General features: G+C 67.9%; 38 protein-coding genes and 1 tRNA gene (1 of these 39 cut by a window edge). 30 read left to right on the top strand and 9 right to left on the bottom strand.

All coding sequences use genetic code 11. The features are described 5' to 3' along the window. The 3 genes from ACFWZU_RS13840 to ACFWZU_RS13830 form a co-directional block, all read left to right on the top strand. The coding region (locus ACFWZU_RS13840) for a UDP binding domain-containing protein (protein WP_439702128.1) at positions 1-434 on the top strand (434 nt) is incomplete at its 5' end. Further along, the gene (locus ACFWZU_RS13835) at positions 427-639 is read left to right on the top strand and encodes a SlyX family protein (protein ID WP_439702127.1); all 213 of its coding nucleotides are present in this window, start codon (positions 427-429) and stop codon (positions 637-639) included. The genes ACFWZU_RS13840 and ACFWZU_RS13835, both read left to right, overlap by 8 nt. A gap of 57 nt (positions 640-696) precedes the next feature. Beyond that, complete coding sequence (locus ACFWZU_RS13830; RefSeq protein WP_439702126.1) at positions 697-1,257, top strand: DUF2058 domain-containing protein; 561 nt, start codon at positions 697-699, stop codon at positions 1,255-1,257. 62 nt (positions 1,258-1,319) lie between these two features. On the opposite strand, the gene ACFWZU_RS13825 is transcribed toward ACFWZU_RS13830, so the two are convergent. Then, a complete protein-coding gene (locus ACFWZU_RS13825) occupies positions 1,320-3,380 on the bottom strand; it encodes a 3-hydroxyacyl-CoA dehydrogenase NAD-binding domain-containing protein (protein WP_439702125.1) in 2,061 nt (686 codons plus the stop codon). A 151-nt stretch (positions 3,381-3,531) separates the two neighbouring features. Between ACFWZU_RS13825 and ACFWZU_RS13820 the strand changes: the two genes are divergently transcribed. From ACFWZU_RS13820 to recO, 11 genes are all read left to right on the top strand, one after another. Continuing rightward, positions 3,532-4,029: a hypothetical protein gene (locus ACFWZU_RS13820; RefSeq protein ID WP_439702124.1), complete on the top strand. Its 498-nt coding sequence runs from the start codon at positions 3,532-3,534 to the stop codon at positions 4,027-4,029. Between the two features lie 13 nt (positions 4,030-4,042). Continuing rightward, positions 4,043-6,583: a putative bifunctional diguanylate cyclase/phosphodiesterase gene (locus tag ACFWZU_RS13815; RefSeq protein WP_439702123.1), complete on the top strand. Its 2,541-nt coding sequence runs from the start codon at positions 4,043-4,045 to the stop codon at positions 6,581-6,583. A 203-nt stretch (positions 6,584-6,786) separates the two neighbouring features. Continuing rightward, entirely contained in the window at positions 6,787-7,383 is a 597-nt protein-coding gene (gene rpoE, locus ACFWZU_RS13810; RefSeq protein WP_439702122.1) for an RNA polymerase sigma factor RpoE, read from the top strand. After that, positions 7,380-8,024, top strand: a complete 645-nt coding sequence (locus tag ACFWZU_RS13805; protein WP_439702121.1) for a sigma-E factor negative regulatory protein — start codon at positions 7,380-7,382, stop codon at positions 8,022-8,024. The genes rpoE and ACFWZU_RS13805 overlap by 4 nt, the downstream gene beginning before the upstream one ends. 111 nt (positions 8,025-8,135) lie before the next feature. Next, positions 8,136-9,620: a DegQ family serine endoprotease gene (locus ACFWZU_RS13800; RefSeq protein WP_439702120.1), complete on the top strand. Its 1,485-nt coding sequence runs from the start codon at positions 8,136-8,138 to the stop codon at positions 9,618-9,620. Between the two features lie 188 nt (positions 9,621-9,808). Further along, positions 9,809-11,599: a translation elongation factor 4 gene (gene lepA, locus ACFWZU_RS13795; protein ID WP_439702119.1), complete on the top strand. Its 1,791-nt coding sequence runs from the start codon at positions 9,809-9,811 to the stop codon at positions 11,597-11,599. Between the two features lie 102 nt (positions 11,600-11,701). Further along, entirely contained in the window at positions 11,702-12,619 is a 918-nt protein-coding gene (gene lepB / locus ACFWZU_RS13790) for a signal peptidase I (protein WP_439702118.1), read from the top strand. A 103-nt stretch (positions 12,620-12,722) separates the two neighbouring features. Next, complete coding sequence (locus ACFWZU_RS13785; RefSeq protein WP_439702117.1) at positions 12,723-13,103, top strand: DUF4845 domain-containing protein; 381 nt, start codon at positions 12,723-12,725, stop codon at positions 13,101-13,103. A 5-nt stretch (positions 13,104-13,108) separates the two neighbouring features. Beyond that, positions 13,109-13,768 (top strand): ribonuclease III, encoded by a 660-nt coding sequence (gene rnc, locus ACFWZU_RS13780; protein WP_439702116.1) that lies wholly within the window; start codon positions 13,109-13,111, stop codon positions 13,766-13,768. A gap of 78 nt (positions 13,769-13,846) precedes the next feature. Beyond that, a complete protein-coding gene (gene era, locus ACFWZU_RS13775; RefSeq protein ID WP_439702115.1) occupies positions 13,847-14,776 on the top strand; it encodes a GTPase Era in 930 nt (309 codons plus the stop codon). Positions 14,777-14,865: 89 nt separating this feature from the next. After that, the gene (gene recO / locus ACFWZU_RS13770) at positions 14,866-15,585 is read left to right on the top strand and encodes a DNA repair protein RecO (protein ID WP_439702114.1); all 720 of its coding nucleotides are present in this window, start codon (positions 14,866-14,868) and stop codon (positions 15,583-15,585) included. Between the two features lie 79 nt (positions 15,586-15,664). On the opposite strand, the gene ACFWZU_RS13765 is transcribed toward recO, so the two are convergent. Then, entirely contained in the window at positions 15,665-16,405 is a 741-nt protein-coding gene (locus ACFWZU_RS13765; RefSeq protein WP_439702113.1) for a response regulator, read from the bottom strand. Positions 16,406-16,451: 46 nt separating this feature from the next. On the opposite strand from ACFWZU_RS13765, the gene ACFWZU_RS13760 reads away from it, so the two are divergent. The 8 genes from ACFWZU_RS13760 (at position 16,452) to ACFWZU_RS13725 (ending at position 24,179) form a co-directional block, all read left to right on the top strand. Beyond that, complete coding sequence (locus tag ACFWZU_RS13760; protein WP_439702112.1) at positions 16,452-18,473, top strand: hypothetical protein; 2,022 nt, start codon at positions 16,452-16,454, stop codon at positions 18,471-18,473. A gap of 23 nt (positions 18,474-18,496) precedes the next feature. Then, positions 18,497-19,093: a YdbL family protein gene (locus tag ACFWZU_RS13755; RefSeq protein ID WP_439702111.1), complete on the top strand. Its 597-nt coding sequence runs from the start codon at positions 18,497-18,499 to the stop codon at positions 19,091-19,093. Between the two features lie 74 nt (positions 19,094-19,167). Further along, complete coding sequence (rlmD, locus tag ACFWZU_RS13750; protein WP_439702110.1) at positions 19,168-20,481, top strand: 23S rRNA (uracil(1939)-C(5))-methyltransferase RlmD; 1,314 nt, start codon at positions 19,168-19,170, stop codon at positions 20,479-20,481. Between the two features lie 364 nt (positions 20,482-20,845). Then, the gene (locus ACFWZU_RS13745) at positions 20,846-21,391 is read left to right on the top strand and encodes a CYTH domain-containing protein (protein WP_439702109.1); all 546 of its coding nucleotides are present in this window, start codon (positions 20,846-20,848) and stop codon (positions 21,389-21,391) included. Then, positions 21,382-22,398 (top strand): beta-N-acetylhexosaminidase, encoded by a 1,017-nt coding sequence (gene nagZ / locus ACFWZU_RS13740; RefSeq protein ID WP_439702108.1) that lies wholly within the window; start codon positions 21,382-21,384, stop codon positions 22,396-22,398. The genes ACFWZU_RS13745 and nagZ overlap by 10 nt, the downstream gene beginning before the upstream one ends. Beyond that, positions 22,395-22,946 (top strand): hypoxanthine-guanine phosphoribosyltransferase, encoded by a 552-nt coding sequence (locus ACFWZU_RS13735; RefSeq protein ID WP_439702107.1) that lies wholly within the window; start codon positions 22,395-22,397, stop codon positions 22,944-22,946. Before nagZ ends, ACFWZU_RS13735 begins: the two co-directional genes overlap by 4 nt. Before the next feature lie 113 nt (positions 22,947-23,059). Then, complete coding sequence (locus ACFWZU_RS13730; protein WP_439702106.1) at positions 23,060-23,812, top strand: S-methyl-5'-thioinosine phosphorylase; 753 nt, start codon at positions 23,060-23,062, stop codon at positions 23,810-23,812. Positions 23,813-23,972: 160 nt separating this feature from the next. Further along, positions 23,973-24,179, top strand: coding sequence for a cold-shock protein (locus ACFWZU_RS13725; protein ID WP_090053863.1), 207 nt, complete (start codon positions 23,973-23,975; stop codon positions 24,177-24,179). 185 nt (positions 24,180-24,364) lie between these two features. Here ACFWZU_RS13725 and trxB read toward each other — a convergent pair whose 3' ends face one another. Next, complete coding sequence (gene trxB, locus ACFWZU_RS13720) at positions 24,365-25,327, bottom strand: thioredoxin-disulfide reductase (protein WP_439702105.1); 963 nt, start codon at positions 25,325-25,327, stop codon at positions 24,365-24,367. Positions 25,328-25,529: 202 nt separating this feature from the next. Between trxB and ald the strand changes: the two genes are divergently transcribed. The 8 genes from ald (at position 25,530) to ACFWZU_RS13680 (ending at position 34,258) form a co-directional block, all read left to right on the top strand. Next, positions 25,530-26,594 carry an alanine dehydrogenase gene (gene ald / locus ACFWZU_RS13715; RefSeq protein ID WP_439702104.1) on the top strand — a complete coding sequence of 355 codons (1,065 nt, stop codon included), beginning with the start codon at positions 25,530-25,532 and terminating at the stop codon, positions 26,592-26,594. A gap of 197 nt (positions 26,595-26,791) precedes the next feature. Beyond that, positions 26,792-29,143 (top strand): DNA translocase FtsK, encoded by a 2,352-nt coding sequence (locus tag ACFWZU_RS13710; protein WP_439702103.1) that lies wholly within the window; start codon positions 26,792-26,794, stop codon positions 29,141-29,143. A gap of 207 nt (positions 29,144-29,350) precedes the next feature. After that, on the top strand, positions 29,351-30,013 hold the full coding sequence (gene lolA / locus ACFWZU_RS13705) for an outer membrane lipoprotein chaperone LolA (protein WP_439702102.1): 663 nt from the start codon (positions 29,351-29,353) through the stop codon (positions 30,011-30,013). Between the two features lie 7 nt (positions 30,014-30,020). Next, positions 30,021-30,692: a YoaK family protein gene (locus tag ACFWZU_RS13700; RefSeq protein WP_439702101.1), complete on the top strand. Its 672-nt coding sequence runs from the start codon at positions 30,021-30,023 to the stop codon at positions 30,690-30,692. A 71-nt stretch (positions 30,693-30,763) separates the two neighbouring features. After that, a complete protein-coding gene (locus ACFWZU_RS13695) occupies positions 30,764-32,086 on the top strand; it encodes a replication-associated recombination protein A (protein ID WP_439702100.1) in 1,323 nt (440 codons plus the stop codon). 78 nt (positions 32,087-32,164) lie between these two features. Further along, on the top strand, positions 32,165-32,740 hold the full coding sequence (locus ACFWZU_RS13690; RefSeq protein WP_439702099.1) for a hypothetical protein: 576 nt from the start codon (positions 32,165-32,167) through the stop codon (positions 32,738-32,740). A 120-nt stretch (positions 32,741-32,860) separates the two neighbouring features. Beyond that, positions 32,861-34,141 (top strand): serine--tRNA ligase, encoded by a 1,281-nt coding sequence (gene serS / locus ACFWZU_RS13685; RefSeq protein WP_439702098.1) that lies wholly within the window; start codon positions 32,861-32,863, stop codon positions 34,139-34,141. A 27-nt stretch (positions 34,142-34,168) separates the two neighbouring features. Beyond that, positions 34,169-34,258, top strand: a tRNA-Ser gene (locus tag ACFWZU_RS13680). A gap of 94 nt (positions 34,259-34,352) precedes the next feature. Here the strand turns inward: ACFWZU_RS13680 and ACFWZU_RS13675 are convergent. The 6 genes from ACFWZU_RS13675 to ACFWZU_RS13650 form a co-directional block, all read right to left on the bottom strand. Continuing rightward, complete coding sequence (locus ACFWZU_RS13675) at positions 34,353-35,123, bottom strand: Crp/Fnr family transcriptional regulator (RefSeq protein ID WP_439702097.1); 771 nt, start codon at positions 35,121-35,123, stop codon at positions 34,353-34,355. 345 nt (positions 35,124-35,468) lie between these two features. Then, the gene (locus ACFWZU_RS13670) at positions 35,469-37,889 is read right to left on the bottom strand and encodes a PAS domain-containing protein (RefSeq protein ID WP_439702096.1); all 2,421 of its coding nucleotides are present in this window, start codon (positions 37,887-37,889) and stop codon (positions 35,469-35,471) included. Continuing rightward, complete coding sequence (locus ACFWZU_RS13665) at positions 37,886-38,347, bottom strand: response regulator (RefSeq protein ID WP_439702095.1); 462 nt, start codon at positions 38,345-38,347, stop codon at positions 37,886-37,888. The genes ACFWZU_RS13670 and ACFWZU_RS13665 overlap by 4 nt, the downstream gene beginning before the upstream one ends. Then, positions 38,344-40,572, bottom strand: coding sequence for an ATP-binding protein (locus tag ACFWZU_RS13660; protein ID WP_439702094.1), 2,229 nt, complete (start codon positions 40,570-40,572; stop codon positions 38,344-38,346). Before ACFWZU_RS13660 ends, ACFWZU_RS13665 begins: the two co-directional genes overlap by 4 nt. Next, positions 40,569-41,198 carry a biliverdin-producing heme oxygenase gene (locus ACFWZU_RS13655; protein WP_439702093.1) on the bottom strand — a complete coding sequence of 210 codons (630 nt, stop codon included), beginning with the start codon at positions 41,196-41,198 and terminating at the stop codon, positions 40,569-40,571. Before ACFWZU_RS13655 ends, ACFWZU_RS13660 begins: the two co-directional genes overlap by 4 nt. Positions 41,199-41,335: 137 nt before the next feature. After that, positions 41,336-41,371, bottom strand: the end of a protein-coding gene (locus tag ACFWZU_RS13650; RefSeq protein WP_439702092.1) for a histidine kinase dimerization/phosphoacceptor domain -containing protein. 2,184 nt of this gene lie beyond the right edge of the window; the window shows 36 of its 2,220 coding nt (coding positions 2,185-2,220); its start codon lies off the right edge, out of view; it ends in the stop codon at positions 41,336-41,338.

The following is a 41,371-nucleotide window of genomic DNA, read 5'->3' as shown; positions in this document are numbered from 1 at the left end:
TGATCGAGCGGCACTACGGCGGCGCGCTCAAGGGCAAGACCGTGGCGTTGTGGGGGCTGGCGTTCAAGCCCAACACCGACGACATGCGCGAGGCCTCCAGCCGCCGGCTGATGGAGATGCTGTGGGCCGCCGGCGCGAAGGTGCGCGCGTTCGATCCGGAGGCACGCGCCGAGACCACGCGCATCTACGGCGAGCGGCCGGACCTCAAGCTGTGCGAGGACGCGTACGAGGCGCTGGAAGGTGCCGACGTGCTGGCGATCGTGACCGAGTGGAAGGCGTTCCGCGCGCCGGACTTCGCACGCATCCGTGGCGCGCTGAAGGACCCGGCGATCTTCGACGGGCGCAACCTGTACGACCCGGCGCAGGTGGAGGAAGCGGGATTGGCCTATTACGGCATCGGCCGCGGACGTTCGCTGAGAGTGGACCATGTCTGACATCGAGCGCCGCCTGGAGGAACTCGAGGTACGCCTCACTTTCCTCGACGACACGGTGGCCGCGCTTGCGGCCGCCGATGCCGAACAGGCGATGCGGCTGGTGGCGCTGGAGCGCGTGCTGCACGACCTGCGTGCCGAGCTGGCTTCGATGCGCACGGCGCAGGGCAGCGATCCGCACAGCGAACCACCGCCGCCTCATTACTGACAAGCACCGGGTGCGCACGGCGCGCCTGGAAAAACCAACGCAACTGGAGCTTCGATCATGGCCGACTCTCTCCGTGATCAGCTGCTGAAGAGCGGCATCGTCAAGCAGGTGCGCGAGGAGCAGCGCGCGAAGTCGCCATCCCAGCCGCCCCGCGGCGGGCGTCAGCCGCAGGGCAAGGGCAAGCCGCATGCAGCGCAGCCGCGCCGCGACAACGGCGAGATGGATCTGGCCAAGGCCTATGCCATCCGCGCGCAGACCGAAGCCACCGAGCGCAAGCGTGCCGAGCAAGAGGCCGCCGAGCAGGCGCGCCTCAGGCGCGAGCGCAAGGCGAAGATCCAGAAGCTGCTGGAAGGCCAGGTGCTGAACAAGGCCGAGGTCGACCAGGTGCGCCATTTCGAGTACGGCGGCAAGATCCGGCGCGTGCACGTGGACGCAGACCAGTTGGCCGCACTCAATCTGGGGCACCTGGGTGTCGTGCAGCAGAACGGCCGCTATCTGCTGGTGACCCAGGCCATCGCCGAGCAGGTGCGGGAGATCGACCCCCATCAGCTTGCGCTGCTGGTCGATCCGCAGGCGGCGGGCGACGACGACGGCGTTCCTGACGATCTGATGTGGTGAGCAGGGGTGGGCCTGGGCCCACCTTGCCGTTGAGTGCAACGGACTGAAGCGTGCCCTGCGGGTTACAGGGTCGTGGGCTGGCCGAGCGCCGGTGAGTCCCATCCCTGCTTGGGCAGGAACCGCTCGCCATGGCGCTGCGCCAACTGCTCCAGGCGCGCGCGCACGGCCGATGCGCCCTCGCTGCGGATGTACTGGATCGGGCCACCGCGGAACGGAGCGAATCCGGTACCGAAGATCACGCCTGCGTCGAGCAGGTCGGCATCGTCCACCACGCCGTCGGCCAGGCAGGCGACCGCCTCGTTGACCATCGGCAGGATCATCCGGTCCTGGATGTCCGGCGGCGGCGTGTAGCCGGGGTCGACCTCCGGTTTGACCGGCTTGCCGTCCTGCCACACGTACAGGCCCTGGCCATCCTTCTTGCCGCGTTTGCCGGCCTCCAGCTTGTCCTCGATGCCAGGGGGCAGTTCCAGCCCGAGGAACGGGGCCAGCTCCTTGCCGACCGAGGCGCACACGTCCAGGCCGACGGTATCGGCCAGTTCGATCGGCCCCATCGGCATACCGAACTTTTTCGCCTCGCGGTCGAGCACCGGGCCCGGCACGCCTTCGCTGTAGAGGCGCAAGGCTTCGAGCAGGTAGGGCATCAGGATCCGGTTGACCAGGAAGCCGGGCGTGCCCTTGACTGCCACCGGCACCTTGCCCAGTGCCTTGCAGAAGGCCAGCGCCCGCTTTTCGATCGCGGGGTCCAGCTGGTCGTGGCGCACTACCTCGACCAGCGGCATCTGCGCCACCGGGTTGAAGAAATGCAGACCGAGGAAGCGTTGCGGGGCGGACAGGCCCTGGCGCAGTTCGTCCAGCGGGATGCTGGAGGTGTTGCTGGCAAGGATTTCCTGCGCCTTGAACTGCGGCTCGATCTTCGCGTAGAGCTCGCGCTTGGCCTCGGCGTTTTCGTAGATCGCCTCGATCGCGAGGTCGGCCGTAGCCACGCCGGCGCCTTCGACGTCGGGGCGCAGGCGGCCCATGGCGGCCTGCACTTTTTCGGGCGTCCTGAGCTTCTTTTCGTAGAAGCCGCGGGCCCGGTCCAGCGCGGGCTGGACGAACTTCATCTCACGGTCCTGCAGGGTCACGTCGTAGCCCTTGTAGGCCGCCCAGGCGGCGATGTCGCCGCCCATCACCCCGGCGCCGACCACGTGCACGCGGCGGATGCCGGGGTCGACCCCGCCGCCGGCCCCCTTGAGGCGCTCCTGCAACAGGAACACGCGGATCAGGTTGTGCGCCGTGGGCGTCTGCGCAAGCTTCGCGACCGAGCGCGCTTCGAGCTTCAGCCGCTGCTGGATGCTGGCGCCGCCGCTCTGCCAGACATCGATCAGCGCGAACGGGGCCGGATAATGCTCCTTGCGCACCTTGGCCGCGGTCTGCCTGGTCACCATCGGCGCCAGGATCTGCCGCACGGGCCACCAGTTGGTCGCCCAGGCCTTGGCACGTTGCGCGAACGGCCGCGCATGCGGGCGACGCAGCAGGGCGCGGGCCTCGGCCAGCAGCTCGGCCGGCGGGGCGACGCGGTCGACCACGCCCAGCGCCTGCGCGCGCCTGGCCGAGAGAGGCCGGCCGGTGAGCATGATCGGCAGCGCCTCGGTCGCGCCGATCAGCCGCGGCAGGCGGGCCGTGCCGCCCCAGCCGGGATGGATGCCGAGCATGACCTCGGGCAGCCCGATCTTCGTCTTCTCGTCATCGGCGGCGATGCGCTGGCGGCAGGCCAGGATCAGCTCCGTGCCACCGCCCATGCAGGCACCGTGCACCGCGGCCACGGTCGGGCAGGGCAGGCGGGCCAGCGACTCGAAGACCTGCTGGCCGTGGCGGATGTTCTCCAGCACGGTGTCCTGCTCGGCATAGCGCACGAATTCCTTGATGTCCGCACCCACGGCGAAGCCGGAAACCTTGGCGGAGTGGACGATCACGCCAGCAGGCTTCTCGATCGCCAGGCGTTCGACGATCTGCGCCAGTTCATCGAGCACGTCGCGCGAAATTGCGTTGACGCTGCTGTCGGCGCGGTCCAGGGTCAGGGTGACGATGCCGCCATCGTCCACGCTCGTCTTCCAGTGATTGAAGCGCAATCCTTCGAACATGGCGTTGGGTGGTGTAGCCGGGGGAGCCCAGAACCATACCGCTGCGTGCGGATGAATGCGAGTTGAGGGCCGGTCGTCCCGGCGGTCCCACTTTTCCGAACGGTGACCTGGCGCTATTGCGCTTCGTCCGCAAGTCCGTAACGTACGCCCGATGAACCCCTTGCTGGCCTCCGCCCCGCCGCCTCCCGGCATCGAGATCTTCGAGCGCATCCTGGCTGCGCCGGCCGGGCTGATCCTGCTCGAGGGCTGCGACAGCCAGGCACTGATCGAGCAGTTCCGCGCCGTCGTGCGGCGGAGCGGGCAGGCGGTCTACCTGTGGCAGCCGGACCTGGGACTGGGCAACCTGATCGACGCCCATGCGCGCGTGCCGGGCAGCCAGCGCCTGGGCGCCGCGCTTCGTTACATGCAGCAGAGCATGCATTTCGGCGTCTACCTGCTGATGGGCCTGGAGCCGCCGCTATCGGCGATGGACAGCACCCTGCTGCGCCAGTTGGCCAAGCCGCCCGCCGGCCACGTGCGCCGGGTGGTGCTGCTGGATGCCTCGCCGGCGCTGGTCGACCACCTGGGGGACATGGCCATGCGCATGAAGGGCCAGCCGGACGCCCCGCTGCGTCCGCGCCTGCGCGACGGCCGCTGGCTTGTCGCCTGAAGCGGAGGACCGCGTGAACGCCGGCATCCTGGTGGTCGCCGCCCAGCGCGATTTGCGCCGGAACATGTTCGACGCGCTGGACGGCGCGGGCCATCCCACCATCCATACCGCACGCGGGGTGCCGCACGCGGAGTTGCTGCTGGACGGTCGACCGCCGCTCATGCTGGCGGTGGTGGCGTTCGAGGGCGACGAGACCGATGCCCAGGCCACCTGCGAACAGTTGCGCCGCATCCCGGCCTGCGCCGAGGCGCCCATGATCGCGGTGATCGCCGATGGCGCCACGGTCAAGCCCGGGCAGCTCCCGGCGGGTATGGCCGACTGGCTGTACGGCTCGCAGGTGGAGCTGGAGCTGGTCGCCCGCTGGCGCCGCGCCCGGCCGCAGGCGGCCCCGCCGGTGCAGGCCGGGCCGGACCAGTACCGCTTCGCGTTCGAGGAGGACGCGAGCGAGTGGCTGATCGTCGATCCGCAGACCGAGCGCGTGCTGGAAACCAGTTCGGCGGTGGTGCGGCACAGCCATCTCGAGGTGGAGCAACTGGTCGGCCGTGGCCTGCGCGAACTGCTGGCGTTCGAGGGCATCGGCATCGAACACGTGCTGCAGCAGGCCGATCGGCGATGGTACGCATGCCAACGGCGTTCCAGCCGTGGCGCCGACACCGGCCAGGCCAGCGCACGGCGGATCCGCCACGGGGAACAGGAAGCCATTGCGCTGCTGTTCCGCAGCGACCGCGCCGACATCCGCGCCGAGGCGGCCCTCAGCCTGCTCTCGCGCATGTTCGCCTCGGCCAGTGGCATCGACACGCAGAAGGTCGCCGCGCGCCTGCTGGTGGACGAACTGGGCCTGGATTATCTCGCCTTGTGGTCGTCCCGGCCAGCGGAAGGCGCGTCCGGTCCGGGCCTGCTGATCCAGCTGTGGCGTGGCGAGGACCAGCCCTGGCCCGCGCCGGCCCAGCAGGGCGTGCTGCGCCAGGTGCTGGACGGCAAGGCGGTGCTGCACCCGGCCGATGCCTGCAAGCTCGCCGCGAGCGATCCATTGATCGAGATGCTTGGCGTATCCGGCTTTGCGGGCCTGCCGCTGTTCGACGAACGGCGCTCGGTGCTGGGCGCCCTGCTGGTCGGCAGCCGTACGCCGTTCGGCGACATGGGCCTGGTCGAGCCGGTGCTGCGCTGCGCCGCCGCGCGCTTCGCGCATGCGCAGGAGCTGCGGCTGACCCGCGAGCAAGGCCGGGCCGAAGGCCTGATCGATGCGCTCACGGGCCTGCCCAACCGCCTGCTGTTCAACGACCGCCTGGACACCATCATCCGCGAGGCGCACCGCACCCGGGAGACCTTCGCGGTGCTGTTCGTCGATCTGGACCGGTTCAAGGACATCAACGATACGCTCGGTCACGCCGCCGGCGACCACGTGCTCAAGACGGTCACCCACCGCCTGTGCTCCAGCGTGCGGGCCTCCGACACCGTGGCCCGCTATGCCGGCGACGAGTTCGTGGTGGTGCTGCGCCACATCATCAAGAACGACGACGTGCTGCGCGTGGCCGAGAAGATCGTGCAGGTGATGGAGGCGCCGCTCAAGATCGCCGGCGAGGACGCACCGCTCAAGGTCACTGCCTCGATCGGCGTGAGCTTCTATCCCGACGATGCGCTCGACGCCGAAACCCTGCTCAAGCACGCCGACGAGGCGATGTACGCGGCCAAGCGCCAGGGTCGCAACAACTTCCAGTTCTACGAGATCAGTCCGGAACAGGCGCAGCAGCACGACGTGCTGCTCAAGACCCGGCTGCGCCATGCCGAAGGCAACGGCGAACTGCGCGTGTTCTACCAGCCGCAGGTCGACGCCGAGAGCGAGGACATCGTCGGCATGGAGGCGCTGGTGCGCTGGGAGCACCCGGAACTGGGCCCGATCAGCCCCGGCGTGTTCATCCCGCTGGCCGAGGAGACCGGCCTGATCGTGTCGCTCGGCGCCTGGGTGCTGCGCACCGCCTGCCGCCAGGCGCACGAGTGGGAGGAGAAGTACGGCCTGCGCCTGCGCCTGGGCGTCAACCTCTCGGCCGTGCAGCTGATGGAACCGGACCTGCTGGACACCGTGACGGCGGCGCTCGCCGAGTCGGGCCTGGACCCCCGACTGCTGGAGCTGGAGGTCACCGAAAGCATCAGCATCAAGGCGGTGCCCAATCTGGTGGAGAACCTGCACGGCCTGCACCGGCTGGGGTGCCGCATCGCGATCGACGATTTCGGCACCGGCGCGGCCTCGCTCGACTACCTGCGCAAACTGCCGGCGGACCGCATCAAGATCGACCAGAGCTTCGTGCGCAACATCGGCATCGACCCGGACGACGAGGCGATCGTGCGCGCCACCATCGAGATGGCGCATCGCCTGAAGCGCGGCGTGGTGGCCGAGGGCGTGGAGATCGAGCAGCATCTGAAGTTCCTGCGCGCCAACCACTGTGACGAGCTGCAGGGCTACCTGTTCTGCCGCCCGCTGCCGCATGCCAGCTTCGACCGCCTGCTGGCCGAGCGCCAGCGCCTGCTGGCAGAGCCCCAGGCCAACGTGGCGTGAATCCGAGCCCACCCAACCGGCACCCTTGATCCGGGACATCCACGCCGCATCTTGAATGCGTGCCGTCGCCCGTCGACGGCTTTTTTTGGACTGGCCAGCCATCGTGACGCCCGTGTGAACTTGCGCTGCTGCCGCTTGTCTGAGGCCGGCGCGTTACCATCCGGCTGGCGCCACCCAAGCGGTTATCGAAGGAGACGGCCCGGATGGGCGAAAACGAACTGGATAGCGCCCTGGTCGAGCGTGTCCAAAACGGCGACCGGCGCGCCTTCGACCTGCTGGTGCGCAAGTACCAGCACAAGGTGATCGGCCTGATCTCCCGCTACGTCAACAACTACGCCGAGTGCGAGGACGTGGCGCAGGAAGCGTTCGTCCGCGCCTGGCGAGCGATCGGCTCGTTCCGCGGCGATAGCCAGTTCTACACCTGGATGTACAAGATCGCGGTCAACACGGCCAAGAACCATCTAGTCGCAATGGGGCGCCGCCCGCCAATGGACGACATCGCGGCCGAAGACGCGGTTTTCCTGACCGGCGCCGAGCGGATGCAGGAGGGCGCCACGCCCGAGCGCGAGCTGCTTAGGCAGGAAATTGAACAAACCGTCTTCGACACTGTCCAAGCGCTGCCAGAGGAGCTGCGGACCGCCATCACGCTGCGCGAGGTGGACGGCCTGAGCTACGAGGAAATCGCCGAGGCGATGGGCTGTCCCATCGGTACCGTGCGTTCGCGGATCTTCCGTGCGCGTGAGGCGATCGATCAGCAACTGCGGCCACTGCTCTCGGACCGCGAGGATCAACCGACATGACGCAAGACCAACGTGAACACCTTTCGGCCGGCATCGACGGCGAACTCGCCCGCGAGGAGTTGCGCTTCCTGCTGCGCCGTTTCGAGCATGACGCCGAGCTGAGGCAGACCTGGACGCGCTACCACCTGGCGGGCGACGGTCTGCGCCGGCAGTTGCCGGCGCTCGCGTCGGCCGGGTTCGCCGCACGCGTCGAACAGGCGATCGCGCAGGAATCCGGCGTCAGGGCGGGGCGCCGCGCGCCGCACTGGCTGCGCTGGTCCGCCGGCGGCGCCATTGCCGCCAGCGTCGCCGTGGCGGCGCTGATGATCGCCCGACCGGTGACGGACGAGGATCGCGCGTCCACGGGTCTGGCCCAGAGCTCGCCGGCCGCCGGGCTCACGGTGCCGGCAGAACCGGCCGCGCCCGCCGCGGTACCGCCCTGGCTCAGCGGCGACACCGCGTCCCGTTACAGCCAGCAGGCTGCCGCCACGCTCGGGGAGAGCTATGGTGCAGAGTTGATGCCCTATGCCCGCAGCCTGTCGCCCTATCGCGTGCAGCCGGTGCGCGCGCCCAGCGACGAACCGGGCTACTACTTGCTGATCGACCCGCAGCGCGCGGCCAGCGCCCGCTATCCGCGCCAGGCGGCTGCCAGCGCCCAGTGACCTGCGTCCGCGTGTCCCCGCCGCGGTCGTCTTCCCTCTAGCCATCGGCCGGCCCGCCTTGCGGGCCGTGCACGGTCGCGTCCCTATTTCTTGCCTGAAGGAGGAGAGCCCATGAACCGAATTCCCCTGCGTACCCTGGCCTGCTGCGTACTGATGGGCCTGGTGACGACCGGTTGCGCCCAGGCCGAACCGCCGGCTGCACAGACCAACGCGCCTGCAGCCAGGAGCGCGCCCGCGCCGGCGATGGCCAACCTGCCGGACTTCACCGGCATCGTTAAGAAGAACGCCCCCGCCGTGGTGCACGTGGAGGCCAAGTACAACGGCCAGCGCCGCGAGCCGCGCATGCAGGCGGGCATGCCGGACGATCCGCAGATGGAACTGTTCCGTCGCTTCTTCGGCATGCCGATGATGCCTTCGCCGGAAGAGCAGGAGCACACCTCGCTCGGCTCGGGTTTCATCATCTCCAGCGACGGCTACATCCTGACCAACAACCACGTGGTCGACGGCGCCGATGCGGTCACCGTGCGCCTGCAGGACCGGCGCACCCTCAACGCCAAGGTAGTGGGCACCGACCCGAGCTACGACATCGCCTTGCTCAAGGTGGACCAGAGCGGCCTGCCGGCGGTATCGATCGGCGAATCGCGTTCGCTCGAGCCGGGCCAGTGGGTGCTGGCGATCGGTTCGCCGTTCGGGCTGGACTACACCGTGACGCAGGGCATCGTCAGTGCCGTGGGCCGCAACCTGGGCAGCGGCGACCAGCCCTATACCTCGTTCATCCAGACCGACGTACCGATCAACCGCGGCAACTCCGGCGGCCCGCTGTTCAACCTGCAGGGCCAGGTGGTCGGCATCAATTCGCAGATCTATTCCAACACCGGCGGCTACCTGGGCGTGTCGTTCTCCATCCCGATCGACGTGGCGATGAACGCCGTGCAGCAGATCAAGGACCACGGCTACGTCACCCGGGGCCAGCTCGGCGTGCAGGTGCGCGGCGTGGACAGCCAGATCGCCAAGGCGCTCAACATGGACAACCCGCGCGGGGCCATCGTGGGCGTGGTGCAGGACGGTAGCGCCGCCGAAAAGGCCGGCATCCAGGTTGGTGACATCATTACCGGCTACAACGGCCAGCCCATCATGGACGCCGGCGACCTGCCGCCGGTGGTCGGCATGACCAAGCCGGGCACGAAGGTACCGGTGGAGATCCTGCGCAACGGCAAGAAGCAGACCGTCCAGGTGACGGTGGGCGAAGCGCCGCACGACAAGACCGGCGCGAGCGGCAATGACCGCTCGCCGGTGCAGTCCGGTTCGGCGGCGCTGGGGCTGAGTGTGCGCGAGCTGGACCAGGATGCCCGCCAGCAGCTCGACCTGAAGAAGGGCGAAGGCGTGCTTATCGCCGACATCACCGGCCCGGTCGCGGCGCGCGCCGGCCTGCAGCCGGGGGATGTGGTCCTTCGCGTGGGCCAGCAGAACGTCGGCAGCGTGTCGGCCTTCCGCGCGGCGACCAAGGACGTCAAACCGGGCGATACGGTGCTGCTTCTGGTGCGCCGTGGTGACGACACCCGCTTCATCGCCCTGACGGTGCCCTCGGACAAGTAGGCTCGCGCGTGACCTTGGAAGCCCGCATGCGGGCGATGCCGGCGGCAGGGCATCGCTCGCAAGCGGGCTTTGCCGCATGAGAGGGCCTGGTGGGCGGTGTCCGTTTCCATGCGACAATACCGGGTTCGTATCGCCATCCCGGCGGTCCGCGGCCCTTGCAGGCCGCGAAAGCCCTACCAGCGTATTCCATGGAACTGATCCGCAACTTCTCCATCATTGCCCACATCGACCACGGCAAGTCGACGCTCGCCGACCGCATCATCCAGCTCTGCGGTGGCCTGAGCGAACGCGAGATGGAAGCGCAGGTGCTCGACAACAACCCGATCGAGCGCGAGCGCGGCATCACGATCAAGGCCCAGTCCGTGTCGCTGCCCTACACCGCGCGCGACGGCAAGACCTACCAGCTCAACTTCATCGATACGCCCGGGCACGTCGACTTCTCCTACGAGGTGTCGCGCTCGCTGGCCGCCTGCGAGGGCGCGCTGCTGGTGGTCGACGCGGCCCAGGGCGTGGAAGCGCAGTCGGTGGCCAACTGCTACACCGCAGTGGAGCAGGGGCTCGAAGTCGTGCCGGTGCTCAACAAGATCGACCTGCCGACGGCTGATCCGGAGAAGGTCAAGGGCGAGATCGAGGCGGTGATCGGCATCGACGCCGACGACGCCGTGGCGATCAGCGCCAAGACCGGCCAGAACGTCACCGAAGTGCTCGAGGCCATCGTCGCCCGCATTCCGCCGCCGAAGCCGCGCGATACCGACCGCCTGCAGGCGCTGATCATCGACTCCTGGTTCGACAACTACCTGGGCGTGATCTCGCTGGTGCGCGTGATGCAGGGCGAGATCAAGCCCGGCGACAAGCTGCTGGTGATGTCCACCGGCCGCGTGCACGAGGTCGACGACGTCGGCGTGTTCACGCCCAAGCGCAAGAAGCTCGAGAAGCTCGGCGCCGGCGAGGTGGGCTGGATCAACGCCTCGATCAAGGACGTGCACGGCGCGCCGGTCGGCGACACGCTGACCCTGGCCGCCAAGCCGGCGGAGAAGCCGCTGCCGGGTTTCCAGACCATGCAGCCGCGTGTGTTCGCCGGCCTGTTTCCGGTGTCGGCCGACGACTATCCGGCGATGCGCGAGGCGCTGGACAAGCTGCGCCTGAACGATGCGGCGCTGTTCTTCGAGCCCGAATCGTCCGAGGCGATGGGCTTCGGTTTCCGCTGCGGCTTCCTCGGCATGCTGCACATGGAAATCGTGCAGGAGCGCCTGGAGCGCGAGTACGACCTCGACCTCATCACCACCGCACCGACGGTGGTCTACGAGGTGCTCAAGATCGACGGCACGGTGATGGATCTGGACAACCCGGCGAAACTGCCGCCGGTGCCGCAGATCGACGAGATCCGCGAGCCCATCATTGTCGCGAACATTCTTACGCCGCCCGATTACATCGGGAACATCATCACCCTGTGCGAGGAAAAGCGCGGCGTGCAGCGCTCCATCCAGTACATGGCCACGCAGGTCCAGATCAGCTACGAGATGCCGCTGGCCGAGGTGGTGCTGGACTTTTTCGATCGCCTCAAGTCGGTGTCCCGCGGCTACGCCTCGATGGACTACCACCACGAGCGTTTCGAGGCCGGCCCGTTCGTGCGCGTGGACGTGCTGATCAATGGCGACCGCGTCGATGCGCTCAGCCTGATCGTGCACCGCAGCCACGCCGACCGCCGCGGCCGCGACCTGGTCGAGCGCATGAAGGACCTGATTCCCCGCCAGCAGTTCGACGTGGCGATCCAGGCTGCCATCGGCGCGCAGATCATTGCCCGCTCCACGGTCAAGGCGCTGCGCAAGAACGTCCTGGCCAAGTGCTACGGCGGCGATGTCAGCCGCAAGAAGAAGCTTCTGGAGAAGCAGAAGGAAGGCAAGAAGCGCATGAAACAGGTCGGCCGCGTGGAAATTCCGCAGGAAGCCTTCCTTGCCGTCCTGAAAGTGGATAAATAGCTTTTAGCCGGGAACCGGGGATCGGAAGTCGTCATTCGGAGCGCTGGTGCCACCGATTGACCATTGGCGATCGACCATTCCCGGCTTTTCAAGGAGTCCCGCATGGAATTCGATTTTTCCGCCATCCTGCTTGCCCTCACCGTGCTCTTCGGCGTGGTGTGGGGGCTGGACCGGCTGTTCCTGTACAACAAGCGCAAGGCGCGCCTCGACGCGGCCGGCGAGGAGTACCGCGATCCGGTGCCGGTGGACTGGGCGCGATCGCTGTTTCCGGTGGTACTGGTGGTGCTGGTGCTGCGCTCGTTCGTGGCCGAGCCGTTCCGGATTCCGTCCGGCTCGATGATGCCGACGCTCGACGTGGGTGACTTCATCCTGGTCAACAAGTTCGCCTACGGCCTGCGCATGCCGGCCTTCAACAACAAGTTCCTGGACCTGGGTGAGCCCAAGCGCGGCGACGTGGTCGTGTTCCGCTTCCCCGGCTATCTGTGCCAGGACGAGAACGGCCAATGGGTGCGCAGCGGCGACATCAGCTGTTCCGACCCGCATGCCCCGGTGCCGAACCAGAACTGGATCAAGCGCGTGATCGGCCTGCCGGGCGACACCATCGAGTCACACGGCGACCAGCTGCTCATCAACGGCAAGCCGGTGCCTGCCGACCTGACCGGGCCGTTCGAGGGCCGTCCCAATGGCGACGAGTCGCGGCTGATGCGCGACTACGGCGCCACGGTCTGGACCGAGCATCTGCCGCGTTCGGAGGGCACGGGCAGCATCGACCACATGATTGCCCGCATGCCGGCGTACTCGGTGCCGCTGTCGATCCCCAACGAGAAGGTACCCGCCAAGGTACCGGCCGGCTGCTATATCGTGATGGGCGACAACCGCTACAACAGCACCGACAGCCGCTGGTGGGGCTGCCTGCCGGAGCAGAACCTGGCCGGCAAGGCGTTCCTGATCTGGCTGAGCTGGAAGGGCACGCACGACGGCTGGATCGATTTCGGCCGTATTGGCAAGATCATCCACTGACGCAGGACGTGACGGGCGCCACTGGCGGCGCCCGTGACCCGAGGCCAGGTCGGCGCGCAGAATACAGACGAGGTAGCCGCCGCAGCGGCATAGCGAGGGGACTATGAAGAGCAAGCAAGCGGGTATCACCCTGATCGGGTTCCTGATCGTCCTGGCCGTCGTGGCCTTCTTCGGCTACATGGCCATGAAGCTGGTGCCGGCCTACACCGAGTACATGGGCGTGGCCAAGGCGATGACGCAGGTCTCGACCGAGGGCTCCGATGGCAAGTCGCTGGACGAGATCCGGCGCGACCTGATGTTCAAGCTGGGCTTCCAGTACGTGGACGACGCCACCATCCAGCCGCAGGACATCACCATCGATCGCACCAACGGTACGCAGCTGCACGTGGCCTACGACAAGCAGGTGCCGTTCGTCTACAACATCGACTTCCTGCTGCACTTCGAAAAGAGCGTGCCGCTGCAGGGCAACGTGCCCTCGCTCTGACACCAGTGAAGTTGGACTACCGCTTCCGGGACCCCGCGCTCGCCGAGCTCGCGTTGACCCACCGCAGCGCGGGCCGGCCGAACAACGAGCGCATGGAATTCCTGGGCGATGCGCTGCTCGGCGCCGTGGTCGGGGAAATGCTTTTCGAGGCGCATCCCCGCGCCAGCGAGGGTGAGCTTTCGCGGCTGCGCGCGCAGCTGGTCAATGGCCAGGCACTGGCGTTGGTCGCGCGCGAACTGGAACTGGGTGACGGACTCAAGCTCGGTTCGGGCGAACTGAAGAGCGGTGGGTTCCGCCGCGATTCGATCCTGGCCGATGCGTTCGAGGCACTGGTCGCGGCGGTGTATCTCGACGGCGGCTTCGATGCCTGCCGCGATGCGGTACGTGGACTGTTCGCCCAACGGGTTGCCGACCTGCCCAAATCCTCCAAGGACGCCAAGACGCGCCTGCAGGAATGGCTGCAGGCGCGGGGCCTGCCGTTGCCGGTCTACGAGCTCGCCGGCAGCCATGGCGAAGACCATGCCAAGGTTTTTGAAGTCACCTGCAGCATCGCCGAACCGGCGCCGCTGCGCGCCGCGGCAAGCGGCCCCAGCCGACGCGCCGCCGAGCAGGACGCGGCCGAGATCGTACTCGGCCAGCTGACCGAGCCGCTGCCGCCCGCCTGAACCCTTCTTTCCCCGTCGCTGGCGCCATTGGCGCGGCGGCGCCATGCTTTGCCTCCTGTCCCCGGAACACCTCCTGCCATGAACGACGCACCCGAAACCGCCGGCGAGCTGCCCCACGAGAACTATCGTTGTGGCGCGGTGGCGCTGGTCGGCCGCCCGAACGTGGGCAAATCGACCCTGCTCAACGCGCTGATCGGTTTTCGCCTTTCGATCGTCAGCCCGCGCCCGCAGACGACCCGGCACCGCATCCTGGGCATCGCCACCAGTGAGGCAGGGCAGGTGATGTACGTGGATACGCCCGGCCTGCACCGGGGCGCCAAGCGTGCGATGAACCGCAGCCTCAACCGCGCCGCTCGCACGGCGATGGCCGAGGTGGATCTGGCCGTGCAGCTGATCGAGGCTGGTCGCTGGACCGACGAGGACGAGGCGCTGTACGCCGCGCTGGTGGAGCAGAACGTGCCGCGCCTGCTGGCGATGAACAAGGTTGACCTGGCCAAGGACAAGGGCGCGCTGCTGCCCTTCGTCGCCGAGTTGACCGCCACACACCAGTTCGAGGACATCCATTACGTCAGCGCCCTCAAGCAGAAGGGTCTGAAGGAACTGGAGCGCGCGATCCTCGAGCGCCTGCCGGTACGCCCGCCGGTGTTCGGCGAGGACGAGATCACCGATCGCAGCGAGCGCTTCCTCGCCGCGGAAATGGTGCGCGAGCAGCTCATGCTCCGCCTCGACCAGGAGCTGCCCTACGCCACCACGGTCGAAATCGAGCAGTTTCATGACCGCGAGGACGGCGTCGCCGAAATCCATGCCGTGATCTGGGTGGAGCGCGACGGCCAGAAGGCGATCGTGATCGGGCAGGGCGGGGCCCAGCTCAAGGCCATCGGCAGCGCTGCGCGGCGCCACATGGAACGCCTGTTCGAGCGCAAGGTGTTCCTCAAGCTGTGGGTCAAGGTGCGCGAGGGCTGGGTGGACGACGAGGCGATGCTGAAGAAGCTGGGATATACCGATTGAATGCCTGGAGCCGGGGATCGGGCATCGGCAATCCTGGCCGGCCGCCTGGCGAATCCCGGTTTCCCGTCTCCGATTCCCGCCTCTAGCCCATGCTCCTCGACCAGCAGCCCGCCTACGTCCTGCATGCGCGGCCCTACCGGGAGACCTCGCTGCTGCTCGAATGCCTCACCCGCGACCACGGCCGCCTGGGCGTGGTCGCGCGCGGCGTGCGGCGCGAGCGGGCGCGGGTGCAGCGTGCGCAGCTCGAACCGTTCCAGCCGCTGGCGCTTGACCTGCTGCTGCGCGGCGAACTGGCCACCCTGCGCGCGGCCGAACCGACCGGTGCACCGCTTCGGCTGACCGGCGATGCCGGGCTGGCCGGGCTCTACCTCAACGAACTGGTGGTGCGACTGACCGGCCGCCAGGATCCGCTGCCGGAGCTGTTCGAGGCCTACGCGCGCACGCTGCCGCGCCTTGCCGGGCCCGGCATGCTGGCCTGGCAACTGCGGCGCTTCGAGCGCGACCTGCTCACGGCCATCGGTTATGCGTTGCAACTGGATAGCGAGGCCGACAGCGGCGAACCGGTGGTGCCGGAAGGCTGGTATCGCTATCAGGTCGAGCATGGCCCGGTGACCTGCCCGGCGGGCGCGCCGCGGGGAATCCGCGGGGCGGACCTGCTGGCGCTCGCCATGGACCAATGTCCCGACGCGGCCGGGCTGGCGGCGCTGCGCCGTCTGATGCGCGAGGTCATCCGTTTCCATCTCGGCGGTGGCGAACTGCACGCATGGCGTGTACTGGCCGCCGCCATGTCCCGGCGTCAGGCGGGCTGATTCAGGCCGGACAGGTGCCTCGCCTACCGGTCCGAAGGCGGGCGGATGGCATCCTCCGGCATGCGAGCTGTGGCGGGGCTCAGCGGTCCAGTGCCGCCAGCGTCGCGACGAGCGTCTGGCGGAACCTTTCCTGCGCCCCTTCGCCCACGGAACCGTCAGCCTCCGCCTGGCGCTGCAGATGCGTCGCCTGCAGCGCCAGTGCGGCCGCACCGCAGAAGCCGCAGGCCGAACGCAGCCGGTGCAGCCGGTCGATCAGTCGTGACGGCTCGCGACAGAAAAGGTCCAGTTCCTTCAGCAGCGTCGCCAGTTCCTCGCGCAGCAGCCCACGCAGCGCCTGCATCGTGCCCGCGTCGCCGCTGCTGACCAGTCCGGCGGCGTCATCGAGCAGCGGTGTGTGGCGACCGCTGTTGCGGGCGAGCGTAACCAGCGGGCGCAGCGCCTCCAGTTCGCAGGGCTTGAGCAGCACCTCGCTGAAGCCCGCGGCCAGCAGTTGCTGGCGATCCTCGCTCGACACCTCGGCGCTGGTCGCGACGGCCGGTGTGTCGGCCGACCGAGCCTGCGCATCGGCGCGCAAGGCCGCCAGCACGTCGCGCGCGCCGGCGCCGGGCATGCGGCAGTCGAGCAGCAGCAGGTCGAAGGTTTCGATGGCGGCGCGCGCCAGCGCCAACTGCCCGTCGGCGCACTCGTGCACCTGCGCACCCAGCGCGCGCAACCCGTCACCGAGGAAGCGGCGGCTGGCCGGGTCGTCGTCGGCCACCAGCACATAGGGCAGGGGGAGGCTGGCGGGCGGTGGCTGGCGCAGAAAGGCGGCTGTGCTCATTGACGAAATCCATGTCGTTCAGCTGGCTTTGGCAGAATGATGGCACATGCTCCCTCCCTCCCGCCGCCTGCTGCTGTGCCTGGGCCTGCTCCTCGTCGCCGCGTGGACGGGACCCGCCTGGGCGGATGTCGACCTGACCGCCAAGGTGGTTGCGGTGCCCGGCGTCCGGCTGCAACAGGTGAGCCTGCACGTCGGCGAGGACGGCAACGGCGGGCTGGCGCTGAAGCTCCACGCCGCGCGCGCCGACGTCGCGGCGATGGGCTGGCGTCGGGTCGGGCTGGACCTGGAAGGCGTCCTGTCGCGCGACCTGCAGATGCGCTGGTTGCTGGACGGCGCGGTCGCCCTGCGCGGGGCACCGGGCGGGGCACTGGGCCATTCCGACGTGCACCTGGTGATCGACCAACGCGCCAACACCCTGCAGGCGGATATCACCCAGTCCGCGGCGAGCGCCAGCGCCTGGATTCCACTCGACCAGACCACCCACGCGCAGATCACACTGAAGAACCTTCCCGCCCAGTGGCTGGCCGGATTGCTCGGTACGGTCTGGTCCGGCCGGCCCACGGGCGGGCAACTGGATGCCGAGCTGGCGCTGGACGTGCACGACAACGGCATCCAGTCGTCGGGTGAATTCAGCCTCGATGGCGTGGGCTTCGACAGCCCCAGCGGGACGCTGGCGGGGCAGGGCGTCGATGCCAATGGCCGGCTGGGCATCGATACCCAGGGCGGCCCGGCGCGATTTACCGTGGATGCCACCCTTCACGGTGGCGAGCTGCTGCTCGGCCCGATCTACGCGAAGCTTCCCGACCACCCGGTACAGCTCAACGTGGCCGCGGTCGGCCAGGGCGGTGCGCTGGCCATCAACCGCCTGCGCGTCAACGATGCCGATGCGCTGCAACTGGACGGCGCGCTGGCCTTCGATGCCAAGGGCAACCTCGACAAGTTGCGCCTGGAGCGCTTCCAAGCCCGGTTTCCCGCTGCCTACGACCGCTATGGGGCCGCCTGGCTCGATACGCTGGGCCTGCACGAGGTGCGCGTCACCGGCGCCCTGAGCGGCAACCTGGACCTGCGCGACGACGGCCCGCGCGGCTTCGCCTTCAGCGCCGACCATCTCGGCCTGGCGACCGCCGACGGCCGGCTGGCGGTCGATGACCTCAACGGCGGGCTGGACTGGTCCGCGGAAACGGATCGACCCACCACCAGCCTCGGTTGGCGCGGGTTGCGCCTGTACCGCCTGCCGTTCGGACCGGGCAGGGCGCAGTGGCGCAGCCAGGGCGGCACGCTCGGATTGACCCAGCCGCTGGCGGTCGCCCTGCTCGGCGGCACGGTGCGCGTGGGCCAGCTCGACTGGCGTCCCGCCGCCGCGAGGGGCGAGCGGCTTGAAACCTCGCTGGCCGTCACCGGCGTGGACATGGCCGCCTTCAGCAAGACGATGGGCTGGCCGCAGTTCCCCGGCACGCTCGGCGGCGCGATCCCGTCGCTGCGCTGGGTGGACGACACGGTAGAGTTGTCCGGCGGCCTGTCGGTCAACGTCTTCAACGGCTTCGTGGACATCACCCAGCTTGCGCTGACGCAGCCGTTCGGGCCCAGCCCGGTGCTGGCGGCGGACATCGGTTTCCGCCAACTGGATCTGGGCTCGATCACCAGTGTGTTCGACTTCGGCAGCATCACCGGCCCACTGCACGGCAGCATCGCCAACCTTCGCCTGGTCGACTGGCAACCGGTTGCGTTCGAGGCACACCTGCTTGCCGACGAAGGCGGCCGGATCAGCCAGCGCGCGGTCAACAACCTCACCTCCGTCGGTGGCGGCGGCATCGCCGCCGGCCTGCAAGGCGCGGTGCTCAAGCTCTTCAAGACCTTCGGCTACGCGCGTATCGGCCTCAACTGCACGCTGGTCGGCACGGTCTGCCACATGAGCGGGCTGGAGAATACCGGGGACGGTTACACTATCGTCGAGGGCAGCGGTTTGCCGCACCTCCAGGTCATCGGCCACCAGCACGAGGTCGACTGGCCCACCCTGGTGAGCCGGCTGAAGGCGGCCACCGAAGGCGGCGGCCCGCAGGTCCGCTGAAACACACCCTCAGGAGCCCATTCATGCGCAAGCTCGTCTATGCCCTGCTGACCACCGTGATGGTCGCCCTGGTCGGTTGCGTCACGATCAACGTGTACTTTCCCGAGGCCGCCGCGCAGAAGGCCGCCGACCGCTTCATCGGCACGGTGATCGACCAGGGCAGCGCGCCGGCGCAGGACACCAAGCCCGCGCCGCAGACCCATGAGCCGGCGCGCCCCTCGGCCATGCTGCTCGACCTGCTGGTGCCGGCCGCGTATGCCGACACGCCCGATATCCGTGTGCAGACGCCGGCCACCGAGGCGATCCGCGGTCGCATGCAGGCGCGCTTCCAGAACACCTTGCAGGCGCTGCTCGACTCCGGCGCGGTGGGCTTTACGAAGGACGGGCTGGTGGCCGTGCACGATGCCGGCAAGATCCCGCTCAGCAAGCGCGCGCAGGCCACCGCCGCCGTGGCGGACGAGAACAGCGACCGCAATGCGTTGTATCGGGAGATTGCCCGCGCCAACGGCCACCCCGAGTGGGAGCCGCAGATCCGCGCCACCTTCGCCAAGGGCTGGATCGAGCGCGCCCACGCGGGCTGGTATTATCAGGACGCTTCGGGCGCCTGGAAGCGCAAGTAAGCCGCGCCCTCCGTTCCCCTGTTTGACCGCTGCGCCCGGGTCGCCGATCCGGGCGCAGGCGTTTTACGAGTGCCATGAAAGAATTCGAAGCCACCATTACCGACCTGGCCCATGACGGCCGCGGCGTCGCCCGCATCGACGGCAAGACCGTGTTCGTCAGCGGTGCACTGCTGGGCGAGCAGGTTCGCTTGGGGATACGCAAGCGCCACCGCAACTTCGACGAAGCCGAGACGCTCGAAGTGCTCGAGCGCTCGCCGCATCGCGTCGAGCCGCAGTGCGCGCACTTCGGCCAGTGCGGCGGCTGTTCCTTGCAGCACCTGGACGCGCCGGCCCAGATTCAGGCCAAGCAGCGCGTGCTGTCGGACAACTTCGCGCGGATCGGCAAGGTCGAACCCAAACGCTGGCTTGAGCCGCTCACCGATGCCCCCTGGGGCTATCGCCGCAAGGGCCGCCTGTCGGTGCGCGCGGTGGCCAAGAAGGGGCGCGTGCTGGTGGGGTTCCGCGAGGAGTCCAACCCGCGCTTCGTGGCCGACATCAGCCGTTGCGAGGTGGTGCACCCGGCCATCGGTGGCCGGATCGGCCTGCTGGCCGAGCTGATCGGGGGCCTGGACGCGGCCAACGACATCCCGCAGATCGAGTTCGCCGCCGGCGACGACATCGTCGCCCTGGTGTTCCGGCACCTCAAACCGCTGAGCGAGCGGGACAGCCAGGCGCTGGTCGCCTTCGGCAAGGCGCACGGTCTCGCGATCTACCTGCAACCGGGCGGCGTCAGCAGCGTGCACCCGCTGTGGCCCGAGCAGCCGCGACTGACCTTCCGGCTGCCGGCCGGGGCGGGCTTGGCCGACGTGGAGCTGGAGTTCCAGCCCCTGGATTTCGTGCAGGTCAATGCCGGCATGAACCGGCGCATGCTGGCGCGGACGATGGAGCTGCTCGATCCGCAACCGACCGACCGCGTGCTCGACCTGTTCTGCGGCCTGGGCAACTTCACCCTGCCGATCGCGCGGCGCGTGGCCGAGGTCGCCGGGGTCGAGGGCGAGCACGGGCTGGTCGAGCGCGCCGCCGCCAACGCCGCCCGCAACGGCATTGCCAACGCGCCGTTCCATGTCGCCAACCTGTTCGAGGACCAACGCGGCAGCGCCTGGGCCCGCGCCGGGTGGGACAAGATCCTGCTCGACCCGCCGCGGGCTGGCGCCGAGCAGGTGCTGGAGTACCTGCCGCGCAAGGGCACCGACCGCATCGTCTACGTTTCCTGCCACCCGGCCTCGCTGGCCCGCGATGCCGGCCTGCTGGTGCATCGCCACGGCTTCGAGCTCACCGCCGCCGGCGTGATGGACATGTTTCCCCACACCGCGCACGTGGAGTCGATCGCGCTGTTCGAGCGACGCTAGGCGGTACCGGGCTTCTCTCGCGGCAGGGCGACGCGACGGCCTCGCGGCGAGGGAAGCATTCCGACCGCAAGCGCGTCTGCGGCATGTCGGCGCCGCGTTCGCGGGGGAGGGGAGGCTAGGGACCGCCGCTCCGTGCCCCTTGATCCTTCCCCCCGTTTACGGGGGAAGGTGCCCGCAGGGCGGATGGGGGAGACCTTGCGCATGACCACCAAGGCACTCGGCCTGGAATGAACTCCCGCCTGGCGCACCTCCCCGCGCTCGCGGCCAAGGGCTGGTGAACGGAACGCTCCGTACGGCCGCAGTTCTCGCCATCACGCCCCCCAGCGCCTATCCTTGACGATCCGCTTTGCGCTTGCCGCTTCCGATGGCCACCGAGATCGAACGCAAATTCCTGTTGACTGGCGACATCTGGCGCCAGTCGATCGTGCGCAGCGAGCAGATTGCCCAGGGTTACCTGGTCGGCGCGCAGGCGCTGCACGAGGGCCACGCGCACGCCTCGGTGCGGGTGCGCCTCGCAGGCGAGCGGGCGTGGCTGAACATCAAGAGCGCCACCGTCGGCATCGAACGCGCCGAGTTCGAATACCCGATACCGCTCGAGGACGCACAGTCGATGCTGGCCTCGCTTTGTGACGGTGTGCTCGAGAAGGTGCGTCACCACGTCGAGGTCGACGGGACACTCTTCGAGATCGACGAGTTCCTCGGCGACAACGCCGGCCTGGTAGTCGCCGAGGTGGAGCTTCCCGCCACCGATGCCGCGTTTCCGCGCCCGGCCTGGCTGGGCCGTGAGGTCAGCGCGCTGGCGCGCTACTACAACGTCAACCTGGTCGCGCACCCGTTCGCGCACTGGACCGAGGCCGAGCGCGCCGCGGCCGACGGCGAACGGACCGCAGGAGAGCAGGCATGCTGCTGATCGGACTGGCCGGTCTGGAACTCGAACCACGCGAGCGCGACTGGCTGGTCGCGCCGGGCGTGGCGGGGGTCATCCTGTTCACACGCAACTACACCAACCGCGAGCAGCTGATGAGCCTCGCCGAATCCATCCGCCAGGCCGGTGGCGAGCACCTGCTGATAGCGGTCGACCAGGAAGGCGGCCCGGTGCAGCGCTTCCGCGAGGGTTTCACCCGGCTGCCCGCGCTGTCGAGGATCGGAGCCGCCTATGCGCGCGATCCGGACGATGCCGTCCGTCTGGCCGAGGAGCATGCCTGGGTCATGGCGAGCGAGCTGCGCGCCTGCGGCGTGGATTTCAGCTTCGCTCCCGTCGTGGACCTCGCCCGCGGCAGCGCGGCGATCGGCCCGCGCGCGTTCCACGCGGACCCGGCGATCGCCGGCGAACTTGCCCAGGCCTACGTGCGCGGCATGCACCTGGGCGGGATGGCGGCGGTGCTCAAGCACTTCCCCGGCCACGGTTCGGTGGCTGCCGACACGCACAAGGCGCAGGCGGTCGATCCACGCCCGCTGGAAGCCATCCGCGACGCCGACCTGCGTCCGTTCGCCGAGGCGGTCGAGGCGCATGCCGAGGCGGTAATGATGGCGCACGTGATCTACCCGGCGGTCGACGACCGTCCGGCCGGCTTCTCGCGCATCTGGATCGAGGACATCCTGCGTGGCGAACTGGGCTTCGGCGGCATCGTCATCAGCGACGACATCAGCATGGCCGCAGCGGGCGCCGCCGGTGGCGTGGGCGCGCGGGTGAAAGCCCACCTGGCCGCCGGCTGCGACCTGGTGCTGGCCTGCTTCCCCGAGGTGGTGGATGAGGCGATCGCCGCATTGCCGCCCCTGGCCGACGACGCCGTGGAGCGCCTCGCACCGCTGCGTGGCGCCATCGGCGCGACCTGGGAGGGCCTCCTGGACAATCCGCAGCGCGACCGCTTCATCGCACGCGTTACCGCGCTGCACGAACCCGAAGGAAACGCATGACCACTCCGCTTCCCCCGCTGGCGCAGGCGCTGGCCAACGCCGAGGTGCTGTTCGAGCGCGACGAACTCGAAACCGTGATCGCCGACCTCGGTCGGCGCATCGACGCCGCCCTGGACGGCGAGCGCGCCGTGTTCCTGACCGTGATGAACGGCGCGCTGATGTTCGCCGGCCAGCTCGCGCTGTCGATCCGCACCGACCTTGAGTTCGACTACGTGCACGCCACCCGCTACCGCGGCGCCACCGCCGGCAGCGACCTGTGCTGGCTGCGCGAACCGCAGGCGGCGCTGGCCGGTCGCACCGTACTGCTGGTCGACGACATCCTGGACGAGGGCCACACGCTCAAGGCCGTGCGCGACGACTGCATGAAGCGCGGCGCCAGGCGCGTACTGATCGCGAGCCTCTGCCGCAAGCTGCATGACCGTTGCGTGGCTGGCATCGCCTCGGACTTCAACGGCGTGGAGCTGCCCGACCGCTACGTGTTCGGTTACGGCATGGATTACTACGAGCAGGGCCGCAATTTGCCGGCCATCTATGCGTTGCGGTCATAGGGTGGGCTTCAGCCCACCGACGTCCCGCCGCAGCGTGCGAATCGTGGGCTGAAGCCCACCCTACGGCGCCTCCCGCGCCCCCGTTTCCTCTCTTCCGTTTGCGGGTTTGATCCATGGCAGAGTCTTCCCTTATCGACCTGGCCGTCATCGGCGGTAGCGGCCTGTACCAGTTCCCGGGCCTGGAGAACGTCAGCCGGCGCGCGCTGGAAACCCCTTACGGCCCGGCCTCGGGCGAGGTGGTGCTGGGCGACTTCGCCGGCAAGCGGCTGGCCTTCCTGGCGCGCCACGGCGAAAGCCACACGCTGGCGCCGCACCGGGTCAACTACCGCGCCAACCTGTGGGCGCTGCACGCGCTGGGTGCACGGCGGGTGATCGGCGTCAACGCGGTAGGCGGCATCCGAGGCGACATGGGCCCGCGCACGCTGGTGGTGCCTGATCAGCTGATCGACTACACCCATGGCCGGGCCACCAGCTTCTGCGACGTCGAGGGCGCCGAGGTCAAGCACATCGACTTCAGCGAGCCCTATACCGCCTCGCTGCGGCAGGCGTTGCTGGATGCGGCGGGGAGGGCGGGCATCGCGGTGATCGACGGCGGCTGTTACGGCGCCACCCAGGGGCCGCGGCTGGAAACGCGCGCCGAGATCGCCCGCATGAAGCGTGACGGCTGCGACCTGGTCGGCATGACCGGCATGCCGGAGGCGGCCCTGGCGCGCGAACTGGAGCTCCAATACGCCTGCCTGTCGCTGGTGGCGAACTTCGCCGCCGGCTGCGGGGACGAGGCGGAAATCAGCATCGAGGAGATTTTTGCCCATCTGGCGGCCGCCACGGCACAGGTTCCGGTATTGCTGAAGGCAATGCTGTCCTAATCAGCTAATGGCGTTATCGCACGAAAGTTAATCCCGCATATTGCGCTTTACCGGTAAACATGCTGATACTTTTGTCCGTGCCAGGGGCGGCTGACCAAGGGGAAACGGCGGTCCAGCTCAAACACCTTGGTGCATCCAGTCCTAGTCAGAGGTTCACGCAATGCGTTTCGGTACGGTCAAGTGGTTCAACGATGCCAAGGGCTTTGGCTTCATCGCGCCTGAGGACGGTGGGGAGGACGTGTTCGTCCATTTCTCGGCCATCAACTCCAAGGGTTTCCGCAGCCTTCAGGAAGGCCAGCGCGTGAAGTTCGAAGTCACCCAGGGCCCGAAGGGCGCCCAGGCTTCGGGCGTGGAAGTGGCGGCCTGATCGCACTCCTCGCGTCTTGATGAAAGAAAAGCCCCATGCTCGCGCATGGGGCTTTTTCTTTGACTCGTCTGTCGAAGCGCACCCTGTGCGCGATCGACGGGTTGGCGCTACGGATAGTCGCGCACAGGGTGCGCTCCTTCGGGGTTCGTCGCCCGTTCCGGCATGCCCTGGCGGCCGGGCCGGACTCAGCCGATCAGGTGCTGCTGGTCGAGCCAGCGCTCGGCGTCCAGCGCAGCCATGCAGCCGAACCCAGCCGAGGTGATCGCCTGGCGATAGACGTGGTCGGCCACGTCGCCGGCGGCGAATACGCCCGGCACCGAGGTCGCGGTCGCCATGCCGCTGGTGCCGCTGCGGATCTTGATATACCCGTCGTGCATTTCCAGCTGGCCTTCGAAAATGCCGGTGTTGGGCGTATGGCCGATGGCGACGAAAAAGCCGGTCGCCTCGATATCGCGGGTGGCACCGGAATTGACGTCCTTCACCCGCACGCCTGTCACGCCGGACTGGTCGCCCAGCACCTCGTCGATGGTGCTGTTCCAGACCAGCTCGACCTTGCCGGCGGCGGCCTTCTCGAACAGTTTGTCCTGCATGATCTTCTCGGCGCGCAGCTTGTCGCGGCGATGCACGAGGGTGACCTTGCGCGCGATGTTGGCGAGATAGAGCGCTTCTTCCACCGCCGTATTGCCGCCGCCGACCACCACCACGTCCTGCTCGCGGAAGAAGAAGCCGTCGCAGGTCGCACAGGCGGACACGCCGCGCCCCTTGAACTTCTCCTCGCTGGCGATTCCCAGGTACTTGGCGGTGGCGCCGGTGGCGATGATCAGCGCGTCGGCCGTGTATTCGCCCGAATCGCCCTTGAGGCGGAACGGACGCTGGTTGAGATCCACGACGTGGATGTGGTCGAAGATCATCTCGGTGTGGAAGCGCTCGGCGTGCTCGGCCATGCGCTGCATCAGCGCGGGGCCCTGCAGGCCCTCGACGTCGCCCGGCCAGTTGTCCACTTCCGTAGTCGTCATGAGCTGGCCGCCCTGCTGCAGGCCGGTGATCAGCGTCGGCTTGAGGTTGGCGCGCGCGGCATACACCGCTGCGGTGTAGCCGGCGGGGCCCGAGCCGAGGATCAGCAGGCGGCTGTGTTTGGGGGTGCTCATCGTTATAATCCTTGGGTTTGCTGGCGGCTTTGATCGTTATTTGCCTCGACCGGGCGCGACATGGATGCTGCCGCGCCGCAGAGTCGGCGCTTGGAACCCGCAAGGATGGGGAAGGGCGACGGGCGATTCAAGCCGCCACTGATCGGTTTCCCACACTGTCGACGCGTTGCGCCGGCCCAACCCCACAGGATTGCTAACTGCCATGCGTATCGGTATTCCTTCCGAAACCAAGACCCTCGAAGGGCGCGTCGCCCTCGTTCCCGCCGCTGCCGCCGACCTGGTCCGGCGCGGCCACGAGGTGTTCATCCAGGCCGGTGCCGGCGAGAAGAGCGGCTTCTCCGACGAGGCCTACACCAAGGAAGGCATCACCGTCGTTCCGGATGCTGCCGCCCTGTACGAGAAGGGCGAGCTGATCGTCAAGGTCAAGGAGCCGATCGCCGGCGACCTGGCCCTGCTGAAGAAGCACCACCTGCTGTTCTGCTACCTGCACCTGGCCGCCGAGCCGGCGCTGACCAAGTCGCTGCTCGACATCGGCCTGACCGGCGTGGCGTTCGAGTCGGTCGAGGAGAATGGCGGCCTGCCGCTGCTGCTGCCGATGTCGGTGATCGCCGGCCGCATCGCCACCCAGATCGGCACCACGCTGCTGCACCGTCCGCAGGGCGGCAAGGGCAAGCTGCTCGGCGGCATGGCCTCCACGCCGCGCGGCAAGGTCGTCGTGCTGGGCGCCGGCGCCGCCGGTGGCAACGCCGCCGCGCTGGCCGCGGCCGCGGGCGCCAACGTGGTGGTGTTCGACAAGCGCCAGGACCGCCTGGCCGAAATGATGGCGATGGGCCCGAACGTGACTGCGCTGTACGCCTACGAGTCGTCGGTGGCGCAGGAAGTGCGCGATGCCGACCTGGTCGTGGGCGCCGTGCTGATTCCCAGTGCCAAGGCCCCGCGCGTGGTGACCGAGGACATGGTCAAGACCATGGAGAAGGGTTCGGTGCTGGTCGACATCTCGATCGACCAGGGCGGCTGCTTCGAGACCTCCCGGCCGACCACCTGGAAGGAGCCGACCTACGACGTGCACGGCGTGACGCACTTCTGCGTGACCAACATGCCGGGCGCCGTGCCGCAGACCTCTTCGGTGGCGATCTCGGCGGCGATCCTGCCGTACGTGCAGCGTCTGGCCGCCGGCAAGGAATGGCGCGACTTCGAGCCGCTGCGCGTGGGCATCAACGTGGACGGCGGCAAGCTGGTGCATCCTGCGCTGCAGGGCATGGCCTGATCCCCGGCGCCTGAATCCCCGCTTCCTCCGGGGAACGGGGATTCAGGCGGGTAAGCGGTCCGGCAGGGCGTGATGTTCCGCTCCGCCCGGACCGCATTCCGGCACCGCTCTCCGGCCGGAAGAGCCACGCCTTCCAAACCGGCGCCTTTCCAGAAAAATCAAGCTACTACCCCCTGCGTGCCCTGTGTAGACTTGGGATGAAGTCTCGAGGGGAATCCACTCCGGTGGCGCGAAGCGCAGCAAACGTAAAGAAAGCACCTGAATCCACTGGCCTGAGCGAAGAAGCCAAGCGCCGCCTGCGTGAAGCGGGCGCGCTGCTGTTGCTGCCGCTGGCCGTCTACCTGCTGGTCTGCCTGGCCAGCTACAACGACCAGGATCCCAGCTGGGGCCACGTCGGTTCGGTCGAACACGCGCGCAACCTGGGTGGCGCTGTCGGCGCCAACATCGCCAACCTGCTGCGCTACATCTTTGGCTGGGTCTCCTACTGTTTCCCGCTGCTGCTCCTGCTGCTGGGCGTGCAGGTGCTGCGCCAGCGCGGCGAAAAAGCGGAGCATCCCTGGGAATCCTCGCTGCGGCTGATCGGTTTCGTTTTCTTCTTCATCACCGCGCCGGCGCTGATGTATCTGAACTTCAGCGAGCCGGTGCTGCCGCAGGGCACCGGCGGCATCATCGGGCAGTGGGTCGGGCACGGCCTGTTGCAGGCGTTCGGCGAGAAGGGCGCGCCGCTGCTGCTGCTGGCGTTGTTCCTGATCGCGGTGACGCTTGCCACCGGGCTGTCCTGGTTCAAGGTGATGGACTGGACCGGGCAGGGCACGCTGGTCGCCTTCGGCTGGCTGCGCGGCAAGCTCAAGCAGGCGCCGGAAGTGGCCAAGGCGCAGCAGGCGCGTGCCGAGCGCGAGGTGGTCAAGAAGGCCGAGGCCGTGAAGCAGGCCAAGCGCGAGCCGGTACGCATCGAGACGCCGCCCGCACCGGTGGCCAAGAGCGAGCGCGCCAAGCTGGAAACCCAGATCCCGCTGTTCGTCGGCGCCTCGCAGCCTGGCGAGCTGCCCCCGCTGTCGTTGCTGGACGAGGCACCGGAGCAGGGCCCGGGCTATTCGGAAGAAACACTCGAAGTGCTCTCGCGCCAGGTCGAGCTCAAGCTCAAGGACTTCCGCATCGAGGCCAAGGTGGTCGGCGTTTACCCCGGCCCGGTGATCACCCGCTTCGAGCTGGAACCGGCCGCCGGCGTGCGCGGCTCGCAGGTCTCCAGCCTGGACAAGGACATCGCCCGCGGCCTCTCGGTGGTCAGCGTGCGCGTGGTCGACGTGATTCCGGGCAAGAACGTGATCGGCCTGGAAATCCCCAACGCCAGGAAGCAGATCGTCTACCTGTCCGAGATCCTTCGCTCGGACAGGTACGACCAGATGAAATCGCCGCTGGCGCTGGCGCTTGGCAAGGACATCGGCGGCAAACCGGTGGTCACCGACCTCGCCAAGATGCCGCACCTGCTGGTCGCAGGCACCACCGGCTCGGGCAAGTCCGTCGCGGTCAACGCAATGGTGCTCTCGCTGCTCTACAAGGCGAGCCCGAAAGACGTGCGCATGATCATGATCGATCCGAAGATGCTGGAGCTCTCGGTCTACGAGGGCATCCCGCATCTGCTGGCACCGGTCGTGACGGACATGAAGGAGGCGGCCAACGCGCTGCGCTGGTGCGTGGCCGAGATGGAGCGCCGCTACAAGCTGATGGCCGCGGTGGGCGTGCGCAACCTGGGTGGTTTCAACAAGAAGGTGAAGGACGCGGAGGCGGCCGGCCAACCGCTGCTCGACCCGCTGTTCCGCCCCAATCCCGAGATGCCCAACCTGGCCGCCGAGCCGCTGGAGCCGCTGCCCTACATCGTCATCATCATCGACGAATTCGCCGACATGATGATGATCGTCGGCAAGAAGGTGGAGGAGCTGATCGCCCGCCTGGCGCAGAAGGCGCGCGCCGCGGGCGTGCACCTGGTGCTGGCCACGCAGCGCCCGTCGGTGGACGTGATCACCGGCCTGATCAAGGCGAACATCCCGACCCGCATCGCCTTCCAGGTCTCCAGCAAGATCGACTCGCGCACGATCCTGGACCAGTCCGGCGCCGAAGCGCTGCTCGGCCACGGCGACATGCTCTACCTGCCGCCCGGCACCGCCACGCCCGAGCGCGTCCATGGCGCGTTCGTGGACGACCACGAAGTGCATGGCGTGGTCGCCTGGCTCAAGGCCCAGGGCGCACCGCAGTACATCGAGGGCGTGCTGGAGGAGGTGCAGGCCACTTCCGACGGCAAGTTCATCAATGACTCGGGCCTGCCGCAGGACGGCGAAGAAGGTGGCGATGCCGACGCGCAGCTGTACGACAAGGCGGTCGCTGTGGTCACGCAGACCCGCCGCGCCTCGATTTCCGGCGTACAGCGTCACCTTCGCATCGGCTACAACCGCGCCGCGCGGCTGATCGAGCAGATGGAGCATGACGGCGTGGTCAGCGCGCCACAGCACAACGGCAACCGCGAAGTGCTCGCACCGCCCCCTCCGAAGTAGCCGCTTACCCGCGCCACCATTCCCTGTAGGAGCGCCCTTGGGCGCGACCGCCATGCATGAACCACCGCGGTCGCGCCCGAGGGCGCTCCTACAGGGTGTCGCTTATGTCGCGGCCATGCGTCCGCCCCACGGCCTACAATCCGCTTGTGTCGCGATTAAGCCGCCGCGACTGAAAATTTCCCGCACGTTCCCAGGAACAGGGCTTCCATGAACCGTCTCGCCACCATCTTCCTTGCCACGCTCGCGCTTTCCCTTGCGAGCCTGGCCCACGCGGCCACCGGCCCCGCGCGCCAGCGCCTGGACGCCTTCGCCACCAACCTGCATTCGCTCAAGGGCCATTTCACCCAGACCCTCACCGATGCCAGCGGGCAGGGGGCCAAGACCAGCTCGGGCACGCTCGCGTTGCAGGCACCGCGCCAGTTCCGCTGGGACACGCTCGAGCCGTACAAGCAGACCATCGTCGCCGACGGCAGTCGCGTATGGCTGTACGACCCGGAGCTGGAGCAGGTCACCGTGCGCGTGCAGAGCACGGAAGAGGCGCACAGCCCACTCACCGTCATCACCGATCTGAAGCAACTCGACAAGGACTTCGCTGTCACCGAACGCGGCGAGCGCGATGGCCTCACCTGGTTGCGCCTGAGCTCCAGGGCCAAGGACCCGCAGTTCGACTACGCGGACCTGGGCTTCGGCGCGCAGGGCCTCGAGCGCATGGTGTTTCGCGACCAGCTCGGCGCGGTCACCGACATCCGCTTCTCCGACTGGCAGCGCAACGTCGACCTGCCGCCTTCCACCTTCAACTTCACCCCGCCGCCGGGCGCCGACGTGATCGGCGATCTCCCGGTGATGACCACCCATCCGCTGAAGGACTGATCCGGCCATGCCCGTGCTGCGCCAACTGCCGCGCTGGGCGTGGGTGGGGGGCGCAGTGCTCGCCTTCATCGCCGGACTGGTCAACGCGGCCGGCTACATGGGCTTCCGCCACCAGTCGATCAGCAACCTGACCGGCTCGACCACGCTGCTCGGCATCTCGCTGGGCACCGGGGACGGCGGCGAAGCGCTGCACTGGACGCTTTCCCTGCTCGCCTTCGTCATCGGCGCGATGGCCAGCGGTGCGATCGTGCAGAAAAGCACGCTCAAGCTGGGCCGGCCCTATGGCGTGGCGCTGCTGATCGAATCGCTGCTGCTTTTCGTCGCCGTGCCGCTGCTGGACCGGGAGTGGTCGGCCGGCCTGTGGCTGGCCTCGATGGCCTGCGGCCTGCAGAACGGCATGGTGAGTACCTACAGCGGCGCCGTCTTCCGCACCACCCACGTCTCGGGCATGTTCACCGACCTTGGGATCTACCTCGGCCATCGCCTGCGCGGGCTGGAGGTGGACATCCTGCGGGTGCGCGTCTGCCTGCTGGTCATCGGCAGCTTCATGCTGGGCGGTGTCGCCGGCGCTCTCCTGTTCGCACACCTGCGCGAGCGGAGCCTGTTGATCCCGGCCGTGTTGACCGGCCTGTGCGGCGCCCTCTACAGCCTCTACCGCCAGCGCACGACATCCCTGTAGGAGCGCACCTGTGCGCGACGCGGGCCGGCAACCCGCCACGCCCACCACGCAACGGGCGCTATCATCCTGCGATGCCCGAGACTGTCTCCCTTTTCCCCGAGTCCGACGCGCTCAAGCCGCTGGCCGAGCGCATGCGTCCGCGCAGCTTCGACGAAATCGTCGGCCAGCCACGGCTGACCGCGGCCGCCTCGCCGCTGCGCCGCGCATTGGAAGCGGGCAAGGTGCACTCGATGGTGCTGTGGGGCCCGCCAGGCTGCGGCAAGACCACGCTGGCCCTGCTGGTCGCGCGCTACGCCGATGCCGACTTCCACGCCATCTCCGCCGTGCTCTCCGGCCTGCCGGACGTGCGCAAGGCCCTGGCGGAGGCGGAGGCGAACTTCGCGCAGGGCCGGCGTACGGTGCTGTTCGTGGACGAGGTGCATCGCTTCAACAAGGCGCAGCAGGATGCCTTCCTGCCGCACATCGAACGCGGTGTGATCGTGTTCGTCGGCGCCACCACCGAGAACCCCTCGTTCGAACTCAATTCCGCGCTCCTCTCGCGCTGCCGTGTCCACGTGCTGGAGGCGGTATCGACCGAGGCCATCGTGGCCGCACTGGAGCGCGCGCTCGCCGACGACGAGCGAGGTCTGGGCCGCCTGCACCTGGGGATCGACGCCGAATCCCTGAAGCTGATCGCCCAGGCGGCCGACGGCGACGTGCGCCGCGCGCTCACGCTGCTGGAAATCGCCGCGGAGCTGGCCCACGACGGGCGCATCGACGAAGCGACCCTGACCCAGGTGCTGGCCGACCGCACACGCCGCTTCGACAAGGGCGGCGAGCAGTTCTACGACCAGATCTCGGCGCTGCACAAATCGGTGCGCTCGTCCGACCCGGACGCGGCCGTGTACTGGCTTTGCCGCATGCTCGACGGCGGCTGCGACCCGCTCTACCTGGCCCGCCGAATGACCCGCATGGCGGTCGAGGACGTCGGGCTGGCGGAGCCGCGCGCCTGGCGCATGGCGCTGGACGCGTGGGACACCTATGAGCGCCTGGGCAGCCCGGAGGGCGAACTGGGTCTGGCGCAGCTTGCCATCTGGCTGGCGATCGCGCCCAAGAGCAATGCCGCCTACATGGCCTACAACAAGGCCCGCGCCGCGGTGCGCGACACCGGCACGCTCGAGGTGCCCATGCACCTGCGCAACGCGCCCACCAAGCTCATGAAGGGGCTGGGCTACGGCAAGGGCTACCAGTACGACCACGACGCCGCCGGCGGTATCGCGCTGGGCCAGCAATGCCTGCCCGACGCGCTGGAAGGGACGCTGTTCTACGAGCCGGTCGACCGCGGTCTCGAGCAGAAGCTGCGTGAGAAGCTGCACGCCCTGCGTGAGGCCCGCCGCCAGGCCCGCGACAAGTAGCGCGACAGGCATCCCCGCGCTTGATCTCCGACCGTCCGCCTCCCTAGAGTCAGCCGACCAACCGGGGAGGGGAGCACCATGCGTATCGTGATCGCGGCACTGATCGGCGGCATCGTGATGTTCATCTGGGGTGCCGTGGCCCACATGGCGCTGGGTCTGGGCAACCCGGGCATCCGCCCGCCGGCCCACGAAGAGATGGTGCTGGCCAGCCTGCACGAGGGCCTGGGCAACGAGCCGGGCGTCTACATCCTTCCGTGGCTCGACCCGGACGCGATGCACGATGAGGCCGCCGTCAAGGCCTACGGCGCCAAGGCCAGCGCCGCGCCCTACGCCTGGGTGGTCTACCTGCCGCAAGGCGAGGACATGACCCACATGGGCCCGCAGCTGGCGACGCAGTGGGTGGGCGACACACTCGCCGCGCTCGTGCTGGCGATCCTGATGAGCGTGCCCGGGCTCGGCCTGGGCCGCCGCCTTGGCCTGGCCGGCGCCGCGGCGGTATTCGCCTGGCTGAGCACCATGGTGCCGTACTGGAACTGGTATCGATTCCCGGCCAGCTTCACGGCGGCGGCGCTGGTGGAGCAGGTAATCGGCTGGCTGCTCGCTGGTGCCGCGATGGCCTGGTGGATCGGCCGGCGCGAACGCAAGCCTGCCTGAGTCTCGGTCAGCAGGCGGCCACAGGTAGCGCCTGCAGGCCTTCGGGGGCGGCCGCGCGTTGCTAGCGCGTGGCCGCGACGGCGATAATCGACCGTTCAAGCACTCCGACGGAACGCCCCCATGCTGGACCCCGCCCTCCTGCGCGCTCGCCTGGCCGAGACTGCCGCGCGCCTCAAGCAAACCCGCAACTTCGACTTGGACGTCGAAGCCGTCGAAGCGCTGGAGGCCGAGCGCAAGCGCCTGTCCACCGAAACGCAAGAACTGCAGAACCTGCGCAATACCCGTTCCAAGGCAATCGGGCAGGCCAAGGCCAGGGGCGAGGACGTCGCGCCCCTGATGGCCGAAGTCGCCGGCATCGGCGACCGGCTCAAGGCCAACGAGCAGGCGCTCGGTGACGTGCAGTGCAAGCTTGCCGGCATCGCACTGGGCATTCCCAACCTTCCGCACGAGTCGGTGCCGATCGGCAGGGACGAGCACGACAACGTCGAGATCAGCCGTTGGGGCGAGCCGCGCCACTTCGACTTCCAGGTCAAGGACCACGTCGAACTGGGCGAGCGCCACGGCTGGCTCGATGGCGACGCCGGCGCCAAGCTCTCCGGCGCGCGCTTCACCGTGCTGCGCGGGCAGCTGGCCCACCTGCACCGCGCGCTGGGCCAGTTCATGCTCGACCTGCACACCGGCGAGCACGGCTACCTCGAATGCAACGTTCCGGTGCTGGTCAATGCCGAAAGCATGCAGGGCACCGGCCAGTTGCCCAAGTTCGAGGACGACCTGTTCGCTACCGAAGTCGGCGAATCGAAGCGCTACCTGGTCCCCACCGCCGAAGTGCCGCTGACCAACCTGGTGCGCGACACCATCCAGGACAACGACGCGCTCCCGCTGCGCATGACCGCCCACACGCTGTGCTTCCGCGCCGAGGCGGGCAGCTACGGCCGCGACACCCGCGGCATGATCCGCCAGCACCAGTTCGAGAAAGTCGAGATGGTGCAGGTGGCTCGCGCCGGCGACTCGTACGCGCAACTGGAGGAAATGGTCGGCCACGCCGAAAAGGTCTTGCAGCTGCTCGGCCTGCCGTACCGCAGGATGCTGCTTTGCACCGGCGACATGGGTTTCGGTTCGACCAAGACCTACGACCTGGAAGTGTGGCTGCCGAGCCAGGCTACCTACCGCGAGATTTCCAGTTGCTCGAACTTCGAAGACTTCCAGGCCCGCCGCCTGCAGGCGCGCGTGCGCAACGTGGAAACCGGCAAACCGGAACTGGTCCATACCTTGAACGGCTCCGGCCTGGCCATTGGCCGCACCCTGATCGCGGTGATGGAGAACTACCAGAACGCCGACGGTTCGATTACCGTACCCGACGCGCTCAGGCCCTATCTGCGGGGCCTGGATCGCATCGCCTGAGGCGTAACCACGCGCCCAACGTCCAATGGAGAGATGGCCGAGCGGTTTAAGGCACCGGTCTTGAAAACCGGCGAAGGGTCAAACCTTCCGTGGGTTCGAATCCCACTCTCTCCGCCACTCCAGTGATCGCGCGTCGGCCTCCGGGCTACCTGGCCCGTGAAGCGGCAGTTCTCCGCTTCATATCGAGCGTTCACGGCCGCCGGACGCCAACTCACTCTGGAGCGTCAATGCCGGGAGGCGGCATGCCGGTCGCCGGTCGGATACCGTCGTCGTCGGACGGGTAGACACCTTTGAGAACCTCATCGAAGTGCCGGCGAACGGTGTCGTTGCATCGGCAGGACACGCGCTGAAGCTCGGCCATGTCGTGCACTTTCACGGTGCCCCGCCGTGTTTCGAGGACGCCGCGCAGCCGCATGTTCTGCACGACACGGCTGATGTAGCTTCGACCGACGCCGAGCATCGAGGCGAGTTGTTCCTGGGTCAGCGGCACGTCGCTGTCGCCGGTACGGTCGAGCGCCGCGATCAGCCATTTCGCCGCACGTTGCTCGATGGTATGCGCAGCGTTGCAGGCGACCGACTGGAATACCTGCGCCACCATGCAATCGGCATATCGCGCGAACTGGAGGCGCAGGCTGGGCGAGCTGATCTTCGCCTGCTCCAGCTGGCGCGTTCCCATGCGGTAGAACCACCCCGGAAACTGCACCAGGGCGTGGGCGTAGGCAGGCAGCCGGCCATGACTGACGATGCCGCCTACCGCGCCTTCCCGTCCGATGAGCGCCGTCTCCACGCCGCGCCCATCCTCGAGCATGACCCGGTACGAAACCAGGCTGGGCCCGCACGGGAAGAACACGGTGCCGACATGGTCACCCGGTGCGTAGAGGCTGGCTCCAGCCTCGCCTGGCCAGGGCAGGAGGTGGGGCGCCAGTAGCGACACGTCGTCTGGCGACAACGAGCCGAGGAGGCTGTTCGCCGTCCAGTTCAATGCTGAATTCCCGGGTGCCGCCACCGTGTCTCGTATCCCGTCTAGAGCCTATGCGACCTCCCTCTGGCGGGAAATGCAGCAAGCTTGCGTTCGTCGTCATCGTTGTGGTCGACGCGTTGTGGGCATCGACTTGCTGAGCCCCGGAAGCTTGCCTGCAAGGCGACGTGGCGCCTACTCACTAGTGAACACAAGGACAAGATTTCGTCTGCGGATCGCCAAGGACGCTCACGGTTTTCGCAGCGCAGGCAGGGTCGCCGGCGCTCCCGGGCAGTCACGGGAGGTAACGCGAAACATCACGGCGAGCCGGCGCTTTGCACCGGCTCGCCCATGGGTCGCCGCGGCCGCTTATTGCAAGGGTCCGGATCGCCCTTCGAGTACGTCGCGGACCTTGCTCGCCAGGCTGGCATAGGTAAAGGGCTTGGGGATGATCGCGATGCCGGGCTCCAGCCGCCCGCCGCTGGCTATGGCATCGCGGGTGTAGCCGGAAGTGAAGAGGATCTGCAGACCGGGATGGATCTCCCGGGCACGATCGGCCAACTCGCGGCCCGACATGCCCGGCATGACCACGTCCGTGAACAACAACCGCACCGGAGCCTCCTGGCGTTCCAGCAAGCGAAGCGCTGAAGCCCCGTCGTGCGCTTCCAAGACCCGATAGCCGAGTCCGCGCAGACATTCGACGGTGTACGCGCGCACGTCGTCGTCGTCCTCGGCGACCAGGACGGTTTCTTCCTGCAGGCTCGCCTGCAGTACCGAGCGGCAGGGGGCGTCCGATTCCTGCTCTGCTTCACGCTGGAGCCGTGGCAGATAGAGCTTTACCTGGGTTCCCTGACCGGGTTCGGATTCGATCTGCACATGGCCACCCGACTGGGTGATGAAACCATAGACCATGGACAGCCCGAGCCCGGTGCCACGGCCGACCTCCTTGGTCGTGAAGAACGGCTCGAAGACTCGCGCCCGCGTTTCCTCCGACATGCCGCAGCCGGTGTCGGTGACGCAGACGACGGCGTAGCGGCCGGGCGTCGCTTCGCCGTTGTTCGCGATATAGGAGGCGTCCAGATAGGCGTTGGACGTCTCGATGACCATGCGGCCTCCGGAGGGCATCGCATCGCGCGCGTTGACCACCAGGTTGAGGATGGCCGCCTCCAGCTGGTTTGGATCGGCCTCGACTTTCCAGACCCCGGGCCCCGTGGACACCTCCAGCTCGATGGTTTCCCCAAGCGAGCGGCGCAGCAGCTCGCACATGCCCAGCACCAGCTTGTTGAGGTCCAGCGGTCGTGGTTGAAGGGGTTGGCGACGGGAGAACGCGAGCAACCGCTGGGTAAGCGCGGCCGCACGTTCGGCCCCGCGCTGGGCACTCTCCAGGGCGGCCGCGACCCGCGGCTCCAGCTGGCCCGCGCGTTCGGCGCGGGACATGGCGATGTCGATATTGCCGCCGATCACCGTCAGCAGGTTGTTGAAGTCATGCGCTATGCCGCCGGTGAGTTGTCCCACCGCCTCCATCTTCTGCGACTGGCGCAGGGCCTCTTCGGCCTGGCGGCGAGCGGTCGTTTCCACCGCTTCGGGGACAATGGCGACAAGCTCTCCGTTGTGGTCGCGCAGCGGGCGCATGGAGTAGTCGAACGAGCGCTCTCCGGTGGGCAACCTGAGCGTGAGCTCCTGCCGCACGATTTCACCCGCCGCGGCGCGTTCCACCATCGCGCGGGCCACCTCGGGCGCGCCGGGCGTGCCCGAGAACCAGGGTGTTTCCCAGAACGCGCGACCGACGACCTCTTCGCGGGTACACAGAATGCTTTCCAGCGAGGCGGTGTTCGCATCGAGCAGCTCGCCCTGGGGAGAAACCAGGCCATGGTGCTGAAGACTGGTTTCGAACATCGCGCGCAGACGTGCCTCGCTCTGCAGCAACGCACGGGTGCGTTCGCGTACCTGGCTTTCCAGCGTCTCGTTGAGATTGCGAAGCGCAGCCTCCGCGGCCTTGCGCTTGCTGATATCCATGCCGAGGGCGTAATAGCCGGTGATCGTCCCGTCGGGCGCGCACTCGGGCACATAGTCGATCTGCATCTGGCGAAGGGCCGTGTTGCGGTAAGAAACCGCCGTTTCGAAGCTCTGGCGTTCGCCGGCCAGTACGTGCTCGATCGCCAGCCGCACGCGTTGATAGGTGGCTTCGCCCGTCACGTCGGCGACATGACGGCCGAGGATCTGCTGCTGTGTGAGCCCGAACCAGTCCTCGTAGGCCCGGTTGGCAAAGCGATAGCGCTGGTTCGTGTCCACATAGGCGATCAGCACGGGCAGGGCATCGGCGATCTGGCGGAGCCGGTTGCGGCTCTGGCTCAGCTCCGCCTCCGTGGTGCGCAGGGCATGGCGCTCCCGTGCCTCGGTGATCGCACGGCGGACCGCCTCGGGGAGTCGGTGCAAACGCTGCTTGACGACATAGTCGGTGGCACCCCGCTTCAACGCCTGGACGGCGAGTTCCTCGGTGAGGGTTCCGGAGACGAAGATGAACGGGATGCCCGGTGAGCGTTCCTGGGCCAGCGTGAGGGCCGTATCGCCATCGAACTGCGGCAGCACGTGATCGGCGAGGATCACGTCCGGGCCGTCATCGAGCGCCTCGAGGAACTGCTCGCGCGTCCACACCCGGTGCAGGTCGAAACGCAGGCCGGCTGCGCCAAGCTGGCTGGTGACCAGCTCGGCGTCCAATGCACTGTCTTCGAGCAGGAGGATGCGTATGCATGACGCCTGGTCCAGGTTCTCGGCTTGCGATGTCGTCATGCCGACGGGCCCCTCTTCCCGCGATGCGGTGGCGGTTCGTTGGTGATGCCCCAGAACATGCCCAGCCCCTGGATCGCTTCGAAGAATTCGCGGAAGTCCACCGGCTTGACGACGAAGGCGTTGACGCCCAGCTCGTAGCTGCGGACCAGGTCCTGCTCTTCGCGCGAGGAGGTCAGCATCACGATCGGGGTGCTGCGCAGGTGGGGGTCGCGGCGGATTTCCTCCAGCACTTCCAGGCCATTCATCTTGGGCATCTTGATGTCCATCAGCATGACGACCGGGCCGGGGTCCTCGCGGCCAGCGTATGACCCCTCGCTGCGCAGGAAGTCGAGCGCCTCGGCACCGTCGCGCACGAGGATCACGTCGTTGCACAGCTTGCAGCGCTCGAGCGCAGCCAGGGTGAGTTCGGCGTCCTTGGGGTTGTCCTCGACCAGCAGTATCGGCCTCAATTCCTTCATGCCTGCCCCCCCGATGCCTTTGGAAGCGTGAAATAGACGCTTGCGCCTTTGCCTACTTCGCCCTCGGCCCAGACGCGTCCTCCGTGCCGCTCGATGATCCGCCGTACGTTTGCCAATCCGATGCCTGTGCCTTCGAACTCTTCCACGTGGTGCAACCGCTGAAACACGCCGAACAGCTTGTGCACGTAGCGCATGTCGAAGCCGCACCCGTTGTCGCGCACGCAGAAGACGTATTCGTCATCCAGGGCCTCGCAACCGATCTGGATGACGGCCGAATCGGCCTCGCGGGTAAACTTGATCGCGTTGGACAGGAGATTCTGGAACACCAGTCGAAGCATCATCGGGTCGGCCTGGACCGTGGGAAGCGGGTCGATCTTCCACGCGATGTCCCGACCGGCCGTGTCCACCTCGAGCAGCCGTCGCACCTCGTCCAGCAGGTGGCTCATGTTCACCTTGACCTTGCCGAGCGTGGTTCGCCCCATCTGGGAGAAGCTCAGCAGGTTGTCCACCAGCGTTCCCGCCGAGTTGGCCGATTCGATGATGGTTGCCACGAACCGCTTCTCCTGGTCGCCGAGCTTTTCGCCGGCCGACTGCAGCAGCAGCTCCGAGTACCCCACGATGTGGCGGAACGGAGCCCTGAGATCGTGGCTCACCGAGTAGGAGAACGCTTCCAGTTCCTTGTTGCTGCGGACCAGCTGCTCATTGAGGTCCGCCATTTCCTCGGCCTTGCGCAACACGATGTCCACGATGGCCGTACGCAGTTCCAGCGCACCCTCGACGTCGGCCTGCGTCCAGGGGAGGGACCGCAGCCGCACGGTTTCCTTCCAGGCTTCGAACGACGTACGCGGGCTCAGTTGCGGGTGATCCTGCTTGCGCGGGTCGCCGCCCCATTTGACCGTGTGGACGAGCTCGGGCCGGAACCACAGAACGTAGCTGGCGTGCATCTGCGAAATGGAAACGGCGAGCAGGCCGCTGGCCGCATCCTTGTAGCGTATGGCTGCCGGCAGTTCGCTTGCGAGGCTGTCGCTCTGGAACACGTCCCCATGCCGGGCCGAATCCAGCCAGCCCACCAGCTCCTTCACGGCCTGTTCGCCTGGCGTGCGGCCGACCAGGACGCAGCGACCCTGGTGCACGATCGCCGCACCTTCGGACTGGGTGAGTGACAGCAACTGGCCGGGCTCCTGCGACAGCCCTTTCTGGAAATCGTCCTCCGCCGCCATGAGCGCGAGCAGACGCGCCTGGATGGCCCGCCTGGAAACACGCTGCTCCACGTCCGCCGCGTGCTCCTTGGCTGCGATCTGCAGCGCCAGGACCTGGCCAAGCAGGTCGCAGGCGGTTCGAACGTTGTACGGCACGCGGCACGGCAAACGGTTGTGGCAGGAAACCAGCCCCCACAGCCGGCCTTCGCGCAGCAGCGAGATGGACATGGAGGTTCCGGTGCCCATGTTGCGCATGTATTGCAGATGCACGGGGGATACGCTGCGCAGCAGTGCCTGACCGAGGTCCGTGGGCTGGCCGGTCAGGGGATTGATCGTGGGTTCCAGCGGCACGGGCGTGTAGTCGGAGTTCGCGATCAGGCGCAGGCGGCTGGTGCGGTACAGCTCGCGAGCCTGCGCAGGAATGTCCGATGCCGGAAAACGCAGGTCGAGGTAGGACGGCAGCTCCTCGTTGCGCGCCTCGGCAATCACGGTACCGTTCCATGCGGTGTCGAAGCGGTAGATCAACACCCGATCGAGGCCGGTGATACGGCGCAGCTGCCGCGTCGCCAGGTCGCACAGCGCCGCCGTGTCGGGGGCGCGCTCCAGGTCGGCCATGAACTCCCGGATGAGCGGGTAGAGGTCCTCGAGCGAACCGAGTTCGGTGGGGCGGGCTTCCTCCAGCTCCAGCAGGATCGCGCCCTGGGCGCGATGGGCGGTCACGTGATGCGCAACGTCGTCGAGCGAAACAACGCCGAGATGGACGGTGCCGCGCTCGGGCGTGGCCAGAACGGACTGCGCCATGCCGCCAAGCGCACCGCCCAACGCACGCTCGAGGGTTTGCCCGCGCACCGAGGCGTACTTCTGCAACCGGGGCGTGCGTGGGATGGCGCTCTGCACGATGGTTCCGCCTTCAGGCTCGATGACGAGCAACAGGCCGTTGGGCTGGATGAAGCCGGGGGCGTGGATCGGCTCGCGCGCGCAGGCGTCGAGATCGAGCGCGGTGGATGGATGGGTCGCAGCGATCATGTCAGGCTTTCGTCATAGGCATGTTTCAGGCTCCGCTCCATGCACGCGAAGGCCTGGTGTGCACCTGCGGCCATGCATCCAAGAGCGTCTCGTGCTCGTCCGTAGTTTTCGATGCCCGAGCACACGGCTCGCCAGCGGGTTCCGCTGTCGGGCAAGGGCTGGAAAAACCGACGGCCTTCCTGGCTCTCGCCGAAGAGCGAGTCCAGCGCCCGGTGAATCACCCTGGCGCCCAGGGCCGAACCTTCCACGACCCAGACCCAGCCGACGGCTTGCGGCCTGGTGCTGGCCTGCGCCACCGCGATGCGCGTGGGAGGCCTGGCGCCCAGCCCGTCCAGGTCCCGGGCCAGCAGGGCCAGGGGGCCACTGGCCGGTGCACGGACGCCAAGTCCTTCCAGTTCCTGGTACCCAAGCTGAAGGTTTAGCGAAGCGAACGTGTGGAAAGCGTGATAAGCCCACAGCAGGCGCACTACATCGTCAGTCCGTGCACGTCCGGCCAGAACGGCGGAAAAGATCGGCAGACCTTCCAGACTGGCGTGTATTTCTGCCGTCGAATCACGAAGATGGCCGCGAACGGAGTCCCGCTCACGGCCGACTGCGGGCGAATTGCCCGGCCGATCGTCGTGCATTTGCATCCTTGGATTTTCATGGCCCCGCCGTCGAGAACTGTGCCCAGGCCGGTGGAGGATTCGTGATGGAGCAGCGGCGCGCATGTTAGCGGGTCGCCGTCCGTCGGGGTCGGACGGCGAGCGAAAAGGTATGTGCCTCACGCGGGGGTCTTGGGCGGCGTTACCGCAAGCGG

This window comes from Frateuria sp. GZRR33 (genome assembly GCF_051900425.1).
Lineage (GTDB): Bacteria > Pseudomonadota > Gammaproteobacteria > Xanthomonadales > Rhodanobacteraceae > Frateuria_A.
This window is presented reverse-complemented; position numbering and strand designations above follow the sequence as displayed.

Excerpts from the sequence above, each read along its gene's own strand:
- ACFWZU_RS13835 (WP_439702127.1), top strand. The coding sequence starts at position 427 with ATGTCTGACATCGAGCGCCGCCTGGAGGAACTCGAGGTACGCCTCACT.
- ACFWZU_RS13830 (WP_439702126.1), top strand. The coding sequence starts at position 697 with ATGGCCGACTCTCTCCGTGATCAGCTGCTGAAGAGCGGCATCGTCAAG.
- ACFWZU_RS13825 (WP_439702125.1), bottom strand. The coding sequence starts at position 3,380 with ATGTTCGAAGGATTGCGCTTCAATCACTGGAAGACGAGCGTGGACGAT.
- ACFWZU_RS13820 (WP_439702124.1), top strand. The coding sequence starts at position 3,532 with ATGAACCCCTTGCTGGCCTCCGCCCCGCCGCCTCCCGGCATCGAGATC.
- rpoE (WP_439702122.1), top strand. The coding sequence starts at position 6,787 with ATGGGCGAAAACGAACTGGATAGCGCCCTGGTCGAGCGTGTCCAAAAC.
- ACFWZU_RS13805 (WP_439702121.1), top strand. The coding sequence starts at position 7,380 with ATGACGCAAGACCAACGTGAACACCTTTCGGCCGGCATCGACGGCGAA.
- ACFWZU_RS13800 (WP_439702120.1), top strand. The coding sequence starts at position 8,136 with ATGAACCGAATTCCCCTGCGTACCCTGGCCTGCTGCGTACTGATGGGC.
- lepA (WP_439702119.1), top strand. The coding sequence starts at position 9,809 with ATGGAACTGATCCGCAACTTCTCCATCATTGCCCACATCGACCACGGC.
- lepB (WP_439702118.1), top strand. The coding sequence starts at position 11,702 with ATGGAATTCGATTTTTCCGCCATCCTGCTTGCCCTCACCGTGCTCTTC.
- ACFWZU_RS13785 (WP_439702117.1), top strand. The coding sequence starts at position 12,723 with ATGAAGAGCAAGCAAGCGGGTATCACCCTGATCGGGTTCCTGATCGTC.
- era (WP_439702115.1), top strand. The coding sequence starts at position 13,847 with ATGAACGACGCACCCGAAACCGCCGGCGAGCTGCCCCACGAGAACTAT.
- recO (WP_439702114.1), top strand. The coding sequence starts at position 14,866 with ATGCTCCTCGACCAGCAGCCCGCCTACGTCCTGCATGCGCGGCCCTAC.
- ACFWZU_RS13765 (WP_439702113.1), bottom strand. The coding sequence starts at position 16,405 with ATGAGCACAGCCGCCTTTCTGCGCCAGCCACCGCCCGCCAGCCTCCCC.
- ACFWZU_RS13760 (WP_439702112.1), top strand. The coding sequence starts at position 16,452 with ATGCTCCCTCCCTCCCGCCGCCTGCTGCTGTGCCTGGGCCTGCTCCTC.
- ACFWZU_RS13755 (WP_439702111.1), top strand. The coding sequence starts at position 18,497 with ATGCGCAAGCTCGTCTATGCCCTGCTGACCACCGTGATGGTCGCCCTG.
- rlmD (WP_439702110.1), top strand. The coding sequence starts at position 19,168 with ATGAAAGAATTCGAAGCCACCATTACCGACCTGGCCCATGACGGCCGC.
- ACFWZU_RS13745 (WP_439702109.1), top strand. The coding sequence starts at position 20,846 with ATGGCCACCGAGATCGAACGCAAATTCCTGTTGACTGGCGACATCTGG.
- nagZ (WP_439702108.1), top strand. The coding sequence starts at position 21,382 with ATGCTGCTGATCGGACTGGCCGGTCTGGAACTCGAACCACGCGAGCGC.
- ACFWZU_RS13735 (WP_439702107.1), top strand. The coding sequence starts at position 22,395 with ATGACCACTCCGCTTCCCCCGCTGGCGCAGGCGCTGGCCAACGCCGAG.
- ACFWZU_RS13730 (WP_439702106.1), top strand. The coding sequence starts at position 23,060 with ATGGCAGAGTCTTCCCTTATCGACCTGGCCGTCATCGGCGGTAGCGGC.
- ACFWZU_RS13725 (WP_090053863.1), top strand. The coding sequence starts at position 23,973 with ATGCGTTTCGGTACGGTCAAGTGGTTCAACGATGCCAAGGGCTTTGGC.
- trxB (WP_439702105.1), bottom strand. The coding sequence starts at position 25,327 with ATGAGCACCCCCAAACACAGCCGCCTGCTGATCCTCGGCTCGGGCCCC.
- ald (WP_439702104.1), top strand. The coding sequence starts at position 25,530 with ATGCGTATCGGTATTCCTTCCGAAACCAAGACCCTCGAAGGGCGCGTC.
- ACFWZU_RS13710 (WP_439702103.1), top strand. The coding sequence starts at position 26,792 with ATGAAGTCTCGAGGGGAATCCACTCCGGTGGCGCGAAGCGCAGCAAAC.
- lolA (WP_439702102.1), top strand. The coding sequence starts at position 29,351 with ATGAACCGTCTCGCCACCATCTTCCTTGCCACGCTCGCGCTTTCCCTT.
- ACFWZU_RS13700 (WP_439702101.1), top strand. The coding sequence starts at position 30,021 with ATGCCCGTGCTGCGCCAACTGCCGCGCTGGGCGTGGGTGGGGGGCGCA.
- ACFWZU_RS13695 (WP_439702100.1), top strand. The coding sequence starts at position 30,764 with ATGCCCGAGACTGTCTCCCTTTTCCCCGAGTCCGACGCGCTCAAGCCG.
- ACFWZU_RS13690 (WP_439702099.1), top strand. The coding sequence starts at position 32,165 with ATGCGTATCGTGATCGCGGCACTGATCGGCGGCATCGTGATGTTCATC.
- serS (WP_439702098.1), top strand. The coding sequence starts at position 32,861 with ATGCTGGACCCCGCCCTCCTGCGCGCTCGCCTGGCCGAGACTGCCGCG.
- ACFWZU_RS13670 (WP_439702096.1), bottom strand. The coding sequence starts at position 37,889 with ATGACGACATCGCAAGCCGAGAACCTGGACCAGGCGTCATGCATACGC.
- ACFWZU_RS13665 (WP_439702095.1), bottom strand. The coding sequence starts at position 38,347 with ATGAAGGAATTGAGGCCGATACTGCTGGTCGAGGACAACCCCAAGGAC.
- ACFWZU_RS13660 (WP_439702094.1), bottom strand. The coding sequence starts at position 40,572 with ATGATCGCTGCGACCCATCCATCCACCGCGCTCGATCTCGACGCCTGC.
- ACFWZU_RS13655 (WP_439702093.1), bottom strand. The coding sequence starts at position 41,198 with ATGCACGACGATCGGCCGGGCAATTCGCCCGCAGTCGGCCGTGAGCGG.